The organism is Kitasatospora sp. NPDC058478 (assembly GCF_042720345.1).
Classification (GTDB): domain Bacteria; phylum Actinomycetota; class Actinomycetes; order Streptomycetales; family Streptomycetaceae; genus Kitasatospora.
In genome coordinates this window covers 1-54725 of the sequence record NZ_JBHXML010000008.1, presented here as the reverse complement: position 1 = coordinate 54725, position 54725 = coordinate 1, and the positions used below count along the sequence as shown (strand labels likewise).

Annotated in this window: 59 protein-coding genes and 3 pseudogenes (1 of these 62 running past the window's edge); 14 read left to right on the top strand and 48 right to left on the bottom strand. The window is 70.6% G+C overall.

The genetic code is table 11. The annotated features are described in order from the left end of the window. The 22 genes from ACFWPT_RS06465 to ACFWPT_RS06360 form a co-directional block, all read right to left on the bottom strand. On the bottom strand, positions 1–93 hold the beginning of the coding sequence (locus tag ACFWPT_RS06465) for a hypothetical protein (protein ID WP_380479992.1). Its footprint begins 300 nt before the window's first position; only the first 93 of its 393 coding nucleotides appear in the window; it begins with the start codon at positions 91–93; the stop codon falls past the left edge of the window. Between the two features lie 97 nt (positions 94–190). Further along, positions 191–1090, bottom strand: a complete 900-nt coding sequence (locus ACFWPT_RS06460) for a hypothetical protein (protein ID WP_380479990.1) — start codon at positions 1088–1090, stop codon at positions 191–193. 48 nt (positions 1091–1138) lie between these two features. Next, entirely contained in the window at positions 1139–2278 is a 1140-nt protein-coding gene (locus ACFWPT_RS06455) for a hypothetical protein (RefSeq protein ID WP_380479988.1), read from the bottom strand. Between the two features lie 306 nt (positions 2279–2584). Beyond that, positions 2585–3679 (bottom strand): hypothetical protein, encoded by a 1095-nt coding sequence (locus tag ACFWPT_RS06450; RefSeq protein ID WP_380479986.1) that lies wholly within the window; start codon positions 3677–3679, stop codon positions 2585–2587. Positions 3680–3708: 29 nt separating this feature from the next. Beyond that, complete coding sequence (locus tag ACFWPT_RS06445; RefSeq protein ID WP_380479984.1) at positions 3709–4008, bottom strand: hypothetical protein; 300 nt, start codon at positions 4006–4008, stop codon at positions 3709–3711. A 283-nt stretch (positions 4009–4291) separates the two neighbouring features. Continuing rightward, positions 4292–4882: a hypothetical protein gene (locus ACFWPT_RS06440; protein ID WP_380479982.1), complete on the bottom strand. Its 591-nt coding sequence runs from the start codon at positions 4880–4882 to the stop codon at positions 4292–4294. Between the two features lie 292 nt (positions 4883–5174). After that, positions 5175–5465, bottom strand: a complete 291-nt coding sequence (locus tag ACFWPT_RS06435) for a hypothetical protein (RefSeq protein WP_380479980.1) — start codon at positions 5463–5465, stop codon at positions 5175–5177. Beyond that, a complete protein-coding gene (locus ACFWPT_RS06430) occupies positions 5456–6310 on the bottom strand; it encodes a peptidoglycan-binding protein (RefSeq protein ID WP_380479978.1) in 855 nt (284 codons plus the stop codon). The genes ACFWPT_RS06435 and ACFWPT_RS06430 overlap by 10 nt, the downstream gene beginning before the upstream one ends. Positions 6311–6366: 56 nt before the next feature. Further along, on the bottom strand, positions 6367–6726 hold the full coding sequence (locus tag ACFWPT_RS06425; RefSeq protein ID WP_380479976.1) for a hypothetical protein: 360 nt from the start codon (positions 6724–6726) through the stop codon (positions 6367–6369). A gap of 890 nt (positions 6727–7616) precedes the next feature. Continuing rightward, positions 7617–7889 carry a hypothetical protein gene (locus tag ACFWPT_RS06420; RefSeq protein WP_380479974.1) on the bottom strand — a complete coding sequence of 91 codons (273 nt, stop codon included), beginning with the start codon at positions 7887–7889 and terminating at the stop codon, positions 7617–7619. Between the two features lie 106 nt (positions 7890–7995). Further along, the gene (locus tag ACFWPT_RS06415) at positions 7996–10008 is read right to left on the bottom strand and encodes a hypothetical protein (protein ID WP_380479972.1); all 2013 of its coding nucleotides are present in this window, start codon (positions 10006–10008) and stop codon (positions 7996–7998) included. A 2-nt stretch (positions 10009–10010) separates the two neighbouring features. Next, positions 10011–11105: a hypothetical protein gene (locus tag ACFWPT_RS06410; RefSeq protein WP_380479970.1), complete on the bottom strand. Its 1095-nt coding sequence runs from the start codon at positions 11103–11105 to the stop codon at positions 10011–10013. Next, positions 11105–12034 carry a hypothetical protein gene (locus ACFWPT_RS06405; protein WP_380479968.1) on the bottom strand — a complete coding sequence of 310 codons (930 nt, stop codon included), beginning with the start codon at positions 12032–12034 and terminating at the stop codon, positions 11105–11107. Before ACFWPT_RS06405 ends, ACFWPT_RS06410 begins: the two co-directional genes overlap by 1 nt. 12 nt (positions 12035–12046) lie before the next feature. Further along, positions 12047–12955 (bottom strand): hypothetical protein, encoded by a 909-nt coding sequence (locus ACFWPT_RS06400; RefSeq protein WP_380479966.1) that lies wholly within the window; start codon positions 12953–12955, stop codon positions 12047–12049. After that, a complete protein-coding gene (locus ACFWPT_RS06395; protein ID WP_380479964.1) occupies positions 12952–17124 on the bottom strand; it encodes a phage tail tape measure protein in 4173 nt (1390 codons plus the stop codon). The genes ACFWPT_RS06400 and ACFWPT_RS06395 overlap by 4 nt, the downstream gene beginning before the upstream one ends. A 10-nt stretch (positions 17125–17134) precedes the next feature. Continuing rightward, positions 17135–17434 carry a hypothetical protein gene (locus ACFWPT_RS06390; protein WP_380479962.1) on the bottom strand — a complete coding sequence of 100 codons (300 nt, stop codon included), beginning with the start codon at positions 17432–17434 and terminating at the stop codon, positions 17135–17137. Between the two features lie 26 nt (positions 17435–17460). Continuing rightward, the gene (locus tag ACFWPT_RS06385; RefSeq protein WP_380479960.1) at positions 17461–18069 is read right to left on the bottom strand and encodes a hypothetical protein; all 609 of its coding nucleotides are present in this window, start codon (positions 18067–18069) and stop codon (positions 17461–17463) included. Between the two features lie 10 nt (positions 18070–18079). Continuing rightward, positions 18080–18574 (bottom strand): hypothetical protein, encoded by a 495-nt coding sequence (locus ACFWPT_RS06380; RefSeq protein ID WP_380479958.1) that lies wholly within the window; start codon positions 18572–18574, stop codon positions 18080–18082. 180 nt (positions 18575–18754) lie between these two features. Further along, complete coding sequence (locus tag ACFWPT_RS06375; protein ID WP_380479956.1) at positions 18755–19189, bottom strand: hypothetical protein; 435 nt, start codon at positions 19187–19189, stop codon at positions 18755–18757. Continuing rightward, complete coding sequence (locus tag ACFWPT_RS06370; RefSeq protein ID WP_380479954.1) at positions 19190–19453, bottom strand: hypothetical protein; 264 nt, start codon at positions 19451–19453, stop codon at positions 19190–19192. Continuing rightward, complete coding sequence (locus ACFWPT_RS06365; RefSeq protein ID WP_380479952.1) at positions 19450–19854, bottom strand: hypothetical protein; 405 nt, start codon at positions 19852–19854, stop codon at positions 19450–19452. The genes ACFWPT_RS06370 and ACFWPT_RS06365 overlap by 4 nt, the downstream gene beginning before the upstream one ends. Next, positions 19854–20261: a hypothetical protein gene (locus ACFWPT_RS06360; RefSeq protein WP_380479950.1), complete on the bottom strand. Its 408-nt coding sequence runs from the start codon at positions 20259–20261 to the stop codon at positions 19854–19856. Before ACFWPT_RS06360 ends, ACFWPT_RS06365 begins: the two co-directional genes overlap by 1 nt. Before the next feature lie 168 nt (positions 20262–20429). Here ACFWPT_RS06360 and ACFWPT_RS06355 point away from each other — a divergent pair, with 168 nt between their 5' ends. After that, complete coding sequence (locus tag ACFWPT_RS06355; protein ID WP_380479948.1) at positions 20430–20807, top strand: hypothetical protein; 378 nt, start codon at positions 20430–20432, stop codon at positions 20805–20807. Positions 20808–21059: 252 nt separating this feature from the next. Next, on the top strand, positions 21060–21236 hold the full coding sequence (locus ACFWPT_RS06350; RefSeq protein WP_380479946.1) for a hypothetical protein: 177 nt from the start codon (positions 21060–21062) through the stop codon (positions 21234–21236). 514 nt (positions 21237–21750) lie between these two features. Here ACFWPT_RS06350 and ACFWPT_RS06345 read toward each other — a convergent pair. From ACFWPT_RS06345 to ACFWPT_RS06335, 3 genes are all read right to left on the bottom strand, one after another. Then, on the bottom strand, positions 21751–22173 hold the full coding sequence (locus tag ACFWPT_RS06345; RefSeq protein ID WP_380479944.1) for a DUF6093 family protein: 423 nt from the start codon (positions 22171–22173) through the stop codon (positions 21751–21753). Continuing rightward, the gene (locus ACFWPT_RS06340) at positions 22170–22619 is read right to left on the bottom strand and encodes a DUF6093 family protein (protein ID WP_380479942.1); all 450 of its coding nucleotides are present in this window, start codon (positions 22617–22619) and stop codon (positions 22170–22172) included. The genes ACFWPT_RS06345 and ACFWPT_RS06340 overlap by 4 nt, the downstream gene beginning before the upstream one ends. Before the next feature lie 287 nt (positions 22620–22906). Next, the gene (locus ACFWPT_RS06335) at positions 22907–23371 is read right to left on the bottom strand and encodes a hypothetical protein (RefSeq protein WP_380479940.1); all 465 of its coding nucleotides are present in this window, start codon (positions 23369–23371) and stop codon (positions 22907–22909) included. A 515-nt stretch (positions 23372–23886) separates the two neighbouring features. On the opposite strand from ACFWPT_RS06335, the gene ACFWPT_RS06330 reads away from it, so the two are divergent. Further along, positions 23887–24462 (top strand): hypothetical protein, encoded by a 576-nt coding sequence (locus ACFWPT_RS06330; RefSeq protein WP_380479938.1) that lies wholly within the window; start codon positions 23887–23889, stop codon positions 24460–24462. Here the strand turns inward: ACFWPT_RS06330 and ACFWPT_RS06325 are convergent. The 3 genes from ACFWPT_RS06325 to ACFWPT_RS06315 form a co-directional block, all read right to left on the bottom strand. After that, complete coding sequence (locus ACFWPT_RS06325; protein ID WP_380479936.1) at positions 24459–26453, bottom strand: ABC transporter ATP-binding protein; 1995 nt, start codon at positions 26451–26453, stop codon at positions 24459–24461. The genes ACFWPT_RS06330 and ACFWPT_RS06325 overlap by 4 nt on opposite strands. 258 nt (positions 26454–26711) lie before the next feature. Beyond that, complete coding sequence (locus ACFWPT_RS06320) at positions 26712–27320, bottom strand: hypothetical protein (RefSeq protein WP_380479934.1); 609 nt, start codon at positions 27318–27320, stop codon at positions 26712–26714. Further along, complete coding sequence (locus ACFWPT_RS06315; protein ID WP_380479932.1) at positions 27317–27985, bottom strand: hypothetical protein; 669 nt, start codon at positions 27983–27985, stop codon at positions 27317–27319. The genes ACFWPT_RS06320 and ACFWPT_RS06315 overlap by 4 nt, the downstream gene beginning before the upstream one ends. A gap of 95 nt (positions 27986–28080) precedes the next feature. Between ACFWPT_RS06315 and ACFWPT_RS06310 the strand changes: the two genes are divergently transcribed. Further along, positions 28081–28872, top strand: coding sequence for an isoprenyl transferase (locus tag ACFWPT_RS06310; protein ID WP_380479930.1), 792 nt, complete (start codon positions 28081–28083; stop codon positions 28870–28872). 23 nt (positions 28873–28895) lie between these two features. Here ACFWPT_RS06310 and ACFWPT_RS06305 read toward each other — a convergent pair whose 3' ends face one another. The 15 genes from ACFWPT_RS06305 to ACFWPT_RS06235 form a co-directional block, all read right to left on the bottom strand. After that, positions 28896–29780 carry a hypothetical protein gene (locus tag ACFWPT_RS06305; RefSeq protein ID WP_380479928.1) on the bottom strand — a complete coding sequence of 295 codons (885 nt, stop codon included), beginning with the start codon at positions 29778–29780 and terminating at the stop codon, positions 28896–28898. After that, entirely contained in the window at positions 29777–30487 is a 711-nt protein-coding gene (gene uppS, locus ACFWPT_RS06300) for a polyprenyl diphosphate synthase (protein WP_380479926.1), read from the bottom strand. The genes ACFWPT_RS06305 and uppS overlap by 4 nt, the downstream gene beginning before the upstream one ends. Continuing rightward, positions 30484–31584, bottom strand: coding sequence for a polyprenyl synthetase family protein (locus tag ACFWPT_RS06295; RefSeq protein WP_380479924.1), 1101 nt, complete (start codon positions 31582–31584; stop codon positions 30484–30486). Before ACFWPT_RS06295 ends, uppS begins: the two co-directional genes overlap by 4 nt. A gap of 23 nt (positions 31585–31607) precedes the next feature. After that, a complete protein-coding gene (locus ACFWPT_RS06290) occupies positions 31608–32426 on the bottom strand; it encodes an STM4013/SEN3800 family hydrolase (RefSeq protein WP_380479922.1) in 819 nt (272 codons plus the stop codon). A 20-nt stretch (positions 32427–32446) separates the two neighbouring features. Continuing rightward, a complete protein-coding gene (locus ACFWPT_RS06285; protein ID WP_380479920.1) occupies positions 32447–33190 on the bottom strand; it encodes an NDP-sugar synthase in 744 nt (247 codons plus the stop codon). Positions 33191–33407: 217 nt separating this feature from the next. Beyond that, complete coding sequence (locus tag ACFWPT_RS06280) at positions 33408–34241, bottom strand: hypothetical protein (protein WP_380479918.1); 834 nt, start codon at positions 34239–34241, stop codon at positions 33408–33410. A 30-nt stretch (positions 34242–34271) separates the two neighbouring features. Next, on the bottom strand, positions 34272–34733 hold the full coding sequence (locus ACFWPT_RS06275; protein ID WP_380479916.1) for a hypothetical protein: 462 nt from the start codon (positions 34731–34733) through the stop codon (positions 34272–34274). Further along, on the bottom strand, positions 34730–35680 hold the full coding sequence (locus tag ACFWPT_RS06270; RefSeq protein WP_380479914.1) for a phosphotransferase family protein: 951 nt from the start codon (positions 35678–35680) through the stop codon (positions 34730–34732). The genes ACFWPT_RS06275 and ACFWPT_RS06270 overlap by 4 nt, the downstream gene beginning before the upstream one ends. Positions 35681–35836: 156 nt before the next feature. Beyond that, entirely contained in the window at positions 35837–36094 is a 258-nt protein-coding gene (locus tag ACFWPT_RS06265; RefSeq protein ID WP_380479912.1) for a hypothetical protein, read from the bottom strand. Next, positions 36091–36669 (bottom strand): hypothetical protein, encoded by a 579-nt coding sequence (locus tag ACFWPT_RS06260; RefSeq protein WP_380479910.1) that lies wholly within the window; start codon positions 36667–36669, stop codon positions 36091–36093. The genes ACFWPT_RS06265 and ACFWPT_RS06260 overlap by 4 nt, the downstream gene beginning before the upstream one ends. Next, positions 36666–38099, bottom strand: a complete 1434-nt coding sequence (locus ACFWPT_RS06255) for a hypothetical protein (protein WP_380479908.1) — start codon at positions 38097–38099, stop codon at positions 36666–36668. Before ACFWPT_RS06255 ends, ACFWPT_RS06260 begins: the two co-directional genes overlap by 4 nt. Further along, entirely contained in the window at positions 38096–39586 is a 1491-nt protein-coding gene (locus ACFWPT_RS06250; protein ID WP_380479906.1) for a Scr1 family TA system antitoxin-like transcriptional regulator, read from the bottom strand. The genes ACFWPT_RS06255 and ACFWPT_RS06250 overlap by 4 nt, the downstream gene beginning before the upstream one ends. Positions 39587–39825: 239 nt before the next feature. After that, positions 39826–40329, bottom strand: a complete 504-nt coding sequence (locus tag ACFWPT_RS06245) for a hypothetical protein (RefSeq protein ID WP_380479904.1) — start codon at positions 40327–40329, stop codon at positions 39826–39828. Positions 40330–40433: 104 nt separating this feature from the next. Then, positions 40434–40958, bottom strand: a complete 525-nt coding sequence (locus ACFWPT_RS06240) for a hypothetical protein (protein WP_380479902.1) — start codon at positions 40956–40958, stop codon at positions 40434–40436. A 297-nt stretch (positions 40959–41255) separates the two neighbouring features. After that, the gene (locus ACFWPT_RS06235; protein ID WP_380479900.1) at positions 41256–41849 is read right to left on the bottom strand and encodes an ATP-binding protein; all 594 of its coding nucleotides are present in this window, start codon (positions 41847–41849) and stop codon (positions 41256–41258) included. Positions 41850–42103: 254 nt separating this feature from the next. On the opposite strand from ACFWPT_RS06235, the gene ACFWPT_RS06230 reads away from it, so the two are divergent. Together ACFWPT_RS06230 and ACFWPT_RS06225 are read left to right on the top strand one after the other, a co-directional pair. Continuing rightward, complete coding sequence (locus ACFWPT_RS06230) at positions 42104–43501, top strand: hypothetical protein (RefSeq protein ID WP_380479898.1); 1398 nt, start codon at positions 42104–42106, stop codon at positions 43499–43501. Positions 43502–43534: 33 nt separating this feature from the next. After that, positions 43535–44437 (top strand): phosphotransferase family protein, encoded by a 903-nt coding sequence (locus tag ACFWPT_RS06225; protein WP_380479896.1) that lies wholly within the window; start codon positions 43535–43537, stop codon positions 44435–44437. A gap of 80 nt (positions 44438–44517) precedes the next feature. Here ACFWPT_RS06225 and ACFWPT_RS06220 read toward each other — a convergent pair whose 3' ends face one another. Continuing rightward, positions 44518–44838 carry a hypothetical protein gene (locus ACFWPT_RS06220; RefSeq protein ID WP_380479894.1) on the bottom strand — a complete coding sequence of 107 codons (321 nt, stop codon included), beginning with the start codon at positions 44836–44838 and terminating at the stop codon, positions 44518–44520. A 154-nt stretch (positions 44839–44992) separates the two neighbouring features. On the opposite strand from ACFWPT_RS06220, the gene ACFWPT_RS06215 reads away from it, so the two are divergent. From ACFWPT_RS06215 to ACFWPT_RS06190, 6 genes and pseudogenes are all read left to right on the top strand, one after another. Then, positions 44993–46081 carry a hypothetical protein gene (locus ACFWPT_RS06215; protein WP_380479892.1) on the top strand — a complete coding sequence of 363 codons (1089 nt, stop codon included), beginning with the start codon at positions 44993–44995 and terminating at the stop codon, positions 46079–46081. A 13-nt stretch (positions 46082–46094) separates the two neighbouring features. Further along, entirely contained in the window at positions 46095–46763 is a 669-nt protein-coding gene (locus tag ACFWPT_RS06210) for a YdcF family protein (protein ID WP_380479890.1), read from the top strand. Next, entirely contained in the window at positions 46711–47544 is an 834-nt protein-coding gene (locus tag ACFWPT_RS06205) for a WbqC family protein (protein WP_380480135.1), read from the top strand. Before ACFWPT_RS06210 ends, ACFWPT_RS06205 begins: the two co-directional genes overlap by 53 nt. A 586-nt stretch (positions 47545–48130) precedes the next feature. Then, positions 48131–49078: a methyltransferase, FxLD system gene (gene fxlM / locus ACFWPT_RS06200; protein WP_380480133.1), complete on the top strand. Its 948-nt coding sequence runs from the start codon at positions 48131–48133 to the stop codon at positions 49076–49078. Positions 49079–49201: 123 nt separating this feature from the next. Further along, positions 49202–49345 (top strand): hypothetical protein, encoded by a 144-nt coding sequence (locus ACFWPT_RS06195; RefSeq protein ID WP_380479888.1) that lies wholly within the window; start codon positions 49202–49204, stop codon positions 49343–49345. A gap of 150 nt (positions 49346–49495) precedes the next feature. Continuing rightward, positions 49496–50190 (top strand): annotated as a pseudogene (locus ACFWPT_RS06190) (IS5 family transposase); the annotation flags it as partial. Between the two features lie 20 nt (positions 50191–50210). Here ACFWPT_RS06190 and ACFWPT_RS06185 read toward each other — a convergent pair. Beyond that, positions 50211–51473 carry an IS110 family transposase gene (locus ACFWPT_RS06185; protein ID WP_380479886.1) on the bottom strand — a complete coding sequence of 421 codons (1263 nt, stop codon included), beginning with the start codon at positions 51471–51473 and terminating at the stop codon, positions 50211–50213. 330 nt (positions 51474–51803) lie between these two features. Between ACFWPT_RS06185 and ACFWPT_RS06180 the strand changes: the two are divergent. Further along, a pseudogene (locus tag ACFWPT_RS06180) lies at positions 51804–52100 on the top strand (transposase); the annotation flags it as partial. A 94-nt stretch (positions 52101–52194) separates the two neighbouring features. Here the strand turns inward: ACFWPT_RS06180 and ACFWPT_RS06175 are convergent. Together ACFWPT_RS06175 and ACFWPT_RS06170 are read right to left on the bottom strand one after the other, a co-directional pair. Next, the gene (locus tag ACFWPT_RS06175) at positions 52195–53103 is read right to left on the bottom strand and encodes an alpha/beta fold hydrolase (protein WP_380479884.1); all 909 of its coding nucleotides are present in this window, start codon (positions 53101–53103) and stop codon (positions 52195–52197) included. A gap of 101 nt (positions 53104–53204) precedes the next feature. Further along, positions 53205–53531 carry a hypothetical protein gene (locus ACFWPT_RS06170; RefSeq protein ID WP_380479883.1) on the bottom strand — a complete coding sequence of 109 codons (327 nt, stop codon included), beginning with the start codon at positions 53529–53531 and terminating at the stop codon, positions 53205–53207. Between the two features lie 76 nt (positions 53532–53607). Between ACFWPT_RS06170 and ACFWPT_RS06165 the strand changes: the two genes are divergently transcribed. Then, positions 53608–54243: a TetR/AcrR family transcriptional regulator gene (locus tag ACFWPT_RS06165; RefSeq protein WP_380479882.1), complete on the top strand. Its 636-nt coding sequence runs from the start codon at positions 53608–53610 to the stop codon at positions 54241–54243. Between the two features lie 60 nt (positions 54244–54303). Here the strand turns inward: ACFWPT_RS06165 and ACFWPT_RS06160 are convergent. Continuing rightward, a pseudogene (locus ACFWPT_RS06160) lies at positions 54304–54557 on the bottom strand (transposase); the annotation flags it as partial. Positions 54558–54725: the final 168 nt, after the last annotated feature.

Genomic DNA, 54725 nt, shown 5'->3' with positions numbered 1-54725 from the left:
GCGGATGAGCGGGTCGAGGATGCTGGAGTAGTCGAGGGCGCAGGTCCACCGCCCCTGGTCGTCCTTGGTGTTGATGAGCGCGGGCAGCAGCATCGACGTTCCCTTCGTTCCCGTGGGGCCTCCCCCACCTCGTAGTTAGATTTTATACTCTAACTTCTTCGGGGCGCAACTCCCGACACCCAGTTACCTACTAGTTATCTCTGGCGTGGAGGCGAGCCGCCCGAGCGGCCTCGTACGCCTTCCGCCGCGCAGCCTGCGCCACCTCCGCGTTGGCCTCCGCCTGCCGCCGCTGCTCCTGCGCGTCCCGCCGAAACCCCTCCATCCACTCCTCCTCCGACTGCCGCTGCGCCACCTTGCGCTGCTCCTCCTCCGACTGCCGCTGCGCCCTGGCGCTGGTGCCGCACGCCCGGCAGTTCGTTGCGACCTTCCGGTGCCGCGAGCACGGCCGCGCCTTCGAATCCTCCAGGTCCGCCGCCTCCCCCGCGGCGCCAGCCGTGGGGGGTAGGGGGGTAGGAAGAACGTAGGTAGGAGAAGGAAAGGAAGGGGTTCCCCCGGGGCAACGTGCTGGGTTCCCTCGGGGCAACGTACTGGGTTCCCCCAAGGGAACCTCCGGGCCCGGTGATAGTGGGTTCCCCTCGGGCAACCCACGGCGCTCGGCCGCCAGAAACTCCCGCTCTTCAATGTCCCGGTACGTACGCGCGGGGGCCGCCGGCGAAGCTCGCGCGGTGCGGGGCCGCGCCAGGCGGGGGTTACGCGGCGCGGTGACCGCCGCCCGCTGCCTCTCGCGCAGTTCGTCCTTGTCCGGAGTGTGCGGCACGCCGGCCGGGAAAACCTTGTAGAGGGCGGCGCGGCCCGGCCTGCCGACCTCCACGCGCTCGACCAAGCCCTTCTCCACGAGGTTGGTGACCAGGGTGATCGTGCGCTTCTCCGACACGCAGGTCCACGCCGTCATGCGACGCAGACCGGGACTGGAGAGGCGACTCTCGTCGTCCGCACTGTCGCAGATCTTCATCAACGCCAGCTTCTCGGCGGGGTTGCTGATGACGTCCGGCGGCAGGTACGCGGCGGCGACCATGAGTTGTATCGACATGTGGGGCTCCCCCTCGGCGGCGCAGTGCGGGTCGGTGCTGCACCGCGCTCACTTGGGGGCCGCCTTGACGTCGATCCGGCGCGTGGCCCGCTTGACGACCTTGCGCGTCGGCACCGCGATGCCGGCGGTCACGAGGGCCCTCACCATGCGCTCCGCGTCCGGGACCGTCGGGATCGGCGCGTCCAGGAAGTCGAACAGCTCGATCATGGCCTTGAGGTCGGGCTGTTCCGCCGTCTTGTCCTCGCCCCGCCACGCCAGGACGTTGCGCCCGTAAGGACCCGCGGCAGCGCCGTCGACGGCCTTGCGCACGAACTTCTTGATCCGCTCGGCCTCCACCCAGTCCTTGTGGGCGTCGACGTAGTCCGCGAGGTGCACGGCCACGTCCTCACGGTTGTGCACCAGGTTGGCCTGCACCGGCCGCCCAGCCTTCGGCTTACCCCAGCAGGCTGTCGCGAACGGGCAGTAGTCGCACACGGCGTCGATGCCGGGGCCGTAGAACGTCCTGGGTGCCTGCTCGGGGTGCTCGGTCTCGGTGATCCGCTCCAGCCACCACACCGCTTCCTCGGCGATCTCCGGGTCGTAGGGGAACTCCTGGACGAACTCCTCGCCGTTGTCCCGGCAAATGAACCGCATCCGCACCCGCTCGACCGGGATCGGGCCGAGTCGGGCCAGGACCCGCTGCCCGTCGACATCGGAGAAGCCGCCGGTGCGCAGCAGCCGCACGTAGGTCATGACCTGTCGTAGTTCACCGGCGGTGGCGCCGTAGCGGATCGCCTCGTCCCAGCGGTAGATCGTGCGGGTCTTGATGTCCTCCACGGTGTTCACGTCGGCGGGCACTTTGGGGCGCAGACGGCGCGGCAACTGCCGGGCGATGGCCCGGTCGAGCTGCACGACGTCGATGCCGCCCCGGATCACCGCGTCGGCGACCCGCTTTTCGACGAGCCAGCCGAATTCCTTGCGGGCGGCGGTGGTCAGGCCCTCGTGGATGTAGGTGCCGAGCATCGCGGCCGGGCTGACGACGCGGTCGGTCGGCACCCAGCCGTGGTGGATGTACGCGGCACGGCGCTCGCAGGTGAGGTCGGACGCGCCGAGCTGGCGCTGCTTCGACCGTGGCCGGGCCTGGTCGACGGCGTCGGCGGCGACCCAGATGGATGGCGACTCCGGCAGGTCGAGGACGGGGGTGGACATGGGTGTACTGCTCCAAGAGGTCGTGAAAGACGGGGCGCGGCGCGGCGGAGGCGGGCCGCGCCCCGGAACGGTGACGTGGGTGCCGGGCCGGTCAGGTGCCGGGCGGGCAGTCGCAGGGCGGGACGCAGTCGCAACCGGCACAGCCGGGACACCAGTCCTCGGGCGGCATGCCGCACTCGGTGCAGCAGTCGCAACGGCCGTGGCAGGCCGAGCCGTTGCACCGGGGCGCGACGGCAGGGGGGTGGGCGTTCATCTCGGATTCCTTCCGGCCGGGCCGCCCGGTCTTCGGGCGGCCCAGCCAGGGTGCTAGGCGGCGGCTGCCGCGCCGGCGAGGACTTCGGCGTCGGCGTCGGCCTGCTGCGCCTCGGCGGCGGCCCGCAGCCGGGCGGCATCGCTCTCCGGGACATCGTCGATAGTCGTCGGCGGCGCGGCCAGCTCCCGCACCCGGGCCTGGACGGCCAAGCGCACCGTCTTCCACTCGGCTTCGGACAGCCCGGTCTCCGGGCCCGCGTCGAGTTCCTTCCACAGGGCCACGCAGGCGTCGCGGTCGGCGGCCGAGGCGATGCGCTTCATCCACGGGCCGGTACGGTCGCCAGTCAGCTCGGGCATGTCGCGGGGCTGGGACTCGGCTGAGCATCCGAGCATGTCGAAGATCAGATTCTCGTAGGAGAAGTCCGGCAGCGGCATGGGCTTGCCGCTCTCCACACGGAACCTCAAGGTGCGGGCCCTGACCAGTTCAGTGGGCTGGTCGCGGCGCATCCGCGCCCACACCGTGGAGTCGAAGCCGATGTCCTTCTGGGCGCTGACCCTCCACTCCTTCACGGCGCGGCCCCGTACGACGAGCGGCTGCCCGTTGCCGTCGGTCGCCGAGACCTCCTTGCCTCGGGCGAGCATGATGGCGATGCCCGGCATCGTCTGAAGCATGTGGATGATCCGGTACCAGCGTTCGATGCTGTCGTTCCACAAGTGGCGGCCGACGTCGAGGTTCGCGTCCGGGTTCTCGGCGAGCTTGGCCCGGTTGCGGTCGCTGCGCTTGGCGCGCTCGTACGTCCAGTTCGACAGCATCCGCCACAGCGCCGAGCCGGAGTCGATGACGAACACGACGGGTGGCTCACCGGCGATCGCGGCCCGGCGGGCCTCCCACCACACCGCCTCGACCTGCTCGGCGATGGACTGGTATGAGCCGTCGTGAACAATCACCTCGAACTTGGCTCCGGGGATGCCGGCGTACTCGTCAGCGGACCCCTCGGCCAAGTCCATCACGTACATCTGGCCGACGCGGTCGCAGGCGCTGAACGCGATGGCCTCGTAGGACTTTCCGGCACCTTCCTCACCCTCGGCGAGGATGAACGGCCAGGGGACGATGCCGGTGGGCTTGCGGGAGTTGAGCTTGGGTGGCACGGGTGTTTCTCCAAGAGGTCATGTGGCGCTCAGTCCGTTCGCAGGGCGCGGACTTCGATGCGTGGTGCCCACTCGGGGTGGAGGTCGATGAGCAGGCGGGCGTAGCGGCTGCGGAAGTCGTTGTTCAGCCGGAAGTCGTCGTCGCCGAGGGTGGCGCGGCCGTAGCTGTAGCGGACAAGCTCGAAGAGCATGCCGAGGCTGACCTTGGCGAACTTCGCCTCGACGCACTCGGCGGTGAGCCGTTCCAGCTCGGTGAGCACCCAGGGGTTCACCGAGTGGAAGTGCTCGAACCTCTCCTGGATCGATGCCCCCTGGGTTGACTGGGGCACGGGCACAACGATGCGGCGAACGGATGATTCCAGACCGGGCAGGTGGTCTTGAGTGACAGCGGGCACGGCGCCTCTCCCCTCAACTTGATGGGGATACTAAGCAAGAGTCCCCATACAAGTCGAATCTCCAGTCGACCGCCCCTTCAGGACTGGACGACCGGGCGCCGACCGCTGCATCAATACACGGCGGGGAGCGCGCACCCATGAGTGATTCCTAACCCTGGCGGATGAGCCCTTCACTCACCCTCACGAGTTAGATTCTATACTCACAAAAGGAGGTGGGTCAACTCTCCTTCTTCTTCACACCGCGCGCGAGGATCTTGGAGCCGGGTCCGTCGTACAGCCCGCCCCGCAAGCTCTCCACCACCGACTCGTCGAGCACCGGCGGCTTGACCCTGGCGACCCCCTGCATGGCCACGATGCCGGCCAGTGCGGAGTCCAGCAGCCACAACGGCGAACCGGACAGGTACCAGTCCGGCTCCGGGAACGTACCGGCCTTCGCCGCCCCCTCCATCCGGGCCGTCCACTGGTTGCTGTCCTCGTTGACCATCGCGGCGACCTCCTGCCTGCCGACGATCGGCGGCAACTTGTCCCGGCTCACCGTCAGAGCCGACACGAGGCTGCGCCCCGGCGACTGCGCCGTCAGCAACTCCTCGACCACCGCCATGTTCGGCGTCTTCTCGCGCGCGAACGCCTCGCCCAGGGCCACGGCGAACCCCAGCGTCCAGTAGGCCCGCCCACTGATGATCACCGCCTGGCTGTAGTCCAGCTGCCCGCGCTGGATCCACTGCGCCGTGTTGCGCGGCGGACCGTCGTAGATCGCCGCGAGTTCCGTCGCGCCGACGAGTACCGGCTTCGGCTTCGTACCACTCACTTTCGCCACTCCCTGCCATCTTGAAAAGTGAGTATTAAGTCTATGCCCAGGCCTGTGGAAAACCGGGTTCCAGGGCCGGTGGTAGAGTAGAAAATCCAAGAGGTCGGGCCCCCATTCCATGCGGAACGGGGGCCCAACTTGTTCTCCGGAGTGGCGCCGTCTTGCGGCCCCTTTCAGCTCGCCCCGGGCGTGGGGCGGGTTACTCGTGGGCGCGACGCTCCCGGGAGCCCTGCCCGGTCGGTCCGACGATCACCGGCGGGCGCCGGTGCACGGCAGCGCGGGCAGGGCCCGCTCAATGTGGCAGAGCGGCCTTCTCCCCCGGGTAGGCGGGCGGCTTCGCGTAGCCGAGCAGCCAGCCCCACCGGGGCGACAGGCAGTGCTCGGCGAGCCGGAACACCGCGTAGTACGCGAAGGACACCACCGGCACCAGGATGCCGGCGAGGGCGCCGGAATCGAGGTCGAGGCCGTAGCGGGCGGCGACCGCGACGAGCCAGCCCACCAGGGCGGGCACGCCCGTGCGCAGCAGCGACAGGTACAGGTTCACCGAACTCTTCTCGTTCGCGGGGGTGTTGGTCAGGACCACAGTCGGCTCCAGGTGGAGGGGCCGGGCAGGCCGTCCGCGTCGGAGCCGCCCCAGCCCTGGGCGCGCTGGAACGCGGCGACGCCCGCCCGGTCGGCCTCGCCCCAGGAACGACCCGGCCCGACCTTGTAGGCGCCGCCGAAGCCCTTGCGGACCAGCTGCTGACCGAGCTGGAGGATCGAGTCGTTGACCCGACCCGGCCCGAAGGCGTCCCGGCCCGGGAACGGCGGCGGGCCGGACGGCTGCGGAGTGGGCCGGTTGCCGAGCCGGGCAGCGACCCGGGCCCGGAACTCGTTCATGTCGATGCCGCGCGGGTCCGGCTTCCCCGGCTGCCACTCCTTGTGGCCGATTACGGACCGCTCGCTCCAGCCGTGCGCCCGGCACACCGCCGCGGCGGCCCGCACCATGGCCTCGACCTGGCCGTCCGGCCAGCCCTCCGCCCCGGTACCGGTGTTGATGCACTCGAAGCCGTAGAAGCGGGAGTTGCCGTCGGTGTTGGCCTGGTCGGGCGACGGCAGGGCCCGCTCGGCGATCACGGCCTGGAGAACGTCGCCGTCACCGGCGCCGGCGTGGTTGGTCCTGCCGTAGCCGACCAGGTGCACGCCGCCGTCGCGGTCGATGACGCCGTGGCACAGCGGGCCGGGCAGACCCGCGTAGCCGTCGCGGCAGATCTGCACGGAGTTGTCGGTGCCGGAGGTGGCGGTGTGGTGGATCACGATGCCGTGGACCGGCCCCCACGCGCCCTTGTGGTCGCGGTTGTGGTTACGCCAGTCACCGACCTCGGTGACGGAAAGGCCCTCACCCCGAAGGGAGTTGAGGAAGCCGTCGGCGCTCAGAGGAGTTGCCAAGGTGTGGTTCGCGTTTCTCCCCCGCGCACCAGGTGATGTTGCTAGGCGCCAGCTGCCTACGCGTGCCCGCCCTTGGAGAGGAGCCACAGCTGCAGCGCGGCCACGACCAGCGGCGCGATGAACGCACCGACCAGCCACCGACGGGCGGCAACTGCCGCCGTCTCGGCGGACTCCCGGGCCCGCCCCTCCGCCGCAAGGTCCCGCTCGATGACGACGAGACGCTGATCGATGAGCCGCTGATCCGAGGAGTAGACGTCCTTGGTCACGGCCTGCTCGATCCGCCCGGCCAGGACCTGAAGGTCAGCCCGCAGGTTCTCCCGCAGTCCGGCGATGCCGTCGCGCTGGTCCTCCCGGAGTTGGAACAGGGCACGCTGGAGCTCCCCCAGGGTGGGTTCTGCGGTCGGCGGGACGCTCACTACAACTCCGAACAGGCGTTCCCCGCGCCAGAAACCATCGTACGGCCTGCCCGGCAGCGGGCGGAATCCACGAAGGCGTCAAGCCCGAGATCACCCGATGGTGTGAAAGCCGGACCAACGGCCGCCGCCATCCGGTGCACCGTCGATAGTGTCACCGCCATGCCGATCGCCACCCAATCCGAGAGCCTTCCCCGCATCACGGCCCGGGGCTACCTCCTGGCTGGGCTTGGCACGCGGCCACTGGGACTGCACCGCCCGCACAGGTCTATCGCCAGCCTCGTCAACGCCGACACCCGCGTCAGCGTGTGGGTGCCGGAGATGGCAACCGGCAGAGCCTTCCAATCCAAGATCTGCCCCGAGCACGAATCGGCCATCCCCAGCATCGACCTCGACTGGCTTTTCCGGTCGCGGCGGTGCCAGGTCCGAGAAGTGCGACTGGCACGATGGGCAACGTTCCTCCACCCTCGCCTGACAGCGATGATCACCGCCGCGCTGTCGTCGGACCAGCCGCTCGCAGACGCGCTCACGGACATCGACGACCAGTTGCGCCACGCACTCACCGCGGCGATCGCTGTTCCCCCTCCGCGTACCGAACTTGTCGCATGGCCGGGCGAGTTCGAGCGCCGCCTCTACCGCCTTGCCTCCGGCGTCGCGCTCGCCGCGAGCTTGTCCGTGGCCCTCCTCGCTGCTGGACACGCCGCGCACCCGCCAGGCTCAGGGCTTTCCGAGGTTCTACCACTGTCGATGGCATGCGGCGTACGGCGCCGCAGCATCCCCGCCCTCCCCCGATGCCCCCAGCACGGCCTTCATTGGCCCGTGCGGGGGTGCCCGATTCCAACTCGCCGCCTAGCGGCTTCTCGCACGGGTCTCCAGCCCCTAATCGGCGTACCTCATTGGAGATCCACACCGTGCTCGACTTCCTTCTCGCTCTCCTCAGCGAGGCATTCATCAGCACTACCGGCCACCTCACCGCCGATCTCATCAGCGAGCGGCTCCTGCGTGGCCGGGCGACCCCGCTCGAACCGGCCACGCTCGTGCAGCACCGCTCCAGCCGCGTCGCCCACCTCCACCGGGTAGCCTCGCGCCGACGAGCCGCGCAGCACGTCGAGGCCCGAGTCGAGCCTGCGGCGCGGGTCTTGGAGCAGTCCGGCCGCCCTCGCCATCGTCGCCGTATCGTGAACCGGCGGCGCCCTGGCGGACGCCAGGCCTAGCCGCTGGCGGGCCCGGCACCCGTGGGTACCGGGCCCGCCGGCCTCAGCGCAGCTGTTCTCAGTCCACGCAGGACCACTGCACCCCACTGAAGCTGACCCAGCCCCCGAACGACCCTGTCGTGTTCCAGACTTCCAAGTTCCCGTTCGGCTGCAGGAAGAGCGTCGCCGTCGGCGGGCTCGCCGCGGCCACGACGAACACCTCACCTTCCTTGGACCGCAGTGCGGGGTCGTTCACGACGGCCACGACCCCACCTGCGAATCCGGCCGGAACGGCGGCGATCCCGCGCAGCGCCACCATGCCGTCGGGCATCCGCTTCACGCCGACCGAGCGCCATCCCATGAGCGAGGAGCAACCGCCCTGGAACGTCGGTGCCACCCACGATGCCGCCTCAGCCCGGACAACGCCGCTGGTGACGACGACGTCGCCTCCCTGCACTCGGATACCGTCGCGGCTCTGCAGCAGCATCCGTCCGGCCAGCGCCCTGATGGTCAGTCCGGAATTGTCGAGGTAGGTCGCGGCGACCTGGTCGACGAGCTGCACGATGTGCTGCGAAGGGCTGAGCAGTTGGATCGCGCTCTTGGCGTTGTCCTGGCGTCGGGCTGTGGCGATGACCGTCGCCTCGGCGGTCCCCGAGGTCGTCCCCGAGGTGGTCGTGACGGAGGCTCCACCAGACTGCCAGCCGCCGACTGATTCCATCGTCGCCCGCCCCTGGGAGGCGTATCCGGAGTCCGGGCCGCCGGCAGCCAGCACCAGGCGGCTGGTGTGCACGCCGTCGGGTGTCACCTGTGGGCTGGACAGGGTAGTGCTCGGCGCGCTTCCGTCTGGAGTGTTCTGCACGTTGGCGCTCAGCCGGGCCGGTGCCCGCTCTGCGGACGCTCCCGAGTAGAGGAGGGCGGAAGGGGACGAAGTGCCGTTCACCGGGTCGGTCGGCGCGAGCATCACCCTCCGCCCCGTCTGGCCGGTCTGGATGGTACCGCCGGTGACGGTCCCGCCGCTGATCGTCACGCCCGTGATGGTCCGTCCGTCGATGGCGTCTGCGGACAGGGACGCGGCGGTGACCGAGCCCGCGGCGAGCTTGTCGGCGGTGATCGAGTTCGCGGCAAGTTTGTCGGCCGTGATCGACATGGCCTTGATCTCTCGGCCGGTGACGGCATCTGCGGCGATCTTGCCCGCTGCCACTGCATCGGCGGCGAGCTTGGACGTGGTGATCGCGTTGCTGGACACCTTCGACGCCGTGACGGCGCTGGCTGCGAGCTGGCCGGTAGTGACGGCTCCGGCGGCCAGAGTGGACGTGGTCACGGCGCCAGCGGCGAGTTCACTGGTGGTGATCGCTCCGGCGGCGATCTCGCGGGCGGTGATGGCGTCGGCGGCGATCGTTCCGTTGGTGACGGCGTCCTGGGCGATCTTCCCGGCGACGACGGCGGCCTGGCCGAGCTTGGTGGCGGTCACGGCGGCGTCGGCGAGGGCCTTGTCGCTGATCGAGCCGGTGGCGATCTTCGCTGCGGTGACCGCGTCGGCGGCGAGCTGGAGTTCGCCGACGATGCCAGCCAGAACTTCCTGGGCGACGACCGGGGCGGGCCCGGCGGACGCGGCGGCCGACGGCGCCGACGCCTTGCCGGAGGTGGTGCGCGCCACCAGAACGACCCACACCGGGGTACTGGTCGGGACGGTGACGACGCCGCCCTGCGGGGTGTCGATCGTGGTGACGAGGGTGACCGGTGACGGGGCAGAGCCGGCGGCGGGTGCGGCGTGGACCTCGACACGGGCCAGGTCCAGGGGGCTGGGAGAGCCGTTGACGAACCGGCCGTCCCAACTGACGCGGACGCCGCCGAGGGCCGGTGTCGCGGTCGGCGCAGTCGGCGCGGGCGGGACGGGACCGTTGACGGCGGTGATGCCGGTGGTGCCGTCGGGCTGCTGCCCGATGATGGCGCGCAGCTTGCCGCCGGAGGTGACGGTGAGCGCGCCGTCGTCGATGCTGCTGTAGGCGAGCCGGGAGGACCGGCTCGCCTCGGTCAGCGACGTCTCCAACGCGGATATTCTCCGGGCGAGTTCATCGATCGGGTTGGGCACGGTCAGGCTCCGGTGGTGTAGGCGCGGGTGAGGCGCAGGGTGGCGGTCTCGGGGTTGTCGCCTTCCGCTGGGCGGAGTTGCCAGCCGGTGATCCGGCACCAGCCGTCGAAGTCGCCCCACTCGTCGTGGACGCTCACCTGGACGTCGTCGCCCACAGACCAGGCGCCCATGGGCGCGGCCGGGTGGTCGATGACCGTGATCTCGTCGACCGCGGCCGGCTGCTGGCGCCGGGCCCGTTCGGCGCGGGCAAGTTGAGCAAGAAGGCCTTGGTCCGAGATGGACGGCCGGTCGAGCACGTGTTCCATGCGCAGGCGGCCGTCGCGCACGGCGTCGGTGGCGCGGATCCGGGCGGAGCCCTCGCCCGCGCCGAGGCCGACGACGACCTGAGCGAACTCGTCGGCTTCGGTGGCCACCTGCGGGTTGCGGGCGATGTTGACGCCGCTCGCGAAGTGCAGGTCGTCGCGGCGGGTGCCCAGGCGTGGCCAGGCGACGGTGATGCGCCGGTCCGGGCGTTCACCGTCCCAGGCGACGGTCTCCGTCCACTCGGGGCCGCGGTCGAGCGCGGTGCAGTCCCGGACGATGTTCACCAGGGCCGGGGCTTCCCACTCCTTGGTGGTGTAGGGGCGCTCGGCGTCGCCCAGGCGCAGTGGCGAGCCGTCGGGCGGCAGGTCGACCCGTACGCCGAGAGAGCCGTCGGGCTGTTCCTGGCAGTACGACCACACGTCGGCGATCACCCGGCACGGGTCCGTGCCCTGGTAGGGGCCGCGCCCGCCCAGGTTGCCGTGCAGGTCCCGGCGCTTGGTCAGGTAGGAGCTGAACCCGGCTGCCTCGATCGGCCGGCGGGCGCCCTCCGGCAGGGCGCGCCAGATCAGCCCGCCCCACATGAGCTGCTGGTCGCGCTCGGCCCATAGGCACACCGTTCCGGCGTCGCTCTGCCGGGGGCCCAGGTGCGCGAACTTGGGTTCGAGGGTGCCGCGCATGGAGCCGGGCCCGGCCAGCTCCGGTCCGAAGACCACATTGGTCAGGGGCAGGTCCCAGGCCAGGACCTCGCCGGTGACGGCGTGCGTCGTGAAGTACCGGTAGGCGGGGCCGGGCATCAGTAGACGCCTTCGACGAAGTCGACCTCACAGAGCATGGTCGTGTTGCCGTTGACGTCGATGTTGCCCTGGTCGGCGTAGCGCGTGGCCTGCACCGTGAGCGTCTGGCTGGTGCCGCGCTGCTCTGGGCGCCACCAGTACTGGTCGACCATCTTGGAGCCGGTACGTCCCATGTAGGAGACGGCGTCGGCGTCGACGATGTCCTCGTTGCCGGCGACGCCTGCGATCATCTGCCGAAACCCGATATTGACGCTGTCGGTGATGCGCAGGCCGTTCAGGGCCGTCACCACGTACGCGGACGTCGCCCACTCGGGCACGTCGATGCTGACCCGGGCCCCAGCGGAGGCCGGCCACTCCTGCCACACCTTGGTCTGGCCGCCGATCTCTGAGTACCCGAAGGAACCGATGACGCGGACCTGGTGCTCACTTCGCGGGTTGGCGACCTGCCGCAGGTCGGTGATCATCGCGTCCGTGATGGTCTGGCAGTTCGGCGGGATGGTGATGCGGGCGAGCGGGAGCGCGGTCATGCCCGGCGGCGGGGTGCTGGCCGTCGCCGAGACGCCGGGTATGACGTGGAAGTAGCCGATGTCCTCCTTCGCCGGGTCGCGCGTCCCTTCGAAGTCGGGGTCCTCAATCCGCTGGAGAAGCAGGTCGGTGCGGCCGGTGCCGCCGGTGGGCGCGATCGGAACCAGGTGGTCGCCGACGTTGTACTGGGTGTAGGAGCCCTGGCCGAACGCCGCGCCGCGCACGATCGCGGAGCCGACGCCGACTCGTACCCCCGGGCCAGGGGTCGCGGTCTGGCGGACCTTGAGGTCGCCGCCTTCGGTCACCCCCTGGGAGCCTCGGGACAGGTCACGGACCATCATGCGTAGGGCGCGGGCCGGGTGTACGGCGCCGGTGACCATCAGGGGCGGCTGGATGAGCGTCATCGTCAGGGGTCCTTACAGGGAGGAGTGGGCGTCTCGCCACGTCACGGACAGGCGGGCGGTGTTGGTGGCGTCCTGGGCGGTCCAGCGGACCTCAGTCCGACCCGGGGGGATACGGAAGGCGTCGAGGCGTGAGGCACGACGCAGTGCTCCGGCTGCCGAGCCCTGGCCGCCGTTGCGCAGCACCCACCGGGTGCCGGGCCTGGTCTCGATGTCGATCCACTCGCCGTCGCCGAGCGCGAGGTCGAAGTCGAGGACCGCTCCCGGGATGCCTTCGAGCCAGACCTTCGGGTTGACCACGGGCCCGGTGATGCGCAGGGTTGGCCAGGCGGGCCGGGTGCCGGCGTTGGGTGCCCAGCCGGGCCGGGCGGCCGGGTTGGCGGTGCCGGTCGTCATCGGGGCCCGCAGTGGGGCTTCGAAGCCGTCCTTGCGCTGGGGGTCGACGTCGAGGTGCAGCAGTACTCCGGACGGGGTGTCGGCGTACCAGGCCGGGTCGAGGCCGCTGAAGATGATCTCGACGGGGATCCACCCGAAGGGGGCGGTGGCGAGGCTCACGGCGCGGGCGGTGAGGACGCGCCCGTACATGCGCCGGGCCGGCCGCCCGGGGCGCTGGGCCCGCAGGACGTCCGTTGCTCCGGGGGTGCGGCGGACCTCGGTGTCGGCGGTGGCGACGAGGGCGGCGAGGCGGTCGAGTGCGGCGGCCGGGTCGCCTGGCATGCGGATGGCCGCCCGGATGCGCAGGGTCTGCGGGCCGAGCTGGTCGCGCCCGGGATAGGCCCCGTCCTCACCGGGGATCTCCCGTGAGCCCTGCTTCTTGTCGGGGGTGCCGATGCCGTCGACGTCTTCGACGGGGATGTCGGTGCCGTGGCCGATGAGGACTCCGGCGACATCGAACTGCCAGTCGGCGATGAGCGGATCGGTCACAGCTGGCCCCCGCGCTTGAGGTGGCGAAGGCGGCTCATCACCGCGTCGGCGACGTCTTCGCCGGTCACGCTGGCACCGGTGACGGTGATCGGCATCGAGCCGACCAGCGGCGCCGGGGCGCTCTCGCGTACGAGGACCGTCGTGCCGCTTCGGGCGGGGACGAGTTTCGCCGCCGCTGGCCGGGCCGTAGCCGTGGTGCGGGTGGCGGTGACGATGCCGCCGTTGGCGAGGTGCAACTTGCCCGCGTCGCCGCCGTACGTCACGGTGCCGCCGAAGCGCCTCGCGGTCTCTTCCAGGATCGTCTTGGAGCGGGCGCGCTTGGCCGGGGCCAGGGGGATGTAGCTCTCCCCCAAAGTCTCCGGCTCCGCTAGCACCCTCCAGGTGCCGGCGGGGACGATCTCCGCGATGTGGTTCTCCGGGCCGCGCGGTGCCCGGATGCCGCCGTTGGCGTAGAACTCGACGATGCCACCGTCCGCCTTGACCGCGGCGAACGGGGAGTCCCAGGCGCCGCCGTTGAAGTTCGCCGCGCCCTTCGGTGACAGCACGACCGGGATGTCGATCCTGCTGGGTGCGTTGACGTTCACGCTGATGGTCTTCGACCCGGGGATGGACTTCACGGACGCGCCGATGCCGTTGAGCTGCGCCTCGACCGCCTTCATGTCGCCGCTGAGCAGCGCGGAGGTGAGGGCCTGCGCGGCGGCGGCGCCCTTGCTCTGCGAGACCTGCGCGATCAGGGTGAGCATCGACGACCACTCCGAGTTCGCGGCGCCGCCTGCGTTCTTGAACGCGCCGATCACCGCCGACAGGTCCGGTGCGTTGATCGGCTGCTTGCTGCCCCAGATCGTCTTGAGGATGTCCATCGCGGCGTTGATGTCGCCGGCGAGCAGCGCCTGCGAGAACGCCTTCGCCGAGTCGAGGCCCTTCGCTCCGGCGACCTGGGTCACGAGGTCGAGTCCGGTAGACAGTTCCTTGCCGGATGCCTCGGCTCCGGCCCGCGCCGCGTTCGTCATATCCGTCACGGCCATCTGCTGCATGATCTTCCCGAACGCCGCTATGTCGTCGGTCTCGGCGGCCGCCGCCCAGGCGCGTGCCGTGTCCTGGCCGTACTTCTGGGCGATCATCGGGACCTGCTCCAGTCCGGCGCGGTAGGCGTTGGTGGAGCGGGCGGTGCCCTCGGTGACGATCGACTCCAGCTCGTCGGCGACCTTCGTCTGCCCCGACTTGAGCTGGCCGACGAGCTCGGCGAGCATGCCCGAGCTGGACACGCCCAACTTCGAGAAGTGGTCGGCCAAATCCAGTCGGCCTTGGACGGCGAGCTCGGACAGGTTCGCCTGGAAGTCCTTCTGGGTCTGGAGCTGGCGGCGCATCTCCCCCATGTAGTCGTCCAGGCCCGCCTTGGTGACCCTGGTCAGGTCGGCCAGCTGCTCCGCTGCGCCGGACTTCCCGGCCTTCAGGTTGGCGACGAGTTCGTGCGCCATGCCGGCGCTGGCGTCGCCGAGCTGCGCGAAGTGCTGGGCGAGCGGCCCGTAGCCGCGCGCGCTCAGCTCCTCCAGGTCCTGCTGGAAGCCCTTCTGTGCCTGGGCCTGCTCACTGAGGGCCTTGATGTAGCCGGACACCGACGTCTTGGCGAGGTCGAGCTGCACCGCCCCGGCACGGCTGGACGCGGCGACGCGGTCCTGCGCCGCCTTGAACGCGTCCGCCGGCTCGACGATGCTGCCGAGCACCTTCGCCATGTTCTTCATCTCGTCGGTCCACTTGGGCGTGCCGTTCTTGTCGGTCGGCAGCGACATCGACGGCGACCACACCTCCAGGTTCGCCTGCACCGAGGCCTTGACCTTGGCGTTGACGACGTCCATCGCGGTGGCCTGCTCGGCGTCGGCCTTGATCGCGTCGGACCAGGACTTCCGCCGGTCGTCGAGGATCTTCTTCGCCTTGTCGAAGCTGACGTCGTAGCCGCCGGCGTTGGGGTCCCAGCTCTTCGCCTTGGCCATGTCGATCTTGTCGTTGAGCGCGGCGAGCTTGTCGCCGCCGCTCATGAGGCCGTCGATGACCTCGGTCATCTCCAGCCCGGCCGCCTTCAGCTTCTTCATGTCGTCGCTGTTGGCGAGGGACTGGGCGAGGGCCCGCATGCCGGCGCCGACGTCCTGCTGCTCGCGTTCGGCGCGCAGTGCCTGCGTGAGGTCGTCGGTGACGGCCTTGGCCTTCTGCTTCGACGAGCTGTAGGCGGCGTAGCCGAGGACGCCGAGGGCGAGGACGCCGGTGAGGCCGGTGACGGCCAGGCTGGTGCCGCGCAGGATCGCGGGCAACGCGGAGCCGCCCGCCTGCGCCTCGGCGACGGCCGTGCGGAATGCCGTGAACTGGGTGGACAGTTGGGCGATGCCGGCGCGGGTGACCAGGGCGACGGCGCCGAGTGCGACCAGGGCGCCGATCGTCTCCTTCACCCCGGACGGCAGGGAGTTGAAGGCGCTCGTGACGATGGATGCGTCCTGGGCGAGTTCCTGGAGGACCGGCAGCAGCACGCGGGCGATGTCCATGCCCAGTGCGGAGGCCTTGTTCTTGAACAGGTCCCACTGCCCGGCGGTGGTGTCCATCTGGATCGCGTACGCGCGCTGGGTGGCGTCCGCCCTGTTGATCGCGATCGCGATGCCCTCGTAGGTGTCCGCGTAGTTCTTCCCGTCGGCCGCGCCCAGAGCCAAGGCCGCGCGAACTGCCCGAATGTCCTTGAACAGGTTGACCGTTGCTTCGGCCTGGCCGCCGGTCGCCGCGTTGACCTTGTTCATGACGACGTACAGGCCGTCCTGCTGAATCGCGCTTGCCGCGGACTCGTAGCCGAGGTCCTTGAAGAGCGCGCCCAGTTCCTTCGTGGGCTTCATCAACCTGGTCATCAACATGTTGAGGCTGGTCGCGGACTCCGCCGCGGGAATGCCTGCCAGGGTGATCGCCGCGAGGGCGGCGGACACGTCTTCGAAGGAGACGCCTGCGGCGGCGGCCATCGGCACGACGTCGCCGAGCTGCATGCTCAGCTCTTCGAAAGAAATGACACCCTTATTGACGGTTTGGAACATGATGTCCATGACGTCCGCCGCCTTGGACGCCGGCATGCCGTACGCCTTGAGGACACCCAGCAATCCGGTGGCCGACGTCTCCGTGCTGGTCAGACCCGCCGAGGCACCCATCGCCGCCACCCGCAGGATCGACATGGCTTCGGCGCCGTCGAAGCCCGTCGACACGATCTGGTACAGGCCCTGCGCCAACTGGCTTGCGGTCTGCGGGAGTTCCGTCGACATGCGAACAATCTCGTCCGTGAACGCGCGGACGTTGCGGCTGTCGATCTGCTCGGAGATGGTCAGGACGTTGGCCATCTCCCGCTCAAGGCGGATCGCACCGATAGCACCGGCGGCCAGGACGGCGCCGAGCGCGAGACTGCCGGTGACCCACCCGGAGATTCGGGACGCCGTGGCGGCCTGCGACGCGGCGGCGGCTTCGGTCTGCGCGCGGCTGACCTCGGCAGCAGCGGTCGCGGCGCGCCGTGCGGCCTGCTCCTCGGTGGACGCCAGCGCGGTACGGGCCTGCGCGGCGGCGGCCCCGGCCTGCGCCGCGGTGGCACTGGTCCGCTCGGCGAGCCCGGCCGCGCGGGCGGCGGCTTCCTGCGCGGTGGCGGCACGGGCCGCCTGCGCCGACTGGGCCTCGGCCGCGCGGGCAGCCGAGGTGGAGGCGGCCTCGGCGGTGCGCTGCGCGGAGACGGCGCCCGTACCCGTGGCGGCCTGGGCGCGGGCGGCCATCGTCTGGGCGACCTCCTGGGCGCGGGTCGCCCGTGTGGTCGCCTCGATCGCCGCAGCGTGCTCGGCCTCCGCGCGAGCAGCGGCCTGCGAGGCCACCACCTGGGCGCGGCCAGCGCGTTCGGCAGCAGCGGTCGCCGCCTGCTGCGCCACGGTGGAGCGTTCCGTGGCCTCGCGGACGACGGTCTGGGAGGCTGCGGCCTGCTCGGCGGCCGCGACCTGGGCCCGGCCAAGGCGGGCGGCGGCCGCCTCAACCCGTTCCAGTTCGCCGCGGGTGGCGGCGAGCTGCCCGTCGAACTGCCGCAGTTGCTGCGCGCCACCGCGCAGCCCGGCGGTCAACTGCGGGAAAGCTGCCTGCAGTTGGACGTAGAGGGTGTAGGCGCCCGCCACGGGGCTGCTCCTAACTGGGCTTGATCAGCCCGATGCGCACCCCGCGCCCCTCGGTCCCCTCGGGGACCTGCTCTTGCTCCATCTCGATCAGTTCGCAGCCCAGGCAGCGGCTGGTCTGCGCCACGTAGGCGTGCCGGTCTCCGCCCTGCTGCTCGTCCCACTCGGCGGGCCGCGTGCCGCACCCCTCACACACGGCCGCCCGCCACGCGGCCCACGCCGCCGCCTTCGCCCGGTCCAGGGCGCTCCACCGGCCGTCCCCCGCGCCCATCAGCTGCGAGTGCGGGATCCGGTAGGCCTCGCACAGCTCCATCTCGCTGCGGAACTGCGGGTCGGCCGTCAGCCTTTTCCCAGGTCAACCCGCAGGGTCTGATTAACAGCCAGCGCGCCGGTGAACAGCAACTTCGCGTCGCTGTCGGACCACTCGTCCAGGAGAACCTGCGCATCCTCCACGGTCATGCCGTCGACCTCGGCGCCGGTCTCGTCACGCTCGACGTGGGACGAGGAGATCAGCGCGGCCGGGAACGTCTCGATGTTGTACTCCATGCCCTGGTCGGCCTGCTGCTCCGTGGGCGCGTGCGCCTTGAGGAGGGCATCCCACGCCGGCCGCGGCAGGGCCCGGAACGTGATCTCCACCGTCGCGTCGGCCAGGGCCCGTTCGGCCGTGGCGAGCACCGAGCGGGCGATGACGACCTGCGGGTGCGCCTCGGTGAAGGCCTCCGCCTCGGCGTCGTTGATGCCCTGCCCGGCGCCGGCGGTGCGGGCGGCAGCGCGGGCCTGCGCCAGCCGCATCTGCGCCTCGGTGACAGCGAGCTTGGCGCCGGCGTCGTCACAGATCGACACGGTCCGCTCCGGCAGGGCTCGGGCCCGTAGCCGGGCCATCTTGGCTCGCCAGTGCGCGTCCCGGGCCACCGCGTGCACCGGCGGCTCAACCATCATGGTCGTCATCGCCAGCCCCTCAGGCCGCGGTGGCGGCCGGAACCGGCGCGTCCAGAGTCGGCAGGTCCGAGATGCTGAAGCTGACCTTGAACTTCGCCGCCTCCGCACCCGCGCTATACGACGACGCGCGGCTGCCCACGCGCACCGGGAAGATGTCGAGGCTCTTCGACTGCGGGACGTCGCCCTTGCGGAAGATGCAGACGTAACCGGTGACGTCCTTGGTCAGCAGCGTCTCGATCGCGTCGCCGCCCAGGTCCTCGTAGAACGTCAGCGAGCTGTTCGCGGCCTTGTCCTCGCCGGGGATCGACGTCGCGAACTTCGCGCCCAGGTCCGGGGTTTCGATCGGGGAGTTCTCCAGGCTCCAGCCCTCGATGTCGCTGATCTGCCGGGACAGGTCGGTGCCGGCGGTCAGCTCCTGCCGGGTCGGGATGTTCGTCGCGGCCGCGATCGCCTTGACGAAGTACACCTTCGTGACGCCGCGGCGCATGTACCGCTGCTGCTGCGTGGATGCCACGCTGGACTCGCATTTCCGGGGACACGATCACCCGGGATGCAATGCGCCGCCGGAGACCCGTCCCCTCGTCGCACCACCCCAGTGCAGGGCGGCGGAAGGGAGTCGGCCCGTACCGGTGGTCGGGCGTCCGTGCGGGGGTCTCCACGGTGAGATCGCCGCCGAAGTCGGCGGCGGGCGGGTTCAGCTGTCAGGTGTGGTCACGTGCAGGATGATCCGCGTGATGTAACTGTATACGCCGTTGGCGACGGACTGGCCGTCCTCCTTGTCGATCTCCCGGCCGACAACCGTGTGCCCCGCCGGAAGGATCGGCGTCACGAAGCTCCCGCCCTTCGTGCCGAGGACCGCCGCCCGGACCTTGTCGGCCATCCACTCCGCCTGCTCCCCGGTCGTCGCGACCGACGTGACCTGGTATAGCAGCCGCCCGTCGCCGGCCTGGTCGCCGAACGGCGGCCCGCTGCTGGTGCCTCCCAGCGGGTACAGCACGCTGTAGGGGATCGTGGTCCCGGTCGGCTTGTCCGCCGCGACCGGCGGCGCCCCGTACCCGCAGCTGCGGCCCGTCGCCGCAGCTATGGCGTCCCGCAGCGCCGTCGACACGACCCGTCCCTGAACCGGCATCTACTCGTCCTCATCGTCGTCGTTCCCGCCGCCGATCTGGCACGCGGTGATCTGCCCGGCCAGGTCCAGGTCGGCGTAGCGCAGCATCCCGGCCCGGTCCCACACCGGCATGTCCGTCGGCGACGTTTCCAGGAACAGGCCCAGCTCCCCCGTCTCCTCCTCAACAACCTCCAGGACGAGTACCGCACGGGACAACAGCCCGGTGCCGTGCGCCCGCAGCACCCCGGCAACGGCCTGGTGGATGTCGTCGGTGAGCTGACTCATCCCGCCACCACCGCTTCGGCAACACGGCCCATCGCCATCAGGAACAGCGGCTCGACGCGCTGCACCGCGGGGCCGACGTGCGGAAGCGGCGCCTGGTGGTACACCCGGCCCAGACTGTCCGCGCCGGAGAAGCCGTACTCCAGACGCGCGGCCTGCGGGCGGCTGGTGCCCACGGTCGCTTCCACACCGGTGGCGGTGGCGTGGACCTCCGTGGTCCACGACCGCCGGTACTCGCCGCTCTGAACACCGGGCCCAGGACGGCCCGATGCGCCGGCGCGGATCGCGGTCTCCAGGATCATCGCGTGATGCCGCACCACCGCCGTCGCCGCCGGCACGGCGACGACGGCCCTCGACTCCAACTGCGCGGCCAGGACCCCGGCGTTACTGGTCACCTGCGCCATCAGCCGTCCACCGCCCCGTGCTCGCCGGGCTGCCGCACACCGAGCGCCCACTCGCCCAGCTGGGTGAACAGCGCCCTCGTGAACTCGTGCGCGCCGCCGTCGAGGAGGTCGTGCCGGGCCAGGACAGCGCGCTCGGTCTCGGCGGGGTCGAGGGCGGCCAGGAACGCGGCGGCGGCCGGGCCCGGGTCCGGATCCTCACCGACCACGACGCGGGCGGTGCCCTCCCACTCCGGGTTGGCGGTCGGGCGCAGCAGCAACTGGATCTCGGGGAGCTGCCCGGCGATGTGTCGCAGCTCGTAGGAACGGACCTGGTCGGCGAGGTCCTGGCCGTCGATCTCCAGACGAGCGGTCGGGCCGGTCGCCTGGATACGGACATGCCGCTGCTCAGGGGGATTGGTGGGGGTCATGGTCACGAGCCTAGGGGCCTCGACGGACACGGCGGCCGTTCCCGACCGTGGCCCGGCGCGCACGCCCAGGCGCCGCCCACTTCGCACTCCAGCGCCACTCCACCCAACCCGTCGCTCACCACTGATTGTTGAACAACGCGCCGGTGGCGGAACCCGTAGTCTCGCGACATGCACAGGACCCTTGAGGACCCGCCCGCGCTGACTCGCGAGGTGGTGGCAGAAGCCCTGGAGAGTGCTCTGAGCGGCCGCTCTGCAGGTGACGACGCGGCTGATGCCCTGGTCGGAGTCGCTCTGCACGGAGATGACCGGGAGTTCGTCGAGCACTGCTGCGTGCAGGTCGGCACACGGGCCGCACCGGGCAGTCCCCTACTGGGGCTGGCTGTCCTGTGCCTGAGCCACACCGCCCGCCGCTTCGGCCGCCTCAGCGACGAAACCCTCGACCTGGCGCGATCCCTGTCACGGCGAGCCGCCGCCGACCCGGCGGACGTTGACGAACGAGCCCTTGACAGCTACGACGACATCCGGACGTTCCTGCACCTCTGGTAAAGGAGCGGGCCACCGCCCGAGCCGCCGACAGCCGCTCGCACGGAAAATGATGCATATAAGTCACGGACACCGCCACCATAAACGCATCAAAGTTGCGCCTGCTTTGCGGTGGACGGCCCGTCACATATATCGTCATGCATCGGAAGTGAGCTCCGCGACCCCCTACCTGCCCCATGACGTCCGCCGTTCGATCGCGGCGGAACACCCGGCGCGACGAAATCCGTCCCGCCAGCGGCAGGAAGGGGTAGCGCGATGCCCGACTCGGAGTTCCCGCAGGTCACCGACAATTCGGAGGCTCGGCGGGACATCGAGCGGGAGGAACGCCGTGCGGAGCGGCGCCACCAGAAGTACGTCGAGACGTTGAGGTTCGGGGCCGCGCTCGCAGTCCCGGCGATCGGCCTGATTGCCGACTACGCGACCAGGCGGTAACGACGGGCGGCGCGCCTACCAGGCTGGCACCTGGCGGGCGCGCCGCCGATCTGGCGGCGCCGCGCCCTTGCGGGCTCAGCTCCTCCTGGGCGTCGTCCGCGCCGCGAGTTCCATCATGGTTGCGGACGGCGCCACATCTATATCGAACTCGATTATCCCGCAGGGGCGAGATAAGTTCGAAGTTTGAATCAAACTCCCAAGTTCAAATAACCTCATCAATGGATCTCCATTGATTCAGTCGGATCTTATCTATCGAATCGACCATAAATTAGTCGGTTCGGGAAATATGTCCAGGGTTGAGATTATTTGTTCCGCTCTTAGCTCAGAAGCGTGACAACAACGCGTTGACATGCAACGGTATCACCCCGGTACCGGGGTAAGAAATTTCACGAAGCCACACATTGAGCTGCGCCTCGCGAAAACCGCAGGTAGAAGGCCATCCCGGGCCGATATTCGTCAACACTTGTTGACACGCCGTGAGGCCCCGGGGTCACTCCCGGGCCCGAGGCGCTGGCTACGGGGCTACGACCTCGTCGAGGCGGGTGATCCGTGCGACCTCCACGGTGCTGGCCTCTCCCGCGTCGAGGGTCTGCCAGGTCCGGCCGACCGTGCCGGCCGTCGACTCCTTCGCGACGATGACGGTCACCAGGTCGCCGCGCTGCGGAAGCGGCGCGGACAGCGGCGTCACCAAGCCGTACCAGGAGGCGTTGTCCTCCAGCCACCGGCCGCCGACCAGGTGCTCGACCGCGGCGAGGCCGTGGGCGGAGAGCACCGCTCCGCTGCCCTCCCAGGTCCTGGTTGTCGGGATGGGCCCCACCAGCCCTGTTTCGACGTCCAGCACCGGGGTGCCGGTCGGCCTGCTGATCCGCACGGTGTCGACCATCACGGTGGTCTCCATGGTGAGGCGTACGACGCCGAGATCGATAGGGGTACTCACGCGGCAGCACCTCCAGCCTTCTCGATGCGCATCCACGTCCTGCGGACCACCGCCGTGCCGCCGGACTCCCCCGGGTCCAGGACCTTGAACGTGCGGCCGACGGCGCCCGAGTCCGTGCTCTCCACAATCGTGACCGAGTTGCCCTCGGCGGCGACCGGCGCGCCCAACGGGGAGAACAGCAGGTAGCGGCCGTCACCATCGTCCTTGTACGGCTGCCCCTCCAGCCGCAACACGACCCCCGGACCGCCGGAGGCCCGGTGCAGACCCGGGCCTTCGTACTTCGCGACGTCGGGGCCCGGCACGTACTGGCCGGTGGTCGGATCGAAGATCTGCGGGCCGGGCTCGCTGATCCGGACCTTCTCGGTCAGGAGCAGCCGCTCGACGAGGGTGGTGACGCCGCCGAATTCGGGCGCGGCCGTGCCGGGGTCTGTGGTGGGAGTGGTCATGATCCGAGCCTAGGAACCGCGGCGGACACTCCCCTCAGACAGCCGAGGGCCACCCGAAACGCAACATGGGAGCTTCCCCCGCCCTGGCCCGGCTCGAACACGGCTGGCCCCCTCCACAACAGACCGATGCTTAGGGGTATGGGCATCGACCGACGCAGGGCACTCGCAGTCTATCCCGCGCCTCAAACGCGCCCGACCGGCCCGAGGAACCCCTGGACGAAGAGGGCTCTCTCGGGTGAGTTCCCCCGGTCAGAGCTACCCTCTGACCCCCGCCCTGGATGGTGGGGTCAGATGAGCATGTAGGGCCTGAGATACCCCAACCGCTCGCAACTAGCTGCTTCCTCGTCCAGGCGAGCCTGGGCACCCGCGTGCCCGAGGGAGTCCACCAGCATGACCACGGTGCAGATCGCGAACACGTGGATCTGGTCCACAAGCTCCAGGTCGGTCATCGCCTCGACGAACCCCGCCTCCTTCGCAGCGACCCGGCGTACGGCGGCTGTCGTCGCGAACTCGGACTCCGCCGGTGCCAAGGCCGCCACCTCATAGAGGTCTCGCACGTTCATGGGTGGCTTCCCCAGATCGCCGAGGAGATCATCGTAGGAGAGGCCCAGCAGAACGAGTACGAGCTGCCGCCGCTCCGTGTCCAAGCCTTCAAGGCTTGCTGCGACCTGGACCCGGTCCTTCGTCAGGTAGGCCCGCGTCAGGTCGATCCCGCGCCACTTCGAATCCACCATCCACCCTGTCTCTGTCACGCCTCCACCTATACCTGACTCCCGGGTGTGGCGGAGGCGGTTTCGCGCTCCCGAGCCGGAACGATGGCCGACGGGCCACGCGCCCCGCCCCATCCTCCGGGCGGCACTGCGCGAGGGCTGTTTCGGACAGTTACCTATGGGGACAGTAAGCGGCCGGGAGTAGGGCAAGACCGGCCTGTGCTCGTCAAGGCCTTCGGGGCCCGGCTCAACAGCGAACTCGCGGCGCGTTTCCCGGGAAAGACGAGGGCCGGGCGGCGCCCTTGCGAACTGCCAGCCAGGGTCACGGGAGCCATGCTCGATGTCGTCGACGGCTCCGCAACGGACAATGAAGCGGTCAGGTCGACCAGGCCGAGAGCACACGGTCCTGTTTCTCGGTTCCCAGGCCGCGTGCCCCGGAGTGCTGTGCGGACGGCTAGGACGTCCGGGCGATCATGACGCGCGTACCCTCTCCCCGTGACCGATCACGCCACCGAGGGCCACCCCGCACCAGACCGAGGACCAGGACACCGCGCTTCATGGCCTTGAACCCGGACACCGTCCGCGCCCGCGCCGCCGCCGTCTTCGACCTCGATGCCAGGTTGCCCGCGCGGGTCTTCCGGGAACTCGCCGACGAGGCGGTGTTCTGCGAGTTCGATCTTCTGCTGACCCCGGACGCCTGGCCGGCGCTCGCGGCGCTGGCCAGGCTGCACGGTGACCGGCAGGTCGACCTGCTCGTGGTCGAGGCGGACGGCATCACCGGACCGACGCTGTCGCTGTCCGTCGAGGCCACGCCAGACGACTACTGGGCGGAGGTCGGGTTCGACTCGGGCCGGGAAGTCCTGGAGTCGATCACCATCGCGGCTCGGACCGTCGCACTGACCGGTCCCTCCGGCCGTTGGGGCTGTTGGGGCGAACGGGACCCGGAGGTCGCCGTTGTCCGAGGCTTCCCAGACGAAGCCGCGCGGCACGATTGGCGCGCCCGGTACGGACCGTACGTCGACGCGGCTGGCGCGTTGGCATCCTGGCTGCCGCCCACCTTCGGCGGCCAGACCGTCCCGGACGCCTACGCCGCCGCGCTGACCGCCAACTACGGTGCGCTGCAGAGGGACTAAGCGTCGGGTGCGGTGGTGGCCTGGTGGGGCAGGCGGTCGCCGATGCCGTACTGGGCGGCCTGGAGCTGGTAGGCCTCGGAGTAGGTGGAGGGCTTGGCCATCAGCTCTTCGTGGGTGCCCTCTTCGATGAGGCGGCCGTGGTCGAGGACGTAGATGCGGTCCGCTTGCGCGGTGGCCGCGAGGCGGTGGGTGATCAGGACGATGCTGACGCCGAGTTCGGTCAGGGCGCGGATCTTCTCGAAGGCCTCGATCTCGGCTTTGGCGTCCATGGCGCTGGTCGGCTCGTCGACGACGATCAGGTGCGGGAGGCGGCCGTCCGGTGCGGGGGTGGTCATGCGGTGGCGCAGCCTGGCGATGGCGACGCGTTGCCACTGTCCGCCGGAGATGCCGACGCCGCCTTCGAAGCCCTTGGCGAGGAGGGTGTCCCAGCCTCGGTCGAGTTCGGCGAGGACGGGGTGGAGGTCGGCGTAGTCGGCGGCGGCTTCCAGTTGCTGCTGGGTGGCGGGGGCGTCGGGTCGTCCGAGGAGGAGGTTGGCGCGCAGGGTGAAGGACCAGCGTTGGAAGTTCTGGGCCAACAAGGCGATGCCGGCGAACAGTTGGGCGCGGTCGGCGGTGGCGGTGTCGGTGGTGTCCCACCGGATGCGGCCCTGGTGGGGCTGGTAGACGCCGCACAGCAGGTGGGCGAGCGTGGACTTGCCGGAGCCGTTCTCCCCGACCAGGGCGATGACCTGGCCGCGGCCGATGGTGAGGCTGACCTTGTCGAGGGCCGGGGTGTCGCGGCCCGGGTAGGTGAAGGAGACGTCCTCGACGCGGATCCGCTCGGGGCGTTCGGGCAGCGGCGCGCCGCCGACGGGAATCGCGCGGCGGTGGCCGTGGCGGCGCAGCCGGTCGAGGTCGGCGACGAACAGGGACTCCTCGTAGAGGGAGTTGATCTGGGAGACGAGGCCGGAGATCGAGGCGGAGCCGGTGCGGATGGCGACGACGGCGGTGCCGGCGACCGCCAGAGGCATGGAGCCGGTGCTGACCAGCCAGCCGAGCATCGTGAACGCGCCGACCGTGGCGAGTCCGGCGAGGGAGGCGGTCAGCAGGTCGGTGCGGGCCTTCACACCCGCGAGGCGGGCCTGTTCGCGTTCGGCGGCGCGGGCCATCTGCTCGTAGTGGCCGAGCAGGAACGGCCCGCACGCGTGCACGCGGACCTCGGCGGCCGACCACGGGCGGATCAGCATGTCCGAGAGCAGGCCGCTGGCCCGGCTGTGCTGGAGCATCGCCTGCGTGGACAGGTAGCGGCGGCGGGCGGTGCGCACCGCACCCCAGCCGCGCGGGGCGGTGATGAGCAGCAGCATCGGTAGCAGTGCGGGGTGCAGGACGGTCAGCACCCCGGCGGCGGAGAACAGGGCGAAACCCGCCGTCAGGACGGACACGCCCTGGCCGACGATGTGCTGGATCGATCCGGCGCCCCAGCGCGCCGAGTCGACCTCGGCCAGGAACTCCGGGTCCTCGATCGCCTCCAGTTCGGAGCGGGAGACGATGGCCAGGAAGTCGACGGTCGCCGACCGGAACACGGCCGGTTCCAGCCGACCGGAGGCGAGCCCGGACACGGCGGCGAGGACCGCCGACAGCGCGGCCACGGCGCCGACGGTGAGGATCGCGGGCAGGGCGGCGTGCAGGATGGTCGGCATGTCGCCGGGGGCGAGGAGACGGCCGAGGGCCTGGTTGGTGGCGATCAGCGCGGCCGCGGCGGCGACACCGCGCAGCACCTCCGCCGTCACCAGGGCCACCAGCGCCGGCCGGTCGGCCGCCCAGGCCATCCGCCCCGCCAGCCGCAGGAACGTGGGCATCTGGCGGGCGACCGTCCAGAACGTCACCCTGGCGCCGGCGAACTCGTGCTTGGCCCAGCCGTAGTCGTAACGCATCGGCCCGCCGAACAGCAGCCGCTCACTCTCGGAAACCGGAGTGCTGTCCGGCGTCGTGCTCGTGCTGGGTGAGGTCATGGCACTCCTGCCGTAGGGGTACGGGTGCAGTGGGAGCTGGTCGGCTTGGAAGACGGGTCGAGCGCGCCGTTCGGGCAGAGCTGGAACAACGCGGAAGTGCCGGAATGCCTAGTGTCCGCGCCGTGTCTGCTCGCCGGGTCGAGGCCTGGCCGGATCACCCGAGTGGGTGACGGCGCGCGGCGGCCGAACGCCCACCCCGCCGTTGCGGCGTGCTCGGGAGCGTTCGGCCGACCGGCCGCCCCGGTGTGCGGGTGGTGGTCAGTCTCGTCCGCAGGAAGGCAGTTCCCCGGTGACGCGGCGGGCGTCTAGGGCGCTCGCGAGGAGGCCGGCTGCGGTCTTCACGGCGTCGGTGTAGGCGGCTTCGCCCAGTTCGGCGCCGAACGGCGTCATCCGCCCCCGGCAGATGACGAGTTGGCAGGCGTCGGAGGACAGCTCGGCGGTGAGCGGCGTGCCGGGGAAGACGAAGTGTGCGGATCCCGGGCGGAATTCCCGAACGTACTGGGGGTCGCCGGCTTCGACGTGGGCGGTGTCGGTGTAGGCCTCCAGCGTCGCGGTGCCGGTGAGGGTGAGCACGGCGGTCTTGTCGGCGGCCGGGAGGGGCGCGGTGTGGTTGTCGGCCGCGATCCGCAGGTAGTACGTGTTGTCGGTGTCTTGGCCGACGTACAGGTCGGTGTGGCCGGAGCCGGTGTGCGACAGCTTCGCATGGCCGCTGTGGGCGATGGCGAGCATGTCGAATGCGGAGGCCGCGACCGTCGGGGCCCAGTTGGTGGGGAGGTTGACGCCGTCCATCGGGATCTCCCGGGCGCGGCCGGACAGGTCGAGGAGGTCGGCGACGGCTTGCGGCAGCGGGACGAGGGTGTGGGTCACAGTTCGGTCCTTCCGGTGATGATCCCGTGGGATCGGAGCATGGCGGCGAAGGCCTCGTGGTCGGCGGGGGACATGGAGAAGTCCTTGGTCTTCTCCATGTCGTCCTTCTTCATCTCGGTGACCATGCCGTCGAGGTCGGAGGCGGGCCACCACTGGTCCTGGCGGGCGGGGCCGGACAGGAACAGGCTCACGGTGCCGGGCTGCATGATCGTCTGGTGGATGAGCGGGTCGCCGAGCATGTAGTCGGCGCCGGGCGCCTCGATGGACATGACGGCGGGGGTCAGGTCCATCGTGGAGAACGGCCCGCCCTGGTGACCGTCGGTGCGCCGGTGCCATACCTGTAGGTAGCCGCCGTACAGGATGTGGGAGTAGATCGCGCGACGGTGGGTGTGCGGGATCAGGTCCTTCTCGTCGTGCTCGAAGCGGTGCAGGCGCAGGCACCAGCCGCCGGGCCTGTCGGCGAGGACCATGCGGGACATGAGCGGGTGGTGCTCGCAGCGGCCCATCAGCTCCGGGGTCCGCGGGACCGCCTCGACCATCTCGGTGAGCAGCGGCCGGTTGTCTGCGAGCTGGCGGAGGATGGAGCGGGCTGTGGTGGCGCTGTCGCGGGCCCGATCCCAGTCGATGGTGTCCAGTTCGTGGTGGACTTCTTCAACGGTTTGCACACTGACTCCTTGAAGTCTCGCTTCGGGTAGGGAAGTTGGCTCTCCGACTGGTACCGTCTCCGACCAGTTGATCCGGGTTTGTCCTTGGAGGATTCATGCCACTTCTGCCCATGTGGGCGCGCAACGCGGCGATGCCGGTGTACGAGCGGCGCGTTCTGAAAGGCCTGGAGGGCCTGCCCCGGCCGCAGCACGTCGGCATCATGCTGGACGGCAACCGGCGCTGGGCGCGGGCGAACGGGCACGGCCACGATGTCGCCGAGGGTTACCGCGCGGGCGGCGCCAAGGTGGAGACGTTCCTCGGGTGGTGCGCCGAGACGGGCGTGGGGCACGTCAGTTTGTTCATGCTGAGCGACGACAACCTGTCCGGCCGCCCGGAGCACGAACTCGTGCCGCTGCTGGGCATCATCCAGGACACCGTGACCGGACTCGCTCAGCCTGGCAAGTCGTGGCGGGTGCAGGTCATCGGCTCGCTGGACCTGCTGCCCGACGAGCACGCTCTCGCGCTGAAGGAGGCGGCGTCCGCCACCGCCGACCGGGACGGCATGCTGGTCGACGTCGCCGTGGGCTACGGCGGGCGCCAAGAAGTCGTGGACGCCGTGAAGACCGCGTTCCGCCGGCACGTCGAGGGCGGCGGCGACCCGGCCGAGTTCGCCGGGGCCCTGGACACCGACGACATCAGCGCGAACCTGTACTCGCCAGCCGGTGCGGACGCCACCGATCTGGTCATCCGCACCAGCGGCGAGCAGCGCCTGTCGGGGTTCCTGCTGTGGCAGTCGGCCTACAGCGAGTTCTACTTCGTCGACGTGAACTGGCCGGCGTTCCGGAAGGCCGACTTCCTGCGGGCGCTGCGCGCGTTCGCGGAGCGCGACCGCCGGTACGGCAAGTAGGCCCCGGGCCCGGCCGGTGTGGCTCACAGGCGCATCCGCTCGTCGCTGAGGATCGCTTCCAGGCCCGCCGGCCAGGCCTCGGCCCAGTCGGGGTCCATGTCCACCACGACCGCCCGCCAGTGCGCGGCGATCGTCTCCAGCTCGGCCTGCACCCGTCGTTGCAGGTCGAGGTAGGCGGCGCGGGTCGCCTCGCCGCCGACCTGCCCGTAGTGCTCCAGCGGGCCGAGTCCTCCGTACTGGGCGACGCGGCGCTCGTAGGCCAGCTCGGGAGTCACCCGCAGCAGCACCGGGACCGCCAGCGAGGAGCTGGGGCGCAACACCTCGCGGGCGCAGGCCATGACCTCGCCCGCCTGGCGGTGCAGCGGTGTTCCGTGCACGGCGTGGTGCTGGACCATCACGCAGCCTTTGACGACAGCGCGGATCAGGTGCGGGGTGTCGATGACGACCTGGCCTTCGTGGACCTTCGGCAGGAGGACGGTCTCCCAGTAGGCGAGCGACCCGGCGATCTCGGCGATCGAGGAGGCCAGGACGGTGCGGGCGTTGTTGTAGGCGATGTCGACGTCGGTGAGTGCCCGGGTGACGTCCTTGCTGCGGAGGTCGGCGTCGGGGGCCAGCCGGTCGGAGACGTCGCTGCCGTCCGGGGTGCGGGCGCCGGTGTAGAAGGCGCGCAGCGCGCCGTCGTACAGGGTGCGGTTCAGGTCCGCGGTGGGGCCGGTGGGCATGCCGAGGAGGTAGTGGCGCCGGGGTAGGAACTGCGCGGCGACCCCGTGGGTGGTCAGGTGGCTGACGAGGCCTTCGGCGAGCAGGTCCTTGCCTGAGGCGTCGATGCCGAGCAGGGTGATGATCCGGCCCGGCCGGACCGCGGGGGCAGCGTCCGGCTGATCGGTGGTGGTGTCGGTGGTGGTCATGCGGGTGCCTTCCGGTAGTCGGTGATGGCCTGGCGGAGGTGGCGGCGGTTGAACTCCGGCCACAGGGCAGGGGTGAACCACCAGCGGGCGTGGGTGCCTGCCCACAGGAGGAATCCGGAGGAGCGGCGCTCGCCGCTGGTACGGATCACCAGGTCTGGCGGCGGCTGGCCGCCAGCGATCTCAGAGGTGATCTGCTCCGGTGTCAGGTGCTCGACGGCTTCCTGGGGGCTGATTCCGCGTTCGGCGGCCGTGCGGGTGAGGACCGCCTTCACGGCGTGGACGATCTCTTGGCGCCCGCCGTAGCAGATGGCCAGGTTCACCGTCATCACCCGGCCCGGCCCGCTGGTTTCCCGCTGCGCGGTCTGCAGCATGTTCCGGACACCGGGGGTCAGCCCGGTGGTGGTTCCGAGGTGGCGGACGGTCCACCGGTCCTGAAAGGCGAGACGGCGCACGACCGCGCAGATCACCTCCATGACGACCGCGATCTCCTCGCGGTCGCGCCGCAGGTTCTCGGTGGAGAGCATCCACAACGTCACGTACTCGATGCCGGCTTGCTCGCACCAGGACAGCAGCTCGGGGATGCGTCCGAACCCGATCCAGTGGCCTTCCGTGACCTTGAGCAGGCCCTTGCGGCGGGCCCAGCGGCGGTTGCCGTCGAGGACCAGCGCAACGTGCCGGGGCACCGGCCGGCGCCGGAACGGCCTCATGAGGCGCGCTCCGCTCCCCATGCGGTCGACTCCGCGAAGAAGCGCACCGCGTCGTCGTCCCAGCCCAGCCCGTACCACGTCACGGCCTCCGCCGCGGCCTGCTCGGCGTGCCGGTGCATCATCGTGCTCAGTTCCTCGTCCACGTGGTGGGCCAGGGCGATCTCACGGACCATGTCCACGTCGGCGTCGGTGGCGTCGGCGCGTCCGAGGACCGTGCGCACGAAGTCCTTTTCCCGGGTGGTGGCGGCGGCGATGGTCTGGCGGATCGGGTAGGACACCCGGCCGGCGCGCACATCCACCGAGTCCGGTTTGCCAGTGACGGCCGGGTCGCCGAAGAAGCTGATGAAGTCGTCGCGGATCTGGCCGAGGATGCCGACCGCCCGGGAGTAGCGGTGCAGCGTCTCGCGGTGCGGGGCGGGGTCGTGGCCCGCGGCAAGGAGGCCGAGCTGCATCGGCGCGATGATGCTGTACCGGCCGGACTTGAAGTCGGAGACGGTGTCCAGGAACGCCAGGTCGGGCAGCCTGGAGAAGTCGCGTTCAAGGTCGGTCATCTGGCCGCAGAAGGTTTCCTGCCCGGCCCGCAGGATGACCTGGGTCATCGCCACGACCAGGTCGGCAGGCAGGCCGGAGCTGGTGATGACGTCGGCGGCCAGGTAGGACGCCAGGTCGCCGGCCATGACGGTCATGCCCATCGCGTACTGGGGGCGGCCGGGCATCTCGGCCTTGTAGGAGCCGAAGGTGGAGCGGATGCCGCGCCGGGTCAGGGAGTTGTCGACCAGGTCGTCGTGGATCAGCAACGCTGCCTGGAGCAGTTCGATGGCGAGCGCCCCGGTGTCGGTGGCTCCCGGAAGCGGCGCCGTGCCGGGGAGCCTCGCAGCCTCGTAGACGAACGCGGCCCGCTGGCGCTTGCCGCCGGCGAGGGCCAGGTCCGCAACCAGCGACAGGGCGTCCGGGGAGAACACGGACTCGGCGGGATGGTCGAAGGCGTCGCCGAGCCGGACGAAGTAGTCCTGGAACAGCGGGCCGAAGGCAGTGGCGTGGTCGCTGATGCGTTCCTGCACGGCCTGAGCCGTGCGCGTGTAGGCGTTCGCGGACATGATGCAGCCCTCCGAAGGCAGGGTCAGACCGAGGGGATGAGGGTGTGCGCGTACGGGACCGAGGAGACGCAGGGGTGGGCGATGCCGTGCCCGCTGTGGCCGTCCTCGCCGAAAGCGTCGCCGTGGTCGGCGCACAGGATGGCCAGCCACGGCCCGTGCTGTGGCAGCTGCTCGAAGAGGCGGCTCAGCTCGCCGTCGGCGTAGGACAGGGCCGCGCACTGGGACTCCCAGCTGTCGCGTGTCTCGCCGGGGATGTAGCCGGCGGTCGGCTCGTGCGTCGCCGCGATGTTGATGAACAGGAACAGGCGCTGGTCGGGCACCTGCTCGTCCAGGACTGCCAGGGCGCGGTCGACCTGGTGCCGGGTGGAGTCGTAGCAGTCCGGGCTGGTGTCCTGCGTCCAGTAGGCCTCCTGGAACAGGCCTGGCAACACGCGGCCCAGCCTGGTGATGTTGTTGAAGTAGCCGACGCCTCCGATGCACACCGTGCGGTAGCCGATCCCGGCGAAGCCCTGGACGATGTCCGGCGCGTCGCTGAAGACGTAGGTGGTGGTGGCGATGGTGCGGCCCTTGCCGGGAACGGCCTGGCAGGCCAGCAGGCGCGGCGGCCGGTTCGGGCCTGACGGAACCGGCAGGAACCCGGCGAAGAACGCCTGGTGCGCGGGGTAGGTGAAGGTTCCCTGGGTGCGGCGCTCCTCCCACAGGCCGTCGGGCAGGACGCGCTCCAGGGCGGGGGTCCGACCGGCGTGCATCGTGGCGCGGGCCACGTCGTAGCGCAGCGAGTCGAACGTCATGAACAGCACGTGGTGACTGCCGATGATCTCGTTGGCGTTCAGCTGAAACACCGGTCGGACCCCTTTCCGGGTCAGATGGCGATGCGGAACTCCTCCCCAAGGGCGAAGCCGAGCTGTTCGGCTTCGCCGGTGGCCACGATGACGTCCTTCACGGTGTCGATGCCTCGCCAGTAGCCGTCGATCCGGTAGGCGTACAGCCGGCCGTCCTTGGCGAGGTCGGGGAAGGTCGTGTCTTCGTGGTCGCCCTTGTCGGGGAAGAGCGCGAAGGTGAGGGTGTTGATGAGGTAGGCGCCGGCGTTGATCCAGTACGGGAGCACCGGGCTCTGGGTGAAGCCGTTGATCTTGCCGGTGCTCTCGTCGAGGTCGGCGACGCCCCAGTTCGAGCGGTACTGGCTGAGGGCGATCGTGACGTCGGCCTGGTGCAGTGCGTGCTGCTCGGCCATCTCCACGAGGGAGAACCCGGTGATCACGTCGCCGTTGAGGACGGCGACGGGTGCCGGGTCCGCGGGGTCGGGGAGGGTGCGGGTGGCGAACTTCAGCGCGCCGCCGCGCCCGAGCGGCTCGTCCTCGATGGCGTAGGAGACGCGCAGGCCGAAGCGGCTGCCGTCACCGGCGTAGTCCTGGATCATCTCGTGCCGGTAGCCGCCGGAGACGACGACGTCGGTCACGCCCTGTCGGGCGAGCCAGGTGAGCTGGTAGCCGATGATCGGTGTTCCGGCGATGGGGATCATCGCCTTGGGGGCGTCGTCGGTGTAGGGGCGCATCCGGGTGGCCTGGCCACCGGCGAGGATGATCGCTTGAGTGGTGTTGTTCATGTTCCCATCCTTTCACCCCGAATGGCTGACGTTGCGTCAAATCAGTTGTATTTAAGGTGATATGAGCACAGCGACCGTCGATCGAGACGCGCCTCGGGTCGGGCCGGCGTGGTGCTTGGATGCCCGCCGTCTCGCCTCGGCTGCCGTCGGCTGGCGGTATTCACGCGGGAACTCCGGACGGCCTCTCCTCCGCCGCCGTGGCGGACCCGACGAGGGCCTAGTGGCGGGTGAGCCACTGCGCAGGGTCGTCGAGGTCGGCTTCGGTCGGGACCAGCTCGTCGTCGGCCAGGGCGAGGCGCAGGAGCTGGTGCCCGCGCGCCTCGATGACGGCTGCGACGAACGCCTCGCCCTTGTCGTAGGCCGGGTTGTTCGTCGGAGCGGCGGGGTCTGCCTTGAGCTGCCGGTACAGGTCGCTGGGTTGCGGGTCGCCGGGCAGGGCGCCGAGCACGGCCTGCCCGCACAGCGCCTCGGAGGCCAGGCGTTCCACGTGCCGGGCGTGGCCTTCGCTCAGCGCCGCAGGGTTGCGGTGCTGCTCGGGAGACAGTCCGTCCATGTGGTCCAGGAGCTTGCACCGCAGTGGCGCGACCGCCAGCTCGGGCCGGAACGCGACCTGCGCGAGGTGGGTGATCCCGTGGGCGAAGGTCGCGGTCAGCTGCCGGCCGCTCGGGCGCAGGTGCCGCTCGTAGCCGTCGGGTACGAAGGTGAGTTCGACGGTGTCGGGTGTGCGCCACATGATCGGCGCGCGGGCGGTCGGGTGGAACCGGGTGACCAGGTCCCTGGTGGTGGTCCGGACCCGGTCGACCATGGCCTCGGCGACGTCGTCGCGCATTCCGGGGATGGTGTTGAGGGCGAGGCGGTTCAGCAGCACGGAGTGCTCGACCTGCCGCTCGACGAACTGGCCGGGGGTAACCGGGCAGGCCACGATACGTTCGGGCAGCGCGAGGCCGCACAGGTCCGCCGCCAGCGGCGCGGCGGCCTCAATGAGGCCGCAGTAGCGGCCGTAGTCGGCGACATCCAGGTCGGCGTCGTTGCGGAAGACGAAGGTGGTCATCAGGGTCCGAATCGGTTGAGACCTGTCAGGTCAGGAAGCAGGCGGGGGAACGAGGCGCCCGTGGCGGCCTTCGGGCAGGGATCCGGCTCCGACCAGCCGCAGGGTGGGCAGGCGGCGGCCGTCGGCGGTGAGCTGGAACAGCGTCCAGCCGAACCACAGGCCCGCGCGGGCGAGCAGGCCGTCGTGGCGTAGTTCCGCCGCGCGGGCCATCTCGATGGGGGTGGCGAGGTAGGCGGTGGTGATCGTTGCTCCGCCGGGCAGGGCCCGGCGGACCAGCTGTGCGGGGTCCGGCCCGCCGGGGGCGTGGACCTCGGTGCGCAGGCCACCCTCGTACAGCGCGGTGGTGGAGGTGTAGCGGCGGGGGCCGCCACCGATGCCGGCGGTCAGGGTCGGCGGGCTGGTGAGGTCGGCGAGCAGGAGGACCGGTATGCCGGTGCGGGCGACGAGTTGGGCGGCCTCGTCCCCGACGACGACCGGGTGGTCGGCGCTCACAGAGCGGCCTCCACGGGGACCTCGGCGTCTCGGCCGATGCGCCAGTCCCAGGGGAACGGCGGCAGCGGGTCGGCCAGGGCGGTGCGCCGGCGCAGGCCCGCCTCGTGCCGCCAGGCGGGTTCGGCGCGGGCGAAGTCGGCCGCGGTGAGCATCGCGCTCAGGGCGAGGACCGGTGTCATCGCCGCGTAGGTGCGGCCGTCGTCGTGGGTGGTGACGTCAGCGCCGTAGGCGCTGGTGAACTGCTGGTACTCGGCGGGGTCGGCTCCGTAGATGTCTCGCCGCCATGCGAACGCCGCCAGGTCCCATTGCCGGGGGCCTAAAGCGGTGCGTTCGAAGTCGATCAGGCCGGGCTCGCCGCCTTGGCCCACCGCGCTGTTGGCCAGGCCGACGTCCCCATGGACGGCTCCCGTGCAGGCGGTCAGGGCGGCGGACTTCCAGGCGGTACGGGCTTCGGCCAGTATCGCTCGCGCCCGCCGGTCCTCCCCGGGGGTCAGGGTGCCGGGCGGCAGCGTCGCGATGCGCATGGACAGCGTGGTGACGGGGTCGAACACCGGCAGGGCGAGCCGTCGCGGGACCTCAAGGCTGTGCAGCTTCCGCAGCAGGACGCCGAATTGTGCCGCGGTGGCGCGGCCGGTGCCGAGGTCCTGAACGAAGTTGATCTGGAGGACGTGGCGCCGGGTTTCGCGCTGGACAGGGTAGGGGTCGCGGCCGACCGGGCGCGGAGCCCGGATGCCTTCGCCCCGCAGCCACTGGCCGACGCGCATCTCGCGCAACGCCTCCTCGTGCCTGGTGCCAGGCGCGAACACCTTGGCGATGGCCCCGGATTCGGGGAGACGGAAGGTGTGGTTGGTGGTGGGGCCGCCCTGGATGAGTACGGCGCCGCGGGGGTCGAGGCCCTGCGCCCGCGCGGCCTCGGAGACGACTTTTCGGCTCTCGTCGGGATTCACAACGACCCTTCTATGCAAAGTGGTTGGAGGGCAATGGCGCACACCGGCACGCGTCGATGCTTCGGCGCCATCGGTGCGCGCGGACGGTGGCGCGGGCCGGGCTTCGCCGATTGGCAGCGGTCCTGGGGCGGACCGTGGCACGGCGGGGCGGCCGTATCACGCGGCACCGGGTCCGGTCGGGCGCTGTTGTCCGGCCATCGGGGTTCGCGGGGTGGCGGAGTCGAAGTCGCCGCCAGGGCGTTCGACGTGCAGGTGGGCGCCGGGTCGGCGTCGGGGCAGCGCGGGGGTGGCCGGGACGCGGAATCCGGTGACGCGGCGGGTGGTGGCGGTGCCGGGCAGTCGGCTGGGCGATCCGGCATCGTCCGGGAGCGGTGTCGCGGGCGGTGCGGACACGGGGTTCGGGTGGGCGGTCATGCGGCTTCCTGACGGGTGGTGGTGTGCGGGTGGGCCGTGGCCGGGGGCTGGCAGGGACAGGGGTGTTCGGTGGCGAGCAGGTCGAGGCTGTGCAGTGCGAGGACCACGGCGGCGGTGGAGTTCACGTCCAGCTCGTCGTACAGGCGGCGGGCGGCGGTGGACACCGTGCGGGGGTGGACGCCCCGGATCTCGGCGATCCGGGCGTGGGTGTGGCCGTCGGCGAGCAACTGGCCGGTGGTGCGCAGGACGTCGGTGATCGCCGGGTGGTTGTCGTCCGGGTAGTCGGGCACGGTGATGAGTCCGGCGCGCATCGCGATGTCGATGGCGTGGGCGGTGTTGCTCGCGCGCAGGCAGCGGGTTGCGACCCGCGTGTAGAGGGCGGCCGTGTCCCAGGGCCAGCGGTAGGCCCGGTCGATGGTCACGGGGTCGAGTCCCTGGCCGGCGAGGTCCAGGACGGTGGCGTGGTAACTGGACAGCTTCGGGCGCCGGCGGCAGACGGGGCAGGGGTGCCCGGCGACGAGGCCGGGCGTGATCTCCGGCACCATCGGCGGCCCGGAGCGGATCGCGGCGGTCACAGGGTGATCCCGAGACGGCGGGCGGCGGTGGCGACCTTGTCCTGGTCGGAGGGGCTTCCCGCGTACAGGGTGTGGGCGTGGCGCAGCATTTCGGCGGCCATGTCGGTGCTGCCGGTGGCGCCGGTGTTCTCGGCCGTCCACAGTAGGGTGCGGGCCTGCCAGGCGGGGGCGTTCTGGGTGACGAAGGCGTTCATGGCCTCGGCGAACGCCGTGTCGGCTTGGGCGTGTTCGCCTCGGTCCGCGTGGATACGGCCTTGCCAGGCGCGGGCGCGGGCGGCGTTCAGGTCGTCGCCTGCGGCGGTCAACTCGTCGTGCGCGGTGGACAGATGGAGCAGGGCGGCACCGGAGTCGCCGAGTTCGTGGAAGGTGATGGCGAGTGCCACGCGGGTGACTCCGGTGTCGCGTCGGTTGCCCAGTTCGGTGCGCCGGCGCAGGGCCTCGGTCAGGTAGACGCGGGCGAGTTGATGACCGTGGGCTTCGTGGGCGCAGGCGCCGAGGTCGTGCAGGTGCTGTGCCTGTCCGGTGTCGTCGCGGTCGTCGCGGGCGAGGGCGAGGGCGGCGTGGCAGTCCTCCATGGCGTCGGTGTGGTGGCCGAGGGCGCGCCGTACGGTGGCGCGGGCTCCATAGAGTTCGCGGAGTATGAGCCTGCTGGCTCCGGGGCGTGGCGTGGCGGGGTTGGCCAGGCGTTGGGCGGCGGGGATGGCGTGGTCGTACGTCCACAGCCACAGGGTGTAATCGCGTTGGCGCAGGAGCCAGGGCCAGCAGGCGTGGGCGAGGTGGGCGGTGATGTCGTCCAGGCCGTGGGCGTCGGCGCTCTCCAGGACGGTGCGCAGGTAGGGGCCTCGCAGGTGGAACCAGGCGAGGGCCTGGGCGGTGGTGGCGAGGGCAGCGCGGTGCGGTGGCGGGTAGAGGATGTGGGCGACGTGTCGTCGGAAGGGGTGCAGGGCGCGGGACGCGGTGCTGGCCTCGGCGACCATCCAGTCGAGGGCGCGGCGGCGCGCGGTGTCGGTCCGGTCGGTGCCGTCCTCGCGGCGTCCCAGGGCGGCGGCGTGGCGGCGGCCGTCGATAGCGACGAACTCGCACATGATGGTGCTGTTGTCGATGGGGGCGATGAGCCCGGCCTTCGCGAGGTCGGTGAGGTGGCCGATCGTGGCCGCCGGGTCCAGGCCCGAGGCGGCACCGGCCATCCCCGGGTCGATCCGGGCCGAGGGCAGTGGCAGCGCACCGAGGTCCCGGTAGAGGCGGGCCGTGTCCGGGTCAAGGGCCTGGTAGGCGTGGTCGAGTGCGTGAGTCACGGTGTCGTCCAGCGGTTCGGCCGCCGGGGCGGCGATCGGGGTGGCGGTGTGGGCGTCGGGGCCGACGGGCAGGCGACCGCCGGACGGGGAATTCGCCTGCCCGGCCGCGCCGCCGGCGATGGCGTTGCGGATCACCACGGCCTCCGCTGCGGGAGGTCTCCGGTCGCGGCCCGGTCCAGCAGGCGAACGCTCGCTTCGGGGGGCAGCGACGCCTTCAGCGCCAACTCCGTCTTCAGGTGGGCCCGGTCCTGGTAGGTGACGTCGAAGTGCGACCAGGTCGCGGTCAGGACGCGTTCGCCGACACCCAGCTGCGCCACGTCCCAGCCGAGGATGACGCCGCTGTCCGGCGGCAGTACCTGCACCTGGAGCGCGGTCGTGCGGGCGAGGTCGGCGAGGTGCCGCATCTGCGCGGCGTGGACCCGGAGCCCGCCGACGGCGCGTTGCAGCAGGTCCCAGTCCAGGAGCAGCGTGGTCTGCGGGGTGTCCGGGTGGCGAAGGCGCGCGTCGAAGGCGACGGCGCGCGCGAGGTTCAGCTCGGTCTGCCACTGTCCGGCCACCAGCGGGTTGGCGAGCAAGTCCCCCCGGTAGATCCGGCAGGACACGCAGCCGTTGTCGGGTGGCGGTCCCATCGGGCGTTCGGGCACGGTGCCCGGTACGCGCACGGTAGGTGCGTCCAGCGCCATCGCGAGTTCGAAGGCGGGGGTGCGCAGTGCGGCGGGGATGGTGATCGCGCCGACGAGCAGCACCGCGGCGGCGCGTTCCTCCAGGATCTGGTAGCGGTGCGGCCAGCCGGGTCCCCGGTCGGAGAAGTACCCGGGCTTGGCCAACCCGGTTTCGGCGAGAACGTGTTGGAAGTCGGCCTCGGCGACGGCGCCCGCACCGTAGACGTGGAGGCAGGCGGCGAGCTGCCCGTGCTGTGCGGCCTCGTGCAGTGCCGGGTTGGTGCCGTTCTCCAGATCGGCGATGTCGCAGGCGTTCATGCGGGCCGCGGCGGGCATGCGGGCGGCGACGTCGGCCCAGGTCAGGTCCTGGCATTCCCGCAGGTGACGCAAGTGCTCGCCCAGGATCGCGGTGCCCAGGCTCGGCCCCTTCCAGGGGATGTCGGAGCCGCCCGGCCCCAGGGCCGCCGCGTGCACCGGAGCGGTCAGGACTGTCGACACCGAAGACTCCACGGGCCGAAGCGTCGGGGACTGCTTCTCCACTGCCGGACCGCGTCGCGCCGGAGGTTGCCCTGCGGCCGCGCGCACGATGTGGCTGGTGATCTTGTCGAGGCACACCATCACCACGCACACCCGCCGCACACGGTCAACGCAGGCGAGGTGGCTGCCTGGGCTCAACAGGTCCTCTGCGACGCGCAGTTCGTTGGCGAGCATGTCCAGCAGCGGCACCTTGGGGTCGTCCGGGCCGCCGCGGCGCAGTCGCAAGGCAGTGGTGTCGAGGGCGTCCGCGAGGCGCCCCACCGACGGGGCGGCCAGTTCCGGGCCTCCCAGCGCGGGCAGTTGCCCGGCGATGCGGTCGAGCGCGTCGTCCAGCGACAGCTGCGGCACGCCGTCAACGAACGGGACGTCCAGCTTCTGGACGGCCCACGCTTGCAGGGCGTTGAAGGCATCGCCGCGTAGCACCGGGGTCTCCTCTGGTCATCGCTGTGGGCTGGGTTGTTGTCCGTCAGGCGGGATGAGCACGTCGGGCCCGGCCGCCACCGCCGGGTTCGCCGGGGCCTGCCGCCGCCCCGCTGGCAAGGCCAGTGGCCTGGGCCGCCGGCGACGGCCACCGGCGTGCTGACCGGCCCGCGCCCTGAGGGCCGACGGCAGTGGTTGCCCGCTGCCGACCGCGAGCTGTCCGGCGGTCGGCAGCGGGACTCTCAGACGCCGGCCGGGTGGGCGGCCAGGTGGATCCGCCTGCGGGCGAGGGCGATGGCCTCTGCGAGGCGGTGGGGGTCGGTCAGAGCCGCGATCCGGCCGGGCAGCGCCCTCGGCGGGAACAGCCACTTACGCCTGTCGGCCTCGCGGCCCGGCGGCGGGCACTTGATCATCCGCGTCGACGCTCCGTGGCCGACGACCAGCTCCGCGCCCGGGCCCTGCCACACCGCCGGGGTGGTCGGCAGGAAGACCTCGACGGCCGAGTGGTTGACCAGTACCGGGCCGACCAGGTCGGGGGTGTTGGCGGCCAGCTGGGCAACGGCGGCTTGACCGAGGCCCCCGGGGAGCCGCACCACGACGAAGTCGCGGCCGACCGGGATGGGGACGGCGTGTCCCCTCGCCCACGCTTCCCAGGCCGCCACGGGGGTGTCGGTGTGGCTGCTGAGCCATTGCATGCCCGCGACCACCTGGTTCGTGAGCTTGGCCTGCACGATGACCGCGGGCATCATCTCTACCTCTGTCTCGGGGAGTTGAGGGGTGGCGAGTTCTGGCCGTGCCGGGACACGGGACCGGACAAGGCGGGGGTGTGGCTTGGAGGCGGCTTCTCCGCCTACGGGACTGCGTCGCTCTGGCGCCGTTGGGCGCGTGTCTGGAGGCGGCGCGCCCGCGCGAGGGCTGCGCGCGCCCGGCGCAGAGCGACGGCCAGGGCTTCGTAGCTGGTCAGGGTGCCGCTGCCATCCGGGGTGATCAGCCATTGCAGCGAGCCGACCTGGCCGACTCCCGGCGCCGGCATCAGCACCGACGGGGCCTCGCTGCCGCCCTCGGGGGCGGTCAGCAGGCACGTGTCCTTCATCTGCCAGGCCGTGCCGGGGCGCACCGGTACCAGCCAGTAGCTCTGCTTGGTGCCGTGGTCGTAGAGCACCGGGCCGAACGGCATTTCGCTGGACTGCAGTTCGGCCACCAACGCCGCGGCCAGGGCCTCGCCATGGACCCGGACCGCGTCGAAGCGGCAGGTGAGCCGTACCGGGGCGAGCTGGCCGTGGCGCCACAGGTCCGTGATCGTGCTCGGGGTGCTGCTGACACCGGCGAGCCAGAGACCGCCGAGCACGTGCGGCGGGATCTGGGCGGCACTCATCGCGGTCCTTTCATCGGGGCGGTGTTCGGGGGAAGTGCCCGGCCGCCCCCACCGGGGAGGCGCGATGGGGCGGCCGGGCGGTGCCGCTGCCTCCCCGGTTGTGCGGGGCGGAGGAGGCGGCGGCGTGGGCGCCGAGGCCGAACGCTGTTGTTCGGTCTCGCTGCGCGGCCCACGGCGCGGGGTGGGCCGCGGCTGCCCTCGGCAGGGTGGCGCGGGCCCGACTGGCCAGCCGGGTTGCTGAGGCCAGCCGGGAGTCGATCGACAGAATCCGGCGCGCGCCGGACCTGCGGCCGCCGGCTACGCGGCGGTGCGCTCCCTGCAGCGCGGGGTGAGCCAGTGCAGTCTGGCCTCGCTCCTGCGAGCGAGCGCGGAGGCGACCTTCAAGCGCGGCGCCGAGGTCCGTATGACGGGTTCCGGCTGCACTTCCGCCTCAACGGCAGTGGCCTCACCGAAGGTCCCCAGCAGTTCCACGTCGAGCTCGAACCAGACGGACCAGCCGGTGGGTTTCCCCTGCGCGTTGAGGCGCTGGTGCCACCCGGTGTCGTCCGCGTAGCCCGCGGCGACTGTGACTCCGCGGCCTCCGGTCGCGTCCAGGTCCACGGATCGGCTGCCCATGTCCGGCACCGTCGGGCGGGGATCGGTGACAGTGATCCGCAGCCGGTCCCGCGACGGGTGAATCTCACCCTCGATGATCAAGTCGGCTTCCTCGCAAGTGTGTTCGCCGCCGTACTTGATCGCATTGGTGACGAACTCCGAGGTACACACGCGCAGCGCGTACGCCCGATCGTCGTCGAGAACGACAGCGGCGTTCACCCGGTCGCGGAGTTGGTTGCGGATGACGCCCACCGAAGCGGTTCTCAGCGGGGTCCTGTACTCGAAGACGCGGTACATGGCTGTTCCTCCGGGCTGTACTCAGGGCAGGTGGTCCCGGGCCGTCGGCGGGGGCTTGCGAGCGATACTCATCGCGTGCCCACCGAGATTCGCTGCGTGACGGCCGCTCGGCAAACGGGAGAAGTTGCTGCTTCTGGCCGAACTCACTGAGCCCGACCTCAGATTTCAGCAAACCAGCAATTAATTACTGGTTCTGACTCCTATTCAGTGATTTCAGGCGGCTAGAATTTCCGCGGGTGAAAGGGAGGTGGATCGTGGCTCACGGGCCGTCCTGCGCAGCACGCACCAAGGCTGCTGCCGAGGTGAGTGGTTGGACGATCGACACCACGGTGTCCGCGATCGTCGAGTGCTGCGATGTCAGCCGGCTGCGTGCACACCGCCTCGCCCGGGGGTGGACGCGGGCCTTCGCGGTCGCCGCACTGTCCTCCCTGTGCTCGCTCTCCGGGCTCGACCGTCCAAGCCTGGACGCTGAGCAACTGGGCGCCTGGGAGCGGTGTGTCCGGATGCCTCGGGCGCAGACCATCGACCTGCTGTGCCGTCTGTACGAGACGGACGCGCAGGGGTTGGGTCTTGCCGGCGGCTACCGGCCGGACGCCTTCTCGTACGGGACCGCGCTCCCGGCACCTGTAGGGCTCCGTCTTCCCGTGGCCCGCTCCGCAGCAGCCCCTGCCCCGTTGGGTGGCGGCGGCGCGCTCGATGCGCTGGCGCGCTCCCACCGTCGCGCCATCGAGCGCACACTGGCGGCCACGACGCTCACCAGCGGAGAGCTGGAATCCCTGGACAGCAAGCTGCTCACCCTGCGACGGGACTACGTGAGCGACCCACCGATGGTGATGCTGGCCAGGCTGCTGACGGCCCTGGAGGAGGTCCGGCAGTACTCCGAGGAGCGACAGCCCGCGCTCGTCCAGGTGCGCCTGTCCGAGATGCTCGCCGTGCTGTCCACCCTGACCGCCGACGCCCTGATGAAGCTCGGACACAAGGAGCAGGCCCGGGACTGGTACGGCACCGCGAGGTCCGCCGCCGACGACAGCGGCAACCGCGAACTGCGGACACGGGTACGGGTGCAGGCGGCGATGCTGCCGTTCTACTACGGCCCCCTGGAGGAGGCGGCGGCCCTCACCCACGAAGCCGTGCTCCTCAACCGCGGACGTCCGACCGCGACCGGGGCCTTCGCCGCCGCCGCCGACGCCCGTGTCCGGGCACACCGGGGGGACGAGGAGGGCGCCCGCGCTGCGATCGCGCAGGCCTGCGACCTGTTCGAGCGCAGCCGGCCGACAGCCCAGGGGGACGACGCCTGGGCGTTCCCCTACCGGCGACTCCAGCTGTACCTGTCGGGCGCCTACACCGCACTCGGCGACATGGCGCAAGCCAGGCGGGCCCAGGACGAGGCGCTGCGCCTCTACCCCGACCGCACCGGCATCGACCCGGCGCTGCTGCGCCTGGAGCAGGCGATGTGCCTGGCCAAGCAGCGCAGCGTGTCCGAGGCGTGCCAACTGGCCCGCGACACCTACCTGACGGTGCCCGAGGACCATCGCACCCAGATCCTCGGCGCCCGCGCGGCCGAGATCATCAAGATAACGCCGGAGAACGTACGACCCCGCGCTGCCCGAGAACTCGGCGAACTCCTGGCGCTGCCGACCGGCGCGACGTGACAGATCCGCCTGCCGCCCGGCAGCCTGGCGGGTATGAGTGCTCCGGTCGTCCGGATCGGCGGGTTCGCCGAGTCCGAGGTTGTCAACGTCCTCAACGCCGCCTGCGGTCAAGCCGGGCTCGACCCGGCCGACGCCGTGATGCTGCGCGGCCACACCAACGCCGTCTACCTCCTGCCGGCCGCCGGGGCGGTCGCCAAGGTCGCCCGGGTCGGCACGCCCCTGAACGGTGTCCGCCGCACCGTCCAGTTGGTGCAGTGGCTCACCGCCCGTGGCTTCCCGACCGTCGAGCTGCTGTCGGTGGAGCAGCCGGTCATCGCCGACGGGCATGCCGTGACGTTCTGGCACTACCTCCCTCAGCCCGGCCACCCCGTTCCGGCGGTGCACCTTGCCGGTCCGCTTCGTGCTCTTCATGAGCTTCCGCCTCCTCCCTTCGATGTGCGCCCCGTCGATACGGTCGGGGCGATCAGGCGCTCGATCGCCGAGACGACCGCGCTCCCGTTGGACGACCTCTCCTTCCTCAAGCGGCGTTTGGCCGAGCTGGACGACGCACGGCGCCAGGTGCGCTACGTCCTGGCGCCCGGCTTGTTGCAGGGCGATCCGCAGCACCGGAACGCCCTCCACCACCAGGGGGCGGCTGTGTTGTGCGACTGGGACACCGCCTGTTTCGGGCAGCCGGAACTCGACCTCGTCACGGTCGAGATCCACTGCCGACGATTCGGCTACGGACGTTCCCACTACCAGGAGTTCGCCGACCGGTACGGCTTCGACGTGACCGCGTGGCAGGGCTACCCGGTGTTGTCGGGGCTCCGGGAACTGCGGATGATCACGACGAACGCCAAACGGGCCTCGCTCGGCAGCCCGACACTCGCGGAGGTGCGGCGACGCATTCACGGGCTGCGGTCCGGCCAAAACCGGCTCGCCTGGAGCATTCTCTGAGCAAGACGCTTCGCATGTCGGAACCTTCAGATCGGCGAAGGTACCGCTGCGACCCACCTGGCCAACGGGCAGTCGGCTGGTTAGTCCCGTGCGACCAGGAGACGTATGCCGGCGCCCTCAAGGTGTCGGCGCCGCCGATCGGCGTCGGGCTGGCCGCCGAGGTGCGCGATTGTGGGCAGGACGACGGCGTACAGGGCGGGCTTCTCCTCGATGCGGGCGAGGAGGGTGTCCGGTTCGGATCCGTCGTCGGTGATCACCTCGGCGAGGTGCAGCTCCCGTCGTTCGCAGAAGTCGTCGAGGACACCGGTCAACGCCAGCTGGCGAGGCAGTGCCGCGGCAACGGCTGCGCGGAGGAGTCCCACCACGACGGGCGGCGGGACGGGTAGTTGCTCGGTCAGCATCCGACAAGGTCCTTCCGATCGAGGAGGCCGTCTGCATCGAGACTGCCGCAGCCCCGATCGCTACGGAATCACGTCGCGTGGCAGTTCCGTGGCAGTTCCGGCGCACCGCCACTTCTGGCAATGCTTCGATGGCTCCCCAGAGCGGGAGGTAGCGATGACGGCAGTGATCCTGTGGACCGGCCTGGAAGCGAAGGCTCTGCGGTTGGCGTGCCGAAAATCAGTGCGGGACTGGGCCGCGCTCCTAGGCATGTCGGTACGGGCCGTGACGAACTGGGAGAGGCTGGGGGCCGGCACCCGGCCCAGGCCTGACACTCAGGCGATCTTCGACACCGTGTTGCGCCAGTGCGATCCCGAGGCTCGGATGCGATTCGAAGCTCTAGTAGCGCAACAGCCCGGCGCTCCGGTGCTCGCGGAGGTGCAGGCCGGGCCTCGGGCATGGGAGTACGAGTCGTGGACGGAGGACATCGAGCGGGCGGTCCTCGCGGCGGCCCGGCAGGACTTCGTCTTCGCCGGGAGCCTGCTGGAACGCTGGCGATCACGCTGGCCGGTAGCCGACCTCGACGACCGCGGGCTCTACCTACTGGCCCGCTCGACGGCGCTGGTGGGAGACCTTCGCCGTGACCAGGGCGCTTTGCTCGGCCCGCTGTCAGCCTCGGCGTCCTACGCCCAGGCGCGGCTGTTGTTCACCCGGCTCGACATCCCACGGCGGACAGCACAGCTGGACCTGTCTCTGGCGGTGGTCACGGAGATGTCCGGGCAGCTCGATGCTGCGGCGTCCCGGTACTCGGACCTGGCCGGCGATGTGCGTCTCAGTGCGCGGGACCGTGCGCGGGCGGCCTTGTGGGTCGGCACCTCCCTGGACAAGCAGGGCCGGCACGAACAGGCCATCGGCATCACCACGTCGGCGATCCAGGTGTTCGAGAGCCTGGGAGAGACGGAGGACTGGGCGACGGGGCACCAGAAGCTCGCGCTGGCACACCGCGGCGCGCGGAACCTCGGGGAAGCCGTGCGGCTGATCGAGGTGGCGCGGGCGAACACCACCGGCTCGGCTCCGATGCAGGACGTACGGCTGACCACCGCACACGGACACGTCCTGCTGAGCGACCGCGCGACCGCCGAGGAGGGGCTTGCCCTGCTGGACCGGGCCGAGGTGATGGCGGCCAAGTACGGTATGACCCACCAGCAGCGGAGCATCCAAGGCATCCGGGGTCGCTTCCAACGGCGGGCACCGTGCCTCCAGTGAGCGGGAGAACAACGTGGCGGACACGCGGCAGCGCGAGATCACCGACCGGCAGTGGGCGGACACCGCGCTGATCTGGGACTACCACCAGATGGGGCACGAGCGGCGGCCGTGCGACGTGGCGATCGGCCTGGGCTGCCACGACCTCGGTGTGGCAACCGAGACGGCCGCGCTGTACCTGGACGGGCTGGTGCAGCGGATCGTGTTCACCGGCGGGCCGAACCCCTCCCGGCCCGACCACTTCCCTCGTGGCGAAGCCGTGCACTTCACCGAGCACGCCGTCTCCCTCGGCGTGCCCGAGCACGCGATCCACCAGGAACCGCGGGCGCGCAACACCGGGCAGAACATCCAGTTCTCCAGGGAAGTCCTGGAGACCGCCGGCGTCGAGGTGCGCTCGGTGCTACTGGTGAGCATGCCCTACATGGAGCGCCGGGCGTACGCCACATGCCACAAGGTATGGCCGGACGTCGAGGCGGTGTGCACCTCGACCTCGATGAACCTGAACGACTACGTGAAGACGATCGGCGACGACGGGCTCGTGATCGACAGCCTCGTAGGCGACCTCCAGCGGGTGATCGAGTACCCGAGGCTCGGGTTCGCCGTCGCCCAGGATGTTCCGGAGACGGTCCGTGATGCGTACCAACGGCTCTTGGCCGACGGGTTCGACAGCAAGTTGCTCGACTGACGCAGCACCGCCCACCGGGCTGGTGTGTGCCATCCACCAGCCGAACCTGTTCCCCCGCCTCTCCACCCTCATCAAGCTGTTCGCCGCGGACGTGTGGGTCGTCCTGGACGACGTGCAGTTCGCCCGCCGCGACTACCAGCATCGCGCCCGCCTCGCACCGCCGGAGGGTGCGCCGGGCCCGACCCGGTGGTTGAGCATCCCCACCCATCTCCCGAACGGACGGGAGACCCTGATACGGGACGCCTTGATGGTCGACCCGGCGCGCGGCCGCCGCCGAAGCGCGGACCTGCTGCGCGAGCACTACCAGGCCGCACCCCACTGGGCGGCGTTCAGGGACCAGCTGGACGCCTTCCTCGACATTTTCGAACGCACCAACCGGACCGGGACGGTGGCACAGGAGTCCACGCTGCTGCTCCTGTCCATGGTCGGCTGGAACGGCCGGGTACTGGCCAGCACCGATCTGCCTTCCAGCGCCGACCGCTCGCAGCGCCTGGCCGACCTGTGCTCAGCGGTCGGCGCCAGCACCTACCTGTGCGGCACAGGCGGAATGACGTATGTCCAACCTGCCGTGTTCGAACGCGCCGGTGTCGAGCTGCGGCCGGCCACGGTCCCGACCGACGGTTGGTGCATGGGAGCAACCCAGACGAGCGCCGTCGCCGCGCTCACTGCTTACGGGCCGCATCGGCTGACCAAACTCCTCAGTGGAGCAGGGACAGCATTGGCCCCTGTGGCACCACCCCGTTCAACGGCCGTCCGTCCGCTGACGCATAACGTCCAGTAACCCGCATCCGGGATGGAGAGAAGCCCGTCAGACCCGGAGGAGTACGGCGGCCCTCTCGTCGCCCACTGCCTGGCCGACCCCCTCCGGCTCGCCCGCATCAAAGACCCGGCTCTGTGTCACGGCTGGGCCGGGCTGCTGGCCACCGCCTGGCACGCCGCCACCGACGCCCCCCACCTCTGCCAGCAGGGCGACATCTTGGGCCCGCGTCGCCAAGCACCGGGCCACCGCCGGCACCCCGCAGCCTCCCGCACCCGTCCTGGCCGCGGTACGGCTGCTCCTGACCGCCGAACGCGGCAGCCCCGACAACCCGCTCACCCTCACCCCCACATGGCCCTCGGCCTTTGAGGACACCGGGGACGCACTCGCCGCGCTGAGCCACCGGGGGCACCTGACCCGTGGCATACGCGCGGTCCTCGCCGACAACCTGCTGTTCGCCTTCAACCGGCTAGGCATCGCCGCCGAGCACCAGTCTCTCCTGGCCACCGCCGCGAGCCGCGTCGTCTTCCACCGCCAGCCCGGGCCCAGCGCCACGCTGTTCAGCGCCCGGGCCGCCTCTGCCCACCCCACTACAGTCAGGCCCGTGACCATGCACACCGACAACTCGGCCGTCGATCCCGGCGCCCTGAAAGACATCCTCGTCGCCAAGATCGACAGTCTCGGCACGTTCCGCACCGAAGCGGTCAGGAAGGCCTTCCTCACCGTCCCGAGGCACCTGTTCCTGCCCGAGGTCGACCTCGCCACGGCGTACGCGCCCAAGCAGGTGGTCACCAAGCGCGCGCTCGACGGCACGGCGCTCTCCTCCGCTTCCAGCCCCAACATCGTCGCCACCATGCTCGAACAGCTCCATGCCGCCCCCGGGCAGCACGTCCTGGAGATCGGTACGGCCACCGGCATCAACGCCGCCCTGCTGGCCGAACTCGTGGGCGACAGCGGCAGCGTGGTCACCATCGAACTCGACGAAGACCTCGCGGAGGACGACCGTACCCACCTCGCCGCCGCCGGATACGTTCAGGTCAACGTCCTGTGCCGGGACGGCGCCCTGGGTGACCCCGACTCGGCGCCGTCCGACCGGATCATCGTCACCGCCGGCGCCTGGGACGTCCCCACCGCCTGGTGGACCCAACTCGCTGCCGCCGGACGTCTCGTGGTCCCCTTGCGCCTGCACGGAAGCGGCCTGACCCGCTCACTCGCCTTCACCCGCACCGCCGAGGACCGCATGGTGTCCACCAACGCTGCGGTCTGCGGGTTCGTCCCCCTGCGCGGCGCCGCCGAGATGGGCGAGATCCACGTCCGCCTCGCCGAAGACGCCATCCTCAAAGTCGACGCCGACGACCACCCTGACCGGGACGCCCTCGCCAACGCCCTCGCCCACCCAGCCGTACAGCAGTGGACCGGCATCCAGGTGCGGCACGACGAACCGGCCGCACACCTCGATCTCTGGCTCGCCACCACCGGCTCCGGCCTGAGCTTCGGCAAGCTGTCCGCCGGCGCCTCCGCGCGCGGCCTCGGCCTGACCGACCCAGCCATCCGCTGATCCGGCGCCACCCTCTACGACGGCGACACCCTCGCCTACCTCACCACCCGCCCAGTCAGCGACGACACCGACGAACTGGGCATCACCGCCTACGGCCCGAACAACCACAAACTGTCCGCACAGATGACCGACCTCCTGCACGCCTGGGGCCAGATCCGGCCCGCCCAGCCGACCATCACCGCCTATCCCGCCACCATCCCCGACGACCAGCTCGAAACGGGCGCTCGTATCACCCGCCCCGACACCCGGCTCACCATCAGCTGGTAAACCTACGCGGCTCCCAACCAGCCGACACGGGAGGGATCCTGCGCCGGCAGGAAGGGCCAGGCAGGCGCCTCCTACTAGGGCGCGTATTCGGTTGTGATCATTCTGGGAAGTTGCCCTCGCGGCGCAACCTGGTCCGGTAGACCGTGTTTCGTGACGCGAGCGCAACTATCTGATGCGGAGTGGGAGTTCATCGAGCCGTACCTGCCGATCGGCGAGTACGGCCCGTATCCCGAACGGCTGCGCCAGCAGTTCGAGGGCATGATCTGGCACTTCAAAACCGGCAGCCAGTGGCGTGAGATGCCCGGGGAGTTCGGTGCCTGGTCGACCGTCCACAACCGCTTCCGGCAGTGGAGGGACGCCGGCGTCTTCGAGGCCCTGCTGGAGGGCGCGATCGCGGAAGCCGCCAGACAGGGCGAGGTGGACTTGTCCCTGGTCAGCGTGGACTCCACCACCGTCCGGGCCCATCATGACGCCGCCGGGATGCACCTGGATCCCGACGCCCTGACCGCCCTGGAGAAGGCCGCCGAGGAAGCGGAGAAGGCCCGGCAAAAAGGGGTGGCCAGCAGGAACAAAACGGGCAGGACGACCCGGAACGGGTAGAGCGGCGACGCCTCCGCCACCGTCGCAGGCTCCGCTTGAAGGCCGCCCTGCTCGGGCGCTCCAGGGGAGGGCAGACCAGCAAGGTCCACGTCGCCGCCGAGCGAAAGTGCCGCCCGCTGGCATTCGTCCTCACCGAGGGTCAGGCCGCCGACAGCCCGCAGTTCATCCCCGTGCTGAAGAAGATCCGGGTCCGCGGGCCGGTCGGCCGTCCTCGCACCCGGCCCGACGCGGTCGTCGGGGACAAGACATCCCACGCGGATAAGCGTCAAGCCGCTGCCGCTTCGAGCCCTGCTGAGGCCTGCGGGAAAGCGACTGCTTCGTCGTAGGTGTGACCGTTCTGGAGGCAGTGGAACAGCATGCCCATGAACCGATTGAAGAGGTTCCGCTGCGCTGCGACGTGACGGTCGCCGGCTGCTCGTCGGCGGTCGTAGTGGGCTCTGGCGCCCGGCGACCTGGTGAGAGCACCGAAGGCCCAGACGTAGCCGACTGCGGCCAGTCTCTGGTTCTTGACCTTCCGGCTCATGACCTTGCAGCTCTTGCCGCTGGCTCTGGTGACCGGGGCGCTGCCCGCGTAGGCCTTGAGGGATCCGGCGGTGGCGAAGCGGGTCCGGTCGTCGCCGATCTCCGCCAGCACCCGGGCGCCGGTCAGGGCGGCGAGCCCCGGGAAGCTGCGGATGACCGGGGCGTCCGGATGCTTCTCGAAGGCCTGCGTGGCGGCTTCTTCGAGTTGGTCGGCGTTGTCGCAGGCGGTGTTCAGCTGCCTGAGCAGGGCGGAAGTCTGATGTCCGAGAGCCTCCTCGACCTGCGGGAGCTGGTGGAGGTAGTCGCGGCCGAAGACTTCGTGGAGCCTTTCGGCTTCGGCCTGGATGCCGCGGACACGGCCGGCTTGCTTGAGCAGTGACTGCAGACGGCGTCGGGTCAGCTTCGCGGCCAGGGCGGGGGTTGGTGCTGCGGCCAGGATGCTGCGGGCTTCCCGCGAGCACAGGCCGTGCTTGTGATGGGCGAAGGCGTCGAGGATCGCAGGGTAGAACTCTCTGAGCTGGGATCGAAGCTTGTTGTGGGCCTGGCCGCGGGCCCAGACGGCGTCCTGCTGGGCCCGGGCGAGCACGGCGATGGCCTGGACGAGCTCGGAGTCCGCCGGCAGCGGGCGGTGGACGGCCATGTCGGTTCGCAGGATGTTGGCCAGGGCCGCCGCGTCGACGGCATCTGACTTCTTGCGGGCGACGGAGTGGCGGTCCCGGTAGCGGGCGACTGCCAGCGGATTGATCGCGAAGACCGGTCTGCCGGTGGCCCGCAGGCAGGCGACGAGCAGTCCGCGTGACGTCTCGATCGCTACCGGGATCGGGGTGTCCTCGTTGTCGCCGTGCTCGGCCAGCAGGGCCATGAGCTGGGCAAACCCTGCGGCGTCGTCGCTGATCCGCACCTTGGCGAGCTGCTGTCCACCCGCGTCGACCAGTGCGATGTCGTGGTGGTCCTCGGCCCAGTCCACTCCGCAGAACACTGGTGCTGGCAATCCTGTGATCTCCATCCAGCCCTCCCTCGCGACGACTCTCTTCCCAGGTCAGAGCCTGTGCAGGGTGCGCGTGCTCCCTAATGGAAGTGCTCAAGGCACGTCATCCCACCAGCCGTTCGCAACCCCAGCGAGTCACACGGCCCTCGGTCCGCGTCAGAGCTGAAAGCTCAAGGCAGAGCTGAGAGGTGATCCGCACAACCGGCTCGGACTACGAACACTCCTTCCCACCCAGCAAGGGTGCGAGCCGGCCTCGTCTTGTCAACAGGGCTCTCAGACCCGGGCATACTCAAAGGCTCAGCTCGCACCCACGAAGGTCAACACCCGCCGACCTTCGTCTCCCATTAGGCCTACTCGTCCAGGGGCAACCGCAACTACCTGCACAAACGTCACATCAAGGCCGTCATTCCAGAGAAGATCGACCAAGCCGCCAACCGCAGGAGAAAGGGCAGCAAGGGTGGCAGGCCCGTCAGTCACGATGCCGAGCTCTACAAAGACCGGAATACCGTCGAGCGACTGATCAACAAACTGAAGGCCTGGCGAGGCATCGCCACACGCTATGACAAGACCCCAGCGAGCTACCTCGCCGGCCTCCACCTTCGTGGCGCGATGATCTGGATCAAGGACCTCACTGGAGCCGCTTGATCACGACCAAATGCGCGCCATGGAGCCACAAGCCGCCCGGCCTCCGGCATCAGCCGGAAGCCGGTCCTCGCCCTCGGCGCCGCCGAGTAAGACCTCACTTGTGGTCGCGCAGGAAAGCAGGGATCTCCTCCCGCGTCGGGTAGTTCGGCAGCGGCGCCGGCGCGTCCTGGAGGAACGCAGTGATGACGGCCGCCGCCCGCTCGTCGTTGCCGTCGAGCCCGTTCCACAGGTGGTGCCCGACCCCCGGCATGTACTGGGTGCGCTGGATCGCCGGGTCGGCGTCGAGCACGGCGGTCTCCCACTGGCGGACCTGCGAGCTGCACTCGGCGATCATCAGCATCGCGGGGACCTGGGAGAGTTTTAGCTGCGGCGCGAGCGAGGGCGAGTCCTTGACGGTCTGCTCGACGCGCAGGCTGGCGGCCGGGTTGAAAGCGAAGTTCTCGGCGCTGTTCTCGACGGGGATGCGGTGCGCGTCGCTCGCGCAGTAGGCGGAGGCGGTGTCGGTGCCGAGGTCGGCGGCGGTGAAGGCGTTCTCGCCCTCGGCCTGTCCGACCAGCCCGGTTTCGGGACTGAGGAGCCCGAGGCGCATCAGGCCGAACGCCACCGCGTAGCGCGGGGTGCTGGTGGATCGCGGCCCGCTCATCGCCGGTGCGAGGTCGCGCGCGGACGGCCGTCCCTTCTGCCCGGCGATCCGTGCGGTCGGGCCGTCCATCGGGCCAGGTTCGGCGATGACCGCCCGGTGCACACGCGCGGAGACCTCGGGGTCGGCGAGGGCCCGGGTGAGCGCGACCCCACCCGACGAGAAGCCGAGGACGTCGGCCTCGCCCCGGCCCAGGCGGTCCAGGAAGGCGCCGAGGTCGCGGACGGACCTGGTGACCGAGTACTGGTCCATGGGCAGCAGGTCACTGCGGCCTCCGCCGGCCTGCTCGTAGGTGTAGACGTCGTAGCCCTGCCGCGCCAGCCGTTGCAGGAACCCGTGATCGAGCAGCGAAATTCCGCGCACCGGGCCGCCGTTGATGTAGACGAGCGGTACGGGGTGCCCGGCGCCGGCCGCCGTGGCGGGCGGGTAGTGATAGACGGCGACGCGGCTGCCCGTGGCCAGGTTCAGTACTCGGTGGTGACGAACGGAAGGTCCGGCGGGTACTGCCGGGCCGTGGGCGAGGCCGGGACGCAGACGGACGCGGTCAGGGCTGCTGCGGCGAGCACCGGCAGGAACGGCAGGAGCCTCGCCGCCCGGGTGCGGCGCCGGCTGCGCCGCAGGGCGACGGCGACCCCGACCGCGAGGGTCGGCACGAAGGCCGCGAGCCCCGAGCCTGCCCCGTCCGTGAGGGTGATCAGGCCGAGGAAGAGCACGGCCAACGCCACGACGGCGGCCAGGGCGAGAAGTAACCAACCCCCAAGGCGGGCAAGGCGGACGGCGAACGCGGGCATGGCGGACAAAGGGGACCCCCAGGGTTTCCAAACGTTGTTTCAAAACGACGTTATCAGAACCGGTAGGCTCCTCGTCATGGGTAGGCCGAGAATGAACGACGAGACCGTCAAAGAGCGGCTCGTGGAGTGCGCGACCGAGTGGCTCGCCACCCGCCCGCGCGAGACGCTCACCATCCGGGCCGTGGCCACGGCCGCCGGAACGTCCACGGCGGCGGTGTACTCCCTGTTCGGCAACAAGGACGGGCTGATCGCGGCCGTACGCGACGAAGCCGTCGCCGGCCTGTTCGCGGCCGTGACGGCGGTGCCGGCCACCGAGGACGTCCTCGCCGACATCTACGCGCTGGCCGGCGCGTACCGGAACTGGGGGCGCGAACATCCGCAGCTGTACACGGTGTTGTTCGGCGGGGTGCAGTCCTTCGAGCCGTCAGGAACAGTCGGTACGGGCGACCCCATCCGGCCGCTCGTCGAGGCGATCGACCGGGGCGTCGTCGAGTCCGTCCTCGACGGCGGGGCGACGGCCATCGCCCTCTCCCTCTGGGTGGCCCTGCACGGGCTCGTGACCCTCGAACTGGCCGGGGCGCTCGACGCCCCCACGGCCCAGGCCGCGTTCCGCGCGACGATCAACGCCACCCTGCGGGGCTGGGTGACCCCCGAGCCGGCCCGCAGGCTTCGCCGGGTCGAACTCGGCGGCGTCGTCCGGTCGGAGGCGTAGACGCGCCCGGTCGCGGCTCGGGTCAGGGCGTGGCACTGCCGATGGCGCGGTGCTTTCGGGGCCTTCGAGGAGGAGGGTGATCTCGTCGACGCAGCGGAAGCGGCCGTCCTCGGCGAACTGCCGGAAGCGGTTGTGGACGGTTGACCAGGCGCCGAACTCCCCGGGCATCTCGCGCCACTGGCTGCCGGTCTTGAAGTGCCAGATCACGCCCTCGAGCTGCTGGCGCAGCCGTTCGGGGCAGGGGCCGTACGCGCCGATCGACAGGTACGGCTCGATGAACTCCCACTCGCTGTCGTCAATTGCATGCGGGTCACGCACCACGGTCTACCGGATCACGCGCAACCGCGAGGACGAAACCCGCAAATTGATCACAATCGAATACGCGCCCTAGTAGGGCTTTGTTAGGTGCCCCGGATGATCGGCCAGGGTGGGGTTGTGATTTTCTTTCAGGTGTGACACCTGAGGAGATGGAGATGGTCCGC

Coding starts and splice junctions, on each gene's coding strand:
- ACFWPT_RS06460 (WP_380479990.1), bottom strand. CDS start 1,090: ATGTCGATACAACTCATGGTCGCCGCCGCGTACCTGCCGCCGGACGTC.
- ACFWPT_RS06455 (WP_380479988.1), bottom strand. CDS start 2,278: ATGTCCACCCCCGTCCTCGACCTGCCGGAGTCGCCATCCATCTGGGTC.
- ACFWPT_RS06420 (WP_380479974.1), bottom strand. CDS start 7,889: ATGGCGAGGGCGGCCGGACTGCTCCAAGACCCGCGCCGCAGGCTCGAC.
- ACFWPT_RS06410 (WP_380479970.1), bottom strand. CDS start 11,105: ATGCCCGGCCCCGCCTACCGGTACTTCACGACGCACGCCGTCACCGGC.
- ACFWPT_RS06405 (WP_380479968.1), bottom strand. CDS start 12,034: ATGACGCTCATCCAGCCGCCCCTGATGGTCACCGGCGCCGTACACCCG.
- ACFWPT_RS06390 (WP_380479962.1), bottom strand. CDS start 17,434: ATGGAGCTGTGCGAGGCCTACCGGATCCCGCACTCGCAGCTGATGGGC.
- ACFWPT_RS06385 (WP_380479960.1), bottom strand. CDS start 18,069: ATGACGACCATGATGGTTGAGCCGCCGGTGCACGCGGTGGCCCGGGAC.
- ACFWPT_RS06375 (WP_380479956.1), bottom strand. CDS start 19,189: ATGCCGGTTCAGGGACGGGTCGTGTCGACGGCGCTGCGGGACGCCATA.
- ACFWPT_RS06370 (WP_380479954.1), bottom strand. CDS start 19,453: ATGAGTCAGCTCACCGACGACATCCACCAGGCCGTTGCCGGGGTGCTG.
- ACFWPT_RS06365 (WP_380479952.1), bottom strand. CDS start 19,854: ATGGCGCAGGTGACCAGTAACGCCGGGGTCCTGGCCGCGCAGTTGGAG.
- ACFWPT_RS06360 (WP_380479950.1), bottom strand. CDS start 20,261: ATGACCCCCACCAATCCCCCTGAGCAGCGGCATGTCCGTATCCAGGCG.
- ACFWPT_RS06355 (WP_380479948.1), top strand. CDS start 20,430: ATGCACAGGACCCTTGAGGACCCGCCCGCGCTGACTCGCGAGGTGGTG.
- ACFWPT_RS06350 (WP_380479946.1), top strand. CDS start 21,060: ATGCCCGACTCGGAGTTCCCGCAGGTCACCGACAATTCGGAGGCTCGG.
- ACFWPT_RS06340 (WP_380479942.1), bottom strand. CDS start 22,619: ATGACCACTCCCACCACAGACCCCGGCACGGCCGCGCCCGAATTCGGC.
- ACFWPT_RS06330 (WP_380479938.1), top strand. CDS start 23,887: ATGGCCTTGAACCCGGACACCGTCCGCGCCCGCGCCGCCGCCGTCTTC.
- ACFWPT_RS06325 (WP_380479936.1), bottom strand. CDS start 26,453: ATGACCTCACCCAGCACGAGCACGACGCCGGACAGCACTCCGGTTTCC.
- ACFWPT_RS06310 (WP_380479930.1), top strand. CDS start 28,081: ATGCCACTTCTGCCCATGTGGGCGCGCAACGCGGCGATGCCGGTGTAC.
- ACFWPT_RS06305 (WP_380479928.1), bottom strand. CDS start 29,780: ATGACCACCACCGACACCACCACCGATCAGCCGGACGCTGCCCCCGCG.
- uppS (WP_380479926.1), bottom strand. CDS start 30,487: ATGAGGCCGTTCCGGCGCCGGCCGGTGCCCCGGCACGTTGCGCTGGTC.
- ACFWPT_RS06295 (WP_380479924.1), bottom strand. CDS start 31,584: ATGTCCGCGAACGCCTACACGCGCACGGCTCAGGCCGTGCAGGAACGC.
- ACFWPT_RS06285 (WP_380479920.1), bottom strand. CDS start 33,190: ATGAACAACACCACTCAAGCGATCATCCTCGCCGGTGGCCAGGCCACC.
- ACFWPT_RS06280 (WP_380479918.1), bottom strand. CDS start 34,241: ATGACCACCTTCGTCTTCCGCAACGACGCCGACCTGGATGTCGCCGAC.
- ACFWPT_RS06265 (WP_380479912.1), bottom strand. CDS start 36,094: ATGACCGCCCACCCGAACCCCGTGTCCGCACCGCCCGCGACACCGCTC.
- ACFWPT_RS06245 (WP_380479904.1), bottom strand. CDS start 40,329: ATGCCCGCGGTCATCGTGCAGGCCAAGCTCACGAACCAGGTGGTCGCG.
- ACFWPT_RS06240 (WP_380479902.1), bottom strand. CDS start 40,958: ATGAGTGCCGCCCAGATCCCGCCGCACGTGCTCGGCGGTCTCTGGCTC.
- ACFWPT_RS06235 (WP_380479900.1), bottom strand. CDS start 41,849: ATGTACCGCGTCTTCGAGTACAGGACCCCGCTGAGAACCGCTTCGGTG.
- ACFWPT_RS06225 (WP_380479896.1), top strand. CDS start 43,535: ATGAGTGCTCCGGTCGTCCGGATCGGCGGGTTCGCCGAGTCCGAGGTT.
- ACFWPT_RS06220 (WP_380479894.1), bottom strand. CDS start 44,838: ATGCTGACCGAGCAACTACCCGTCCCGCCGCCCGTCGTGGTGGGACTC.
- ACFWPT_RS06215 (WP_380479892.1), top strand. CDS start 44,993: ATGACGGCAGTGATCCTGTGGACCGGCCTGGAAGCGAAGGCTCTGCGG.
- ACFWPT_RS06205 (WP_380480135.1), top strand. CDS start 46,711: ATGCGTACCAACGGCTCTTGGCCGACGGGTTCGACAGCAAGTTGCTCG.
- fxlM (WP_380480133.1), top strand. CDS start 48,131: ATGCACACCGACAACTCGGCCGTCGATCCCGGCGCCCTGAAAGACATC.
- ACFWPT_RS06195 (WP_380479888.1), top strand. CDS start 49,202: ATGACCGACCTCCTGCACGCCTGGGGCCAGATCCGGCCCGCCCAGCCG.
- ACFWPT_RS06185 (WP_380479886.1), bottom strand. CDS start 51,473: ATGGAGATCACAGGATTGCCAGCACCAGTGTTCTGCGGAGTGGACTGG.
- ACFWPT_RS06170 (WP_380479883.1), bottom strand. CDS start 53,531: ATGCCCGCGTTCGCCGTCCGCCTTGCCCGCCTTGGGGGTTGGTTACTT.
- ACFWPT_RS06165 (WP_380479882.1), top strand. CDS start 53,608: ATGGGTAGGCCGAGAATGAACGACGAGACCGTCAAAGAGCGGCTCGTG.